Here is a 56,475-nt window from a genome sequence, read left to right as displayed (position 1 = left end):
TCGGTGCTCGAGCGTCCTGGCGCGTTCGAGACGGCGGGGGTCTGAGCGATGCTGCTTCTGGTCGGGGGCTTTCTTGTCCTGATGCTCATCGGCGTGCCGGTCGCCGTTTCGATGGCGGCCGCGTCGATCCTTTACCTCGTCATCTACGGCGTCGCGCCCGATATCATCGCGGCCCAGCGCATGATCGCCGGGGTGGAGAGCTTTCCGCTGCTCGCCGTTCCGTTCTTCATCCTGGCCGGCAACCTCATGAACATCGCCGGCGTGACCGGGCGCATCTATTCCTTCGCCCTTGCCCTGGTCGGCTGGATGAAAGGCGGCCTGGCGCAGGTCAACATCATCGGATCGGTGATCTTTTCCGGCATGTCGGGCACCGCGCTCGCCGACGCCGCCGGCATCGGCACCATCGAGATCAAGGCGATGAAGGACCACGGCTATCCGATCGACGCCGCGGTCGGGGTTACCGCCGCTTCAGCCACGCTCGGGCCGATCTTCCCGCCTTCGCTGCCCTTCGTCATCTACGGCATGATGGCCAATGTCTCTATTGGCGCGCTGTTCATGGCCGGCATCCTGCCCGGCGTGGTCATGACCGTGCTGATGATGATCACGGTCGCCATCTTCGCCTACAGGCGCGGCTGGGGCTCCGACACATCCTTCGAGCTTCGGCGGCTGGCCGAAGCGGCGGGCGAGGTGCTGGTGGTGGCTGCCTTTCCGATTGGCTGCTATGTGCTGGTGCAGCTTGGCCTGTCGATCAATATCGCGGTCGGCATAGCGCTGCTGGTGCTGATCGTGGCGGACTGGTATTTCGATTTCTCCGCGGTCATGGCCCTGATGACGCCGGTCATCCTGATCGGTGGCATGACGATGGGCTGGTTCACGCCGACCGAAGCGGCGATGGCGGCTGTGATCTGGTCGCTTTTCCTCGGGCTGGTGCGCTACCGCACGATGACGCTGCGTTTGCTTGCCAAGGCCAGCTTCGACACGATCGAAACGACCGCCTCGGTGCTCTTCATCGTTACCGCCGCATCGATCTTCGCCTGGCTGCTCACCGTCAGCCAGGCAGCACAGCTGTTTTCGAACTTCATCTTCGCGCTCACCGAAAACAAGTGGGTCTTCCTGATCCTGGTCAACATCCTGATGCTGGTGGTCGGCTGCTTCCTCGATACGATCGCCGCGATCACGATTCTGGTGCCGATCCTGCTGCCGGTCGCTGCCGTCTACGGCATCAACCCTGTGCATTTCGGGCTGATCATGACGCTCAACCTGATGATCGGGCTTTTGCACCCGCCGCTCGGCATGGTGCTGTTCGTGCTGTCGCGCGTCGCCAAGCTCTCGGTTGAGCGCACCACCATGGCGATCCTGCCGTGGCTGGTGCCGCTTATCGTGGCGCTGCTTCTGATCACCTTCATACCCGCCATCACGCTTTGGCTGCCGACCGAGATGGGCTTGATCCGGTGAGTGGCCAGGTGATTGCCGCGACGCTGTTCGGCCCGCAGGACCTGCGCGTCGTGGAGCGTCCGCTTGAACCGCTGGCACCAGGCATGGTGCGGGTGCGCTTTGGGGCAGGGGGCATCTGCGGCTCCGACCTGCATTATTTCCGCCATGCCCGGACCGGCGACTTCGTTGTGACCTCGCCGCTTGTCCTCGGCCACGAGATCTCGGGCGAAATCGTCGAGATCAACGGCGCGGCACCCGGCCTGGGTGTCGGCGACCATGTCGCGGTCAATCCGTCGCGCTGGTGCGGGCATTGCGCGCGATGCCTGGAAGGCCGCGCCAATCTCTGCGAGAACATCTATTTCATGGGCTCGGCATCGAAGACGCCGCATATGCAGGGCGGCTTCGCCAGCCTGTTCGACGCCACGCCCGCGCAATGTTTCAAGGTTCCATCTGACGTGGCCTACCAGGCGGCCGCACTTGCCGAGCCGCTGGCGGTCAGCCTGCACGCTGCCACGCGGGCGGGCGACATCAGGGGCCGCAATGTCATCCTGTTCGGTGCCGGCCCCATCGGTCTCTTGACCATGCTCGCGGCCAGGCTTGCGGGCTGCGCTGAACTGACCGTCGCCGACATCGCCGCCGCGCCGCTCGCCTTCGCCCGCAGTTTGGGCGCCGACAGGACGATCGACCTTTCCGGCGGCGACGCCGAACTCCAGGCGCTTGCTGCCGGCGGTTCGCTTGATGTGGCGTTCGAGATTTCAGGCACTGCCGCCGGCCTTGCCGCGGCGATCGCTAGTGTCCGGCGCGGCGGCACGGTGGTCCAGGTCGGCAATCTTCCCGGTGGCCAGATCCCGCTGCCTGCCAATGCAGTGATGGCCAAGGAGATCGACCTCAAAGGCACATTCCGCTTCGGCACGGAGTTCGGCCGGGCGGTCGATCTCATCGTGTCGGGGGAGGTGGACGTCCTGAAGCTGATGACAGCGGAGCGCACGCTTTCTTGCGCCCCCGATGCCTTCCGACTTGCCGCCGACCGTTCACAGAGTGTCAAGGTCGTGCTGACCGCGGACTGAATCGTGGTTTTTGCCAGATCGTTGGCGGCTATAACTCATTGCGAACGGACGAAACTCAGAACGTGCTCGACGTATATGCTCCCACCCAGGTCTCCGGTTAAACTCGGGAGCAATACCCGGCAGCTTGCTGTCAAAATTGTTGGCAGCAAATCCGCTCGCGCTTAAAGCCCTTCGTCGCGAGATTTCGTTCAGTTCGGCCATGCCTCGTCCTGCCAATCGCGCGCTGCGTGGATCACCCGCAAAATTGAAATGCTTTGTCGGGCGCCCTTGGCGGTCACGGCATAAGCGATGATGTAGGGCAGGCGACTCAAAGGCTTTTTATAGGTGCCGGATACACGGCCGGGTCGCCCGGTTGCCATTTCCCCAAGCGCGGCCCCTGCGTCCAGAATCCGGTCTGCTGCCAGGCGCGCAGCGCGCGGATTATCCTGCGAGATATAGGCGATCTGTTCCTTGATGTCGTCCAGCTTACCGCGAGACCACTGAACGGCTCGCGTCACACCTTGCGGCCCGTGCCGGCATCAATCGCGGCATAAATTTCTGCCATAGCCTTATCATGAGACACGATGCGCCCAGCTTCGACATCAGCAAGGCCGCGCTTGATACCTTCAATGATTTCAAGCTCGCGATCGACATACGCTGCGACGGCTTCACCTGCGAGGAACGACTTGCTACGCCGGGTGTCGGTTGCGATCCGGTCGAGCTTTTCCTTTACATCGGGACTGACGCGAATTGTCATAGTGGTGCTAGCGGCCATAGCGGTGTCCTGTGTTGATCGGTGTACACCTTAGCACAGAGCGCCGCGCTGGTTCATTATCCCCTGACCGCCGAGCCGACGATCGAATCCACAAAGAAGCGCTGCAGCAAGACGAAGAGCACCAGTGGCGGGAGCACGGCAAGCGTGGCGCCAGCCATCACCAGTCCCGTGTTTAGAGCGCCTCTGTTGTAGCTGAGCAGGCGACTAAGGCCGATGACGATCGGATATTCGTGTGCATTGCCCTGTAGAACGGTCAGCGGCCAGAGATAGCTATTCCAGTGATAGACGAAGGCAAACAGCGCCAGTGCCGCGATTGCCGGCGCCAGACTGAATCGAGGATGCGCAAAGTCCCTGTTTTTTGCGAGGCAATCGGCGCTTCACTGTGCAGGTACAAATAGAATGTGCGACCGTGCTGGCTTCCCAGCATCAGGATAGAGCATACGCCTGGAACCTTCATAGCCCGATGCCGCGCTTCTTTCCCAGGTTCCAATCCACGCCCCCCATATCCGAGCACACGACCCCGATGACTTGATTACCCAATCGCTTTTCGAGCGACGGCGACCAGGGCACGAGCTTGAATTCGAGTCCATTGTCGATCATCGCGAGCCGGCCTGAAGCCAGCGAGAAACGCCGCCGGTAAATCCCAGCCACATGATCGCCGTTGGCAGCCTTCGTGAACGAGAGGCCCGTCTGGGCGGCGAGGCGGGCACCGAGCGATTCCACCTCATGATCGTGTAAAGTATCGATCAGATTGCGCACAAGAATGACGCGCTGTCCCTCGCGCTTGGCCAGATCGCGGCTGACAAGGTGGTCGACCCGATCTTGCAGTGCCTGTCTTACGTCCCTACCAAAGCCGCCGTCACCGAATTCGGCAGGCTCGCGTGCAACGAGTTGGCGATCGAGCCAAGTCGCGCCGGAAGCATGGACCTGCTGTTCGATTGACAGGTCGGAGCGGACCGCGAGCGTGACCCGGCCACCGCCATTTGCACTCGCATCGCGGCACAACTCCACGACCGAGCCCGGGTCGGAGTCTCCGGCCGCATCAGGGTCATGGAAGCGAATGTGGTGCGTGCGTCCATCAATGCCATCGACGATGGCATAGGCCGCGCCGCGCCGTTCGTCATAAAGGCCGCGTTCGAGCAGTCGGCCGATCACGGGCGCATCAATCCTTTCGGCGGCTAGCACATAGTCGGCCGTCCCTTTTTCTAGCCCATGCACAGTGAGGCTGCGGTGCATGCGCTTGATGATGTCGCCGCGTTCACCGAGGGCGCGCAAAGTGGGCTCGGCCTGTTCGACCACTATCCACTGGCCGGGACGGATCTCGTTCGCGAGGCCCAGGCTTTCCAGTTGCCGCAGCCGGCCGACTTTGAGCCCCAGGAACTCGTCGGGCCGGCGATCAGGATGTGGCGCGAGATCAATGATACCATGACGGTCGGCGTCACGAACAAGCTGGCGATCGAGCTGCGTCCAGCGCTCAGTGTCGACCTGGCGCTCGATGGCCCGGCGGATGTCGAGGTCCATGCGGAGCCCAAGCGTCTGGGTGAGAATGTCGCTCGCCCGATCGCGCATGCCCTGGCGGATGTAGTCCCGCGAGATGACAAGGCTCTCGCCATCGTCGGCAACGCCGCGAACGAGGATGTGAACGTGCGGATGTTCGGTGTTCCAGTGATCGACGGCTATCCAGTCGAGCCTCGTGCCGAGGTCGCGCGCCATGTCGGCCATCAGGTCACAAGCGAAGTTCTTGAGGTCGCCGAGCTCCATTGCATCGTCTGGCGAAACGATGAAACGGAAGTGATGCCGATCATCCTTGCAGCGGTCGCAGAAGGCGTCATGATCTGCATCTTTGGTGTCGGGACCGAACATCCTCGCCTTCTCACCATCACGTGTAACACCTTCGCGGCGAAGATATTTGAGATGGGTGGCGAGTGGCCCAGACCCTCTGAACTGCCGTACCACACGGGTCTTGACGACGGCGCCGCGTGACCGGTCAGAGATGAGGCGACTGGCGCGGATGCTCGCTGACCTGCCGCGGCCAAACGTTGAAGCTCGCGGGGAGGTGATCCGACCCTCGCGTGTAAGGTGACCGCCGGCGCGCTGTGTGGCCGCAAGAGCCTGGAAGATGAAGGGTCGTGCGCGCTGGCCGGCGCGGGAGCGGATGCGACCAGGGCGGACGCGAAAGCTATCGTCACGCTTCATGCTAGACGGCCACGAGGTGCGGTTTCCATTGAAACACTGAAAAATTGGGAATAGCGCACATCGCTGATTGTGCCAGCACATTGCGAAATGAGACGAAAATTGTAAGGAAAACAATCGGCCGAACCGAGCCGCACCTCGCGGCCCTTTATCCTGCCAATCTCTCTGTTCTCATCCACAGCCAACTCTTCCGCCGCAATTTCCGCGACGGAACAGGCCGGAATGCAATTGAGGACGAACGTGGCGATCATCGCGATATGGCTAAAGAGTGCTGAGCGAATAGGCCGGAAACAGCGTGGTTCGATTGGAAATCGGTTTCACCCGGCTGTGGCTCGATCGCGGTCAGGTCCGCAGCAGGATCGCCCATTGGCGACCGCATTGCGGACGAATAAATCGCCGCAAAGATCGTCTCGGCATAACCATTGCCATCCGATGCAGCGGCGTTCCGAATGTCATGGGGATGCGGAAAGATCGTTGCACCTTGCCGCGCGCGCCGCGGAGTGAGAACTGCACCATCGAGCAGCGGCGCAAGTTTCCTGACGTAGTCGACCGTCTCGCGTGGCAGCGGACGGCCGGTTAAGAGATGTTCCGTGTACCGACCAGGACCGGCATTGTAAGCGGCAAGAAAGCCGCTGCGCCCGAAGCTGTCGAGCATTTCGCGAAGATATGCTGCACCTGCAAGAATGTTGTCACGCGGTTGATAGGGATCGTCACCAAGACGGTATTTGATGCGCAGTTCCTGCCACGTCGCCGGCATGATCTGCATCAAGCCCATTGCGCCCTTGCTTGAAAGCGCACGAACATCGCCGACGCTCTCAACATGCATAACGCCGCGCAGCAACTGCTCTGGAATGGCGAAGCGTTTTGACGCTTCCCGGATATGCCGCGACCACGGGCCAGCCGACAAGATCGTCGACTCGGAGTGCGCCGGCCGTTCACCAGCACAGGAAGCCGCTGCACCAGTTTCGGGCGCCACGAAGCCGAGCATGACACATGCGGCAAACGTCGTCATGCCTCTGTGGGCTGCGTCCCGCAGACCGCAGAACCGATGCGCTGCCAGGCTGCGACGGTGTTCGCTTCCGTTAAGGGCAGGGGCTCGCCAATCGAACCGGCTTTGCCAAAACGGTGATGAAATCGGTGTCCGCAGCCACAAGCAAGTGTCCGGCCCCCTCTTGGCTGCCTCGCGGGCGGTCGGGTCGAAGGTTTTCACCGGCGCGCAATGGATCAAAAGGGTTGGCGAGAAAGATTCGTCGAAGGGCTCCAGAAGCATCTGTTCAGCCTCGCCCGTCGCGCTTCGAAGATCGCTTCCAGTGCAGGCTCCAGACGCTGTTCTCTGCATCGGACCGGAACAGCTTGGCGCGGATCGGCTGCGTAAAGGACGGGTCGTCTATTGAGACGGAGAGGTAATCCCCAGCCTTGTCTCCGGCGCGGTCCCAAGCCGCACCGACCGCCATCCCTTCGCAATAGATCAGATGGTCGGGCGCGTTTTCGGTTTTGGATTTCTCGGCAGGCAGGATGGCAATCTTCGCCTCGATTGTTAGCGTGGAGAGATTGCCGAAGAAGCCGTCATCATTGCGCGTGAAGGTTCCGATCTGGGTCATTGCAGTGCTCCTTTCTGAGTGTTGGTGCGCGTCGAGCCGAGCCCTCACGGCTCGCTAGCGAGGGATCGTTGGTGATATCCAGTACCGGAGTGGTGCGCTCCGTGGTCCAGACGGGAACCGCGCGGCCAACTATCGATGAGAGCGGGAGCGGGCCGAAATAGCGGCTGTCAAAACTGTCGGCTGCACCCGGGTTCATAAGGAAGACGTCGGCCTCGGCAATGTCGCGGCAGCCCTGCCAGATGGGCAGGGATCGACCACGACTGTCACGCTCGCGCGCATGTCCATACGTCTTGCCGTTGACGATGATCATTGTGCCTTGGCGACAGACGGTTGCGCCCCCGAGTGCCAAAACACGCTTCAGGAGCGGCACTTTTTTCGGCAGATAGCCGCGTCTTGCCATGAAGGCCGCCAATGGCTCGGGCGGTATGATGACGGCGATATTGGCAATACCGATTTTGTCGGCCGGCTGGACGCGATAGAGCCCGACGGGGATGCTCGCCGATGCGTTCCAGATGGACAGCGGCGGATGGCTAATCCATGCCGGCGCCGCGGCGAGCACTGCGCCGCCAACCATGGTGGCGATGATCTTTGTGCGTCTGCTCATGACTCGATCCCGGGGCGCAGCAGGAAAGCTTTACGACGCTTGCCGGCGTATGGACTCGGCTGCTCGCGTGCGGCTATCCGGCTGTGGACGTGCCGCCGTTGACGCGGCGACATGAAGGTCAGGATTTGCTGCTGTTTCGCCGCTACCAAGCGGCGCGGTTGCAATCTCCTGGCTTGCGCGTGGATGGTTTGCGACGCAGCCCAGACCAGGATGGCAGCGTTCCAAATCGTTGCCATGCCGTGCACACTTGCCGCCTCAACGCAGGTCGGTTCTTCGCCCGCATGAGGGTGGATCGGTGTCAGGTGGCGGGATTTCACCAATAAGACGAGCTGCCGCGCCACGACGTCCCGCGTGCCGCGTGGAGGGAAGCCGGTTGAGGGGATATAAGACAGCGCAAATTGCTGCTGAACGGTCTCGCGATACTGCATTTTTTCGGTGCGCCACAGATCAGGTGCTGCGGTCGCGCCGGCCGACATAGGCGGGCGCGCGAGCTGCATGGGGTTTTGCCGGCGGAACATAGGTCGCATTGGCATCGCTGGTGGAGGTGCGTGCGCCCAGCTCTATCCAGGCGTGCAGGTCGTTGATGTCGTAGAGAACGCGCCCGCCGACCTTCCGGTATTTTGGGCCGGTGCCGTAGGTCCGGTGCTTTTCGAGTGTGCGGGCGCAGAGCCCGACGATGGGTGCTGCCTCCTTCGTGCGCAAATACTTTTGGGGCGCGTCCGCGGGACCCTTCGACATCGCTCGATCTCCATTCGGTTCTGCTGTCGTCCTGGCCTGCCGGGACGCGCGAAGTGGACCATGATCGAAATGAGGAAAGGCGAGGGAGGGCAAAGATTGGGGGGCGCGTTTTTGCTACCCCTTTGCTACCCCGAAGAAGGACTTCGGCGGCCGGACTTTTCGCTGCGGTTGTGGGGGTAGAAGAGAAGATCGCGATAGCCGCCGGCGACTAAAAAAGCTGCACGGCGTAAGATAGCTCGGACCTTGTGGCGGAGATGATGATCACGCCAATCTCGCGGCACAATCGGCTCTTGCGAAAACAGCACCTCCGCGAGCTGACGATACGTTGCACCCGTGCGGTGACCATCATGTGCGCGTAAATTGAGGATATGCCTGGTCTTGGTCTGTTGCGGCAGCGCGCCGTAAGATGAACTTCCTGCCCGGCCGTTCAGTGCGCGCCAGAACCGGCGCGCTGCATCGAGCCGCGTCTCGAATGCAGCGTCGAGCGGCAGAAGGATAGCGTTGAATTCACCGGCGCGGTCATCAGCGACGAGATGACTTTTCCCAATTAAGGTAGACCAAGTAATGTGAAGGCCTTCGTCCTGCGGCCAAACGCTGGCTCCGGCAAGGCTGGAAGGTCGAACTGTTTGATGGGATGCGGATACCTGCATGACCCGGAGCACGCGCGGCGAGGCCTGTTCCGTCCAGATGATATTGTCCGCTTTCGGAACTCCGGCACCGGCAGTTTTGAAATCGCGCGCCCCAACGGGCGGCGAGATCGGGCTGACCGGCAGGTTCTCCAGAACCAGCGAGTTGCGATGCAAGCTGGCTGCACTCTGCCACGAATTCGTCATTCCGGATCAGATACTCGGCAGCGAACTCCGTAGCCTGGTAGCTGCACATGTGTGCATACGCCGCCGGATCGGTCCAATCGCCTTGCACTGTTCCTGTCCTCTCCGCGTACCCGGATGTGAGGCGTCGGCGTCAACATTCCCGGCGGATAAGGAAGTTGAATAGTTGGAGAGTCGACAAACCATTATGCCGACTCAGCAAAGTGGAGCGCCGGCCGCGTCAGTGCGGAGCGCCGCCAGCGAGAAGATATCGGTAGCCGCTGGTCGTTATCCATCGCGCGCGGGCAAGATGGGTTTCCCAGGACCGGAACGCTCGTTCCGGCTCCTGCTCCGGGTCTATATGCAAGACGATCCTGGCCACCTCTCGCCAATCGGCATCTTCCGCCGCCGCGTCAAGCAGGCGAATGTAGGTGAGCAGACGCTCCTCGTCATAGCCGGTCAGGACCGAGGCATCCGGCGCAATGTCGGCGACATCAGGATCGAGCAGCGGTTTAAGCATGGTATTTGACCGTTCATATTTCGATCGCGATCTCGAAGGAGCCGTCCTTTAGATCGAGCACCAATCATAGCGAATAGGAACGATCATTCCTAGAACGATAGTTCCCTTTCTGGTCCCTAATCCGCCATGAATCTCAAGGAGATCATGGCGGCCAACATGCGTCGTCTGCGCCATGACCAGAACGTGACGCAGGAGGAACTGGCCGCCCGCTCTGGACTGAGCATGCGTTACGTCGGATCGATCGAGCGCGCTCGGGTCTCGGCCAGCATCAGTGTTCTCGGGAGGATCGCAACTGCGCTGAATGTGGACCCATGCGAGTTGATCAGAAAATCGGCACCGTGAGTTGACGCGGGAAACACCTCGAATTTTCGATGATCGGCGAGGCGACATGCAGGAATGAAGTCTCCAGTCGCGAACACGACAGGTAGTCGCCCCGAAGTCCGACGGAGCTCGTTGCGCAGCGACTGCGCTCATCTTGTCGTGAAAAGGAGGACGGCCCCGCCCTGTTCGTCCGGGCGGAGCCTTGGTCGGGGCTTTACTCCGCGTTGCGACGGCCGTTGGGGCGGGACCAGATGAGGCTGTAGTCTTCGCCTTGCTCATCGTTGAAGAGGTTGGCGTAGATCGGAGCGGTGAAGCTCGGATCGTCCAGCTTCAGGCCGAGAAAGTCGCGGCCTTCATTGGAGCGCTTGGACCAGGCGGCGCCGATCTCGACCCGCCCGACGAAGACACGGTGGCTGGGGGCGTTGTCGCCAGAGCGGTTGGCCTCGGGGATGATGCGGACGTTCTTGGCCTGGAGCGAGAGGGTGACGATTTCGCCGGTGAACTCGTTGTTGCCGGTCCTCTTGAAGCTTCCGATTATCGCCATGAGTTTTCTCCTTGAACTCTGTTTCGAGCCCGCACCATTGCGGCCTCGATGGCGATCGGCGGGCCGCAGGCGATCGACGCCGCATCGCTTGCGACCGCAGCGCCAGCGGAGGATGGCAGCCAAGCGACTTTGTTGTTTGGCGAGGAATGACGGCGCAGCCGGCAGGGGAAGAAAGTCGATTGGCGCCATTGCGGCTTAGGCGATCGAGGCGCAGCCGACCTTCGGCCAGATCAGCCCATTAAAGAGGCCGTTTGGAGCGGCCCACCAGATAGAGACATCAATGGAGAACCTGGCGATACCGTCGCTGGCGAAATCCTGGCTACGACGGTCACCGGCGTCGATGCTCCTCTGTACAGGCATCGCGAAGTCGCAAGCTGTTGTCAGCAACGCGAATAAGACACGCACGTGATGGTTCAAGTCACGGCTGACGTGCACCACCGGATATGCGCTATCTTTAGAACGGGTCGGAACGCCGTGGTGGATTCGAACTGTGCGTCGCGCGATGCCGTGTCAGCGACGACGCTAACAATGCGACGGCCAAAAAAAGCATCCTGCCCACGCCGGTTGTTCGGTGAGTTCGCCCAGATCCAGGCCCTGTTCGGTTGAACGGGCGTCGTTTATTCGCAGCTGTGATGCTAGCTGCGACGCAGCTGAAACGTTGACGGCAAGCGTGACGGCGTCGCGCGCCTTTGCTAGGGCGCGGACTTGAGCATCGCAAAAAGACGGACGGCGCTGGAGCCGGAGATCCGGCATCCCGGGCCAAGCACTCCAGCGAGCTGCAAATACAGTACGCGCTGCCCGATCGCGGCCGTATCGCACAATCGAAAAAAGGGTAGGGGCGGGCAGCGCTTACGTGCCGCCTCCCTTGGGGCGGAAGTCGAGGACTGGGATGCCGAGCTTCTTTGCCTTGTCTGCAAGATTGTCCTGAATTCCGGTCCCGGGAAAGACGATGACGCCTATCGGCAGCGCCTCCAGCATTGCGTCATTGCGCTTGAACGGGGCGGCTTTGGCATGCTTTGTCCAATCAGGGGCAAAGCCGATTTGGGGTACCTTGCGACGGTCTGCCCAACAGGAGGCGATCCTTTCGCCACCCTTCGCCGATTTCCCGTGCATCAATACCATGTCGGGATGCCTGGCGTGGACCTGGTCGAGCTTGGCCCAGATCAGCTGGTGGTCATTGAAGTCGAGCCCAGCGGTGAAGGCGATTTTCGGGCCAGGTGGCAGAAGGACTTCCTGCGAGGCGCGTTTCTTGGCGCTGAGAAAATCGCGGCTGTCGATCAGCGCAGAGGTCATGTTGCGATGGTTGACCATCGATCCGCTGCGCGGTCGCCAACTCGATCCGGTGTGGCGCTCGTAGTGCTCCGCGGCCTGATCACGCATCAGTTCGAAGGCGCTTTGGCGTTCGATCAGCGTCTGCCCTTCGGCCGTCAGGCGTTCCAGCTCGACGGATTTCACTTCGCTGCCGTCCTGCTCACGCTGGCTGCGGCGTTGCGCCTGCTCGTTGTGATCGAGTTCGCGCTCGATCCGATCTGCGGCGCGGTGAAAGATGTTGACGGTCGACCACAGAAGATCGTCGAGATCGGGCTCGAGGCGAGTGTCTTGCAGTGCCACGATGAGGGCGTCGAAGATGTCGGCGATCGCGCCGGCGACGCAGTGGCCCTCTGGAAGCGGTCGAGGATCAGGCTCATCCACGAAGGGACGGTAGCCATAGAGCTGGAGTTCGGTGAGGACGTGGTCGATGGGTGAAGACGAGTGCTGTGGTTCGTAGTCGTCATGCTCGCTCATTGGATGCTCCGCCGGTTGGACCGCGACCCTCGCGGCCTTCATGGCGACGGAAGCCGGCGAACGGGACGGACCTGCACCCGCAGCGAAGCGAAGGGCCGGAGTGTCAGCGGAGGAGGGTGAAGGCCGGCTATTTTGCTTCGCGATGGAAAGCGCTCCGTTGGGGAGCGCGCCGGAAAATAGTCGGCCGGAGACATTGCGGGTCCGGGTCGTTTGCTGGCCGATCGCCCTCTCGAAGGCCCGCAGGCGCGGTTCTCTCCGACTTCAGGAGCATCCAGTGATGCAAGCGACAGCGGACAGGCTGTTCGTTCCGAGTTATCCCGCCACTGCCATGAAACGGGCGATGTCCTGCGGGGCGAGCTGAACACGGACTGCTGCTCGAACGGCATCCACGCCTAGCGTACAGAGATCTTCGTTGAGGTCCCCAAGTGCCGGCGAGAGCACGACCGGCTCGATCCCGGCAGCATTCGCTCTTTCGATCAAGGTGTCACGCGCGCCATTACCGGCTGGATCGGCGTCGCGCACGATGTAGAGCCGTCTCAGCGTGAGGGGGAACAGCATGGCAGCAAGATGAGCGGCCGAGAGTGCCGCTGCCATAGCCATATCGGGCAGGATGCACCGAAGCGACAAGACGGTCTCGATGCCTTCGCCGCCCGCCATGACGTCGCCCGGCAGGCCAAAGCGAACCGCGTGACCAAGAAGATCGCCCATTGCGCGCCTCGGCGTACCGACCGGTGCCTTGCCCCAGCCGGAAGGATCAAGCCATGTGCGATGTGCGCCAGTCAAATGGCCGTCGAGATCGGTGACTGAAGCGATCATCGCCGGCCAGGTCTCAGTCGGCGCTTGTTCGTTGGGCCGGTAGTAGCAGCGCGGGTGAAAACGCAGGCTTCCGGTCCCGTGCAAAGCGGTAATACTGCGGTTGCGCAGATACGCCTCTACGACCGTACCCGCAATCGGCTGCGACATCGCAAACAGCCGACGCGCTGCTTCCGATGATCCGGATCGCGTGTCTACCGATTTCGGCCGGGGAGAAATCTGCTCTGGTTCGGGATGCGGCAAGCCGAGAAAAGTCATTGCTTCATTCGCAACGTCCTTGAAGTTGCTGAAGCCGCGGCTTTCGCGGATGACGTCTAGAAGGTCGCCATGCTCGCCAGTCGCCGCATCGGCCCATTTGCCGGCTGCTCCTTTTCCGTTTGCTGACCCGACGAGCCGCACGAACATTGAGCGGCCCGGCGTGTTTTGCGCATCGCCGACAAGCCAGTAGCGGCCCTCGCGATGCCCGTTCGAAAGATAGTAGCGACAAACCGCCTCAGCCTGCCGGCTGAGCCGGTGCGCCAGTTCTGACGCATCGTGGCGGGCCATCACGCATCCTCCCGCGTGTCGATGCGCTGGACTGGATAACCCTTCAGCAGCTTGCCCAGAATTGCGGGTCCAGATGCGTCGGCCGGCACGAACATGCGCAGCTTCCAGGAGATGATCTCTCGGAAGAGGCCGTAAGCCGAAAGACGGTCACGCATAGTGTCGTTGAAGCCCGTCAGCTCGATTCGGCTGACGCCCATGACGCGGCTGCGCCGAAGCTGCAGACCATCGGCGAGGTCCAGGATCGTTCGACCGCCCAGAAGCGCAACGAAAGCGTCACTGGCTGTGATGGAAGACGAGCTTGTTGCCTGTGCGCCCGCGATCCATGCTGGCGGGACCTGACGACCGATGATGCGCTCGCCATCGTCAGTCTGGAGCCGGTACACACGTGAGAATTCCCTGGGCAGACGCTTCCAGATCGGCAGCAGCATGCCGGCAACGACATGGATAGTGCTGTCCGTGAATTCGGGCACGTCAGCCGTCTCGACACCCCAGGCGTCAGCGAATGCAGCCTGCTCAGCCTCAACCCAGTGGCTCTCCGCCATCATCTTCAGTGAGGCCTGATGGTGCTCCATCGGCCGGATCAGCCGGACGCGCCATTCGATCTCGCCGTTGTCGAGCATGAGTGCGGGCGCTGGCACCTGTACGGCGGCGCGGCCGGATCGGTTGTTGACCAGGAGCTTCGCGCGGGGATCGTGAAGCTGGGCAAGGGCATCGGCAAGTGAAACGGGTCGATTGCGCTTGCGCTGGGCGATGGTCAGCAGTCGCGTTTCCGCACCGGTGGCGGCATGGACATGGATGACGCGTCGCTCGGTGACGACGACGCTCTCCGCACGCAGTGTTTCCAAGCCGATGTCGTAGGCACCGGAGGCGATGGCGCCCTCGATTTTCGCATTTAGCAATTGTTCGAAGGCCGTAAACAGGGCGGTTTGAAGCGCAATGGTAAGCGCCAGCAGCCGATTGAGGAAGGTCGTGATCGGCGGCAGTTCGTCCTTGATGCCGGTGGAATCCGTCAGTGTGAGGCCGGTCGCTTCCTCGAACATCTGGAGTGAGCAGCCGTCCACCTTGCCGCGAACCAGCAGCAGGTAAAGCTGCCGCAACGCGTCGCGGGCATAGTGCGACTCCAGATTGTCCTCAGGGCGAAATAGGCCTTGGCCGCCGGTCTGGCGCTGGCCGCGCGTAATGGCGCCCAATGTGTCGAGCCGCCGGGCTATCGTCGAGAGAAAGCGCTTCTCAGCCTTCACATCGGTCGCAACCGGCCGGAACAGCGGCGGCTGCGCCTGGTTCGTGCGGTTGGTGCGCCCTAAGCCCTGGATGGCGGCATCGGCCCTCCAGCCCGGCTCGAGCAGATAGTGAACTCGAAGGCGGCGGTTCTTCGCAGTGAGATCAGCGTGATAGCTGCGGCCAGTGCCACCGGCGTCGGAAAACACCAATATGCGCTTACAGTCATCCATGAATGCCTGTGCCTCGGCGAGATTGGCCGATCCGGCGCGATTTTCGACGACAAGGCGATCGATGCCTCGAGTGCTGGTCTTGCGCACGATTCGGCGCGACCGGCCTGTCACTTCCGCTACGAGGTCGGTGCCGAAGCGCTGTACGATCTGATCGAGTGCCCCCGGGACGGGGGCCAGCGAAGCGAGTTGCTCGATGAGGCGATCGCGGCGGGCGACCGCTTCGCGGCTCTCCACGGGCTGGCCGTCGCGATAGACCGGACGTGACGACAAATTGCCTTCGCTGTCGGTGAACGGCTCGTAGAGTTGCACCGGGAACGAATGCTGCAGATACGAGAGGACATATTCGCGCGGCGTGATATCGACGCGAACGTCGTTCCATTCCTCGGTTGGAATTTCCGCGAGACGCCGTTCCATCAGTGCCTCGCCGGTCGAGACGATCTGGATGACGGCGGCATGGCCCTGATGGAGATCGCGCTCGATCGAGCGTATCAGGGTCGGCGTCTTCATGCCGGTGAGCAAATGCCCGAAGAAGCGCTGTTTCGTGCTCTCGAATGCCGAACGTGCAGCCGACTTTGCCTGACGGTTCAGTGTCCCGGTCTCGCCTGTGACGTTGGCGGCCCGCATCGCGGCGTCGAGATTGTTATGAATGACGCTGAACGCTCCGGCATAGGCGTCGTAGATGCGGGTCTGCTCGGGGGTAAGCTGGTGCTCGACCAGCTCGTATTCGACACCATCGTACGAGAGCGATCGGGCCGTATAGAGACCGAGTGCGCGAAGGTCTCGGGCGAGCACTTCCATGGCGGCAACGCCGCCAGCCTCGATCGTCTCGACGAATTCGGCCCTGGTCGCGAAGGGCAAATCCTCACCACCCCATAGGCCCAAACGCTGCGCGTAGGCGAGGTTGTGGACGGTGGTTGCGCCCGTCGCCGAGACGTAGACGACGCGGGCGTTCGGCAGGGCGTTTTGGAGGCGGAGCCCGGCGCGTCCCTGCTGTGAGGCGGCGACGTCGCCGCGTTCTCCCTTGCCGCCTGCGGCGTTCTGCATGGCATGGCTCTCGTCGAAAATGATCACTCCGTCGAAGTCGGTGCCCAACCATTCGACGATCTGCCGCACGCGCGAGACCTTCTCACCGCGTTCGTCGGAGCGCAGCGTGGCGTAGGTGGTGAATAGGACCCCTTGATCGAGGCGGATGGCCTTGCCCTGCGGGAACCGCGACAGCGGCGTGACCAGCAGGCGCTCCATGCCGAGAGCAGACCAGTCGCGCTGGGCGTCTTCGATCAGCTTGTCGGATTTGGAGATCCACACTGCCTTGCGGCGGCCCTGCATCCAACTATCCAGGATGATGCCGGCCGACTGGCGGCCCTTGCCGGCGCCCGTCCCGTCGCCGAGCATGAAGCCCCGGCGGAATCGCACGACGTGCGCGGCATCGTCGCGCGCGGCAGAGACAAGATCGAAGGTGTCGTCCACCGTCCAGGAACCGGCGAGGAACTCCGAATGGGCCTCGCCGGCATAGATGACTGTTTCTAGCTGCGCGTCGGACAAGAGGCCGTCGCTGACAACCTTGGCAGGAAGAATCGGCCGGTAGCTCGGCTTCGGCGGAGCAACGGATGCCATGGACGCCGATTGAACCAGCTTGGTCGGATGCGGATGGGCGCCCGGAATGCGGATCGCCTGCAACCCGTACTCCTCATAGATGCCATCGGTGATGTGCCTACTTTCGGCAGGCCTCCAGTCCACAGTCTCGTAGGCAAGCTCGGCGCCTTCCGGCTCGGCGAGGCTGCGCACCGGAGAGGAAGCGGTGGATCTGGCGAGATCACCGCGCACCGTGCGCGCTGTGGGCCCCAGTGCCTTGACGGCGGGCGCAAAAGCCGAAGCGCTGACCGGCAGCCGTGCGGGAACGTGCTCGCCAATCCTGGCGATCAGTGTCGCGACATCGGGCGCCGTGCCGGCTGATGCTGGAAAGATGCCTGGATTGTCGGCCGGCAGTTTGTCGATGACGGTCAGCCGGGTCTCGACGGTGGTGCCATGCCTGGCGTAGACGGCGCCGTCGATCGCGGCGGTGAACACCACGCGACCGCGCTCCTGGAGCCTGACGAAGGACTCGCGCCAGATGCGCAGCTCTGGGGAAAAATTTGCCCCAGTGATTGCGACAAGCCGCCCCCCCTCGGCGAGCCGGGCCAACGCAGAGGCGACGTGGCGGTAGGCGGCGTCGGGCATGCGGCCGCTGACGTTAGCAAGCGCCGAGAACGGCGGGTTCATCAGCACGACGCTTGGTGCAATGCCGGGATCGAGATAATCATCGATCTGCGCTGCGTTGAAGCGAGTGACGGGGATGGCCGGAAAGAGCAACGAGAGAAGCCCGGCGCGGGCCTCGGCCAGTTCGTTGAGCAGCAGTGTGCTGCCGCTGATCTCGGCCAGAATAGCAAGTAACCCGGTGCCGGCGGAGGGCTCCAGCACGCGGTCGGCAGGGGTGATTGCCGCGGCAGTCACGGCCGCCAGACCGAGCGGAATGGGGGTGCTGAACTGCTGAAGCGCTTCGGTCTCTTCGGAGCGGCGCGTGTGCGTTGGGAACAGGCCGGCGATCTTGCCCAGCATCGGAAGTGCGGCGGCCGGAGAACCGGCTTTGCGGAAAAGCGACTTTCCGTATTTGCGCAGGAACAGCACCGTCGCGACTTCGCAAGCGTCATAGGCTGATTTCCAGTCCCATGCGCCGGACGCATCGGAGGCAGCGAAGGCAGCTTCCATGGCGGAGCGAAGGCTCGAGACGTCGACGCGCTGACCGCGTTCGAGATGGGGCAGAAGAAACTGCGCCGCGCTGTGGATGGCGGCAGCTGGTTCGACAGCCGGGGATGAGACAAGCGGAAGCGGCACTGCCGGAGCGGCAGTCTTCGAAGAAACATCAACCATGGAGAAAACCTCGAGGAGAGCGGAACGGGAATGAACCGGGCGGCCCTCTCTCTCGACCAATCCGGCTCAAATCCGCCCTGGCCGGCCTCTCCCCTCCGGACTGCGGTCTTGCCGATGACAATCCTTCTTCGATCCGGGCCTACCCTCCGTCAGCGCAACGACAGCGGCAACGCGGTTGGCAGCCCGGGGGCGATATCTTGGCACGCAGTGGGAACGGCGGGGCAGCAGCCGCCGAGCGAGAAGGACGCGGCAGAAGCGGCCAATTGGCTTTGCCCGTGTGAGAAAGTGAGCATCCGATAGGGTAGGACAGGGCGCGGGGCGGCCCCAGCCCCGCCCCCCGCGGGGGTGTATTAAGCGGCCCAGGTGGGGTAGCAGGGTTGAATATTCGCCTAGTAGTGGTAGAGGAATTCGGGCAGCTCTTCCCCACAGCCGTCGGCGCCGGCGCCGCTATCAGCGCCAGCACTGCCGTCGAGGTCGACCAGGCGCAGCGGCTCGGGCAGCCAGCCAGTATCGGTCAGCAAGCGCTCGGCCTCCTTCGCCATATCTCCCTTTTTCAGGTGCTCAATCAGCTGCGCGGCCTGTTCGCCCCTCGCCTCCCGCACCGCCTCGAGAATGCGAGACTTGGTGATGCGGCCGAGATAGTTTTCGACTGTCGGTGTCCAGCCGGCGTCGACCATATCGAGACCGACCGCGCGTGCCAGTCGATCAGCTTGCGCGATCCGCTGACGAACTCCGTGTGCCGATATAGCGCCGCCATAGCGGTCGCCTTTCTCCTGGAGCGCGTTCACGCCGTAGCTGACGCAATGGGCGAGCAACGCCGCGCGGCTGGTCTCATCAAGTGAGGCGATCCAGTCCCAAAGTGCATCGTCCTCGGTCGGCAGGTCCGATTTCCAGGCCTCATGGCGTTCGGCCACCGATTTCGCCGAGGGGCTGTCCTTCAGGTCACCTGCCTGCAGAGGGAAGAAGACGTGACGGATCGACGCCTCCAGGCACCCGTTCGTGGTGCGGTGCTGGAACGTGTCAGTGACCAGCTTGTGCAAGAGTGCTGTCAGGGCGACGTGAGGGTTGCCGGCAACCGCGTCGCGCAACGCCAGCGTCCGGTGTGCGCTCAACTCTGTCACCAGTCGGTCCGGCAGGGGCTTGACCGCGTCGTCCTCGTCTTCCTCGCACTCGACTGCCTGGCCGCCAACGGTGACAACGGCACGGTGCACCGACGAGTTGTCGGCAGCCCCGGACCCGCCATCCCTTTTCGATTCATTCGCGCCGTCAAATGACATCGGCGGCACGTCCTCAGGCCGGACAAAGCCGCGGTCGACCGAGAGCGAGCCGTCGGCGTCGATGCTGACGAACGCGCCGGCGATGGCGATGTCGGCCGGATCGAACTGCTTTGGGCGCTTGTCGAAATTGGCGAGCGCGGTCTCGATTTCACCGAGTCGCTGATCGACGTCTTCGGGCAGCTCGTCAGCACCCTCGTATTCGGTTTCAAGCTTGGCATGCTCGGCGTTGAGGGCATCGATGGTAGCCTGCTCCTCGGCAGAGAGATCGAGCGGATCACTCTGCAGCTGATACAGCCCACGCGTTGCGTCGTAGGGGAAGCTGACAGCGACCTCGACCCACTTCCAACCCTCGGCTGCAACTTCCTGGGCAACCGCCTTTAGCTTCTCGGCGACCAGGCGGTCCAGCATCGCTGCATCCTGCAGCCAGCCGCCGTCATCCGACTGGAACAGGTCGTGCATGACGATACCACCCGCGGCCTCATAGGCGTCGATCCCCACGAAGACGGCGCGCTTGTCGGAGGCGCGCACCGTCGTTTCGGTCAGCATGCGCCGGATTTGATAGGGCTCTTTCGACCAGGCATCCCTGATTGCCTCCCAGACCTGCTCCTGGCGAGCGCGGTCTTCAGAGACCGTGAAAGCCATGAGTTGCTCCAGCGTCATCCCGTCATCGGCATACACATCGAGCAGCACTGGCGAGACAGAAGCCAGCCTAAGCCGTTGCTTAACGACGTTGACTGACACGAAGAAGGCTGCGGCAATCTCCTCTTCGCTCATGCCTTTTTGGCGCATGTCCTGGAAGGCGCGAAACTGATCGAGCGGGTGCAGCGGCGCTCGCTCGATGTTCTCGGCGAGCGACACCTCCTCTGCAACGATCGCGCTGTGACGGGCGCGCACGACACAGGGCACGAGGGCGGTCTTGGCGAGGCGCTTTTGCTTCACCAGCAGCTCAAGCGCGCGGAAGCGCCGGCCTCCGGCAGGTACCTCAAACATGCCAGTCTCGTTACCGTCGCTGTCGACAACGGGCAAGACGCTGAGGCTCTGGATCAAGCCGCGGCGGGCGATCGAGGCCGCAAGATCCTCGATCGAGATGCCGACCTTGACGCGACGGACATTGGACTGGGAGAGCACCAGCTTGTTGAAGGGAATGTCGCGCGAGGACGACAGGGTGATCTTCTGAACGGCAGTAGCCATAGGATGTACTCCGCGACGGGCGGCCGAGAGCCTCTCTCTCGACCTCCAAACCCGTCATGAGAATTCCGTCACTCCTCTCCCTCCGATGTGCTCGGCACGACATTTGTCGCGGAGCAGCAGGTCGGTCCTGGCGCGCTGCAACGACTTCGCCGCAGCTGGGGTCCCGCATCGAGGCAGACTTCGGTCACGAACGCATCCGCAGCAAGACGCCGAACTGGAAGCGGGGGGCCATTATTCTGCCTCCCGCCGATCGTCGTCAGCGGCGACTTTGTCGGGCAAGAATCCCAAGAGATATTCCGCAGCCCTGCTCGCCAGAGAGGCGGCGCGAACGATCGCACGGTTATCCTCGCGCAGCACGTCCAGCCACGAGCCGATATAGTCGGCGTGACGCACGGTCGGCGTGATGCCCAGCGAGGCGCAGCAGAAAGCCGCACTTATCTCGGCAACCAGCTCTTCGAAGGCATACTTCTTGGTGCCGAAGGAACCGGACATATCCCGGTTGAGGCGTGAGGCATGACCGGTGGCGTGCCCGAGTTCATGCAGGGCGGTCCGATGCCAGTTGATCGGCTCGAAGTAGGCTTGGGGTGGCGGGACCCGCACATAATCGTGGTCCGGAGCGTAGAAGGCGCGGCTGCCACCAACCCGGAAATCGATCCCCGTCTTCTTGATCAACCTCTCGACCTTGGGCTCGATCAGTCCGAGTAAGGGCGGGGGCGTGGCCACCGCAACACCGTCGGGCAGCCCGTCGCACTGCGCGGCGTTGAACACCGTGAAGCGTTTGAGGAATGGGATCGATCGGGCTTGCTCGCCGGTTTCGCGGGCGCGTCTTTTCTCGTCGTCGGGCACGAACCGATGAGCGTAGACGACTGTCGTCCCATGCTCACCCTTGCGGACGCTACCGCCAAGCGCGAGCGCCTGGCGGAAGGTCAGCCAGCTCTGTCCGGAAAAGCCCTGCTCGATCACCGAACCCCAGAGGATCAGGATATTGATTCCAGAGTATTGCCGGTCGGTGGCGGCGTTCTTCGGCATGGCGAGCGGCGCTTTCGCAGCCGTCGTTCCCCATGGCTGAACCCAAGGCAGGCGACCGTCCTCCAGCTCGCCGATCATCTTGTTGGTGATGTCGTCATATAGGCTGGCCCGGGTGGGGGCAGCTTGGTGCTGATGCTTAGCCATTGCGAGTCTCCGCGCCGGGCGCCGGGAGCCTTTCTCCCAGCCTTCAACCCGTCAGTGCGCCAAGCGCGGGCCCTCTATCTCTATGGACTCGAACGAAGATTGCGGTTGCTGACCAACTCCGAGGTGAAAGACACCGCTCGATACCGCAGCGTGAGGCGATCAGCAGAACCCACTAAGCCGGGCGCACGGGAGTAGGCCCAAGCGACCCGGCAGTGAGTCCATGAAAACGGAAGCCGCACAGACAGGCGAAGCCAGTCAGGAGCGGTTTCACCGGCCACGGAAGTGGGGAGCCAGCCGAAAGGCTCGTGGAGTGCGCGTCAGCGCAACCGTTCCGATTAGCAGGTCAAAGGAGCATCTTTGCCGCAGGCGCTCCAGTCGGCGCTTTTCGCAGCCGTATATTCAGAGAAAAGATCGTGCGGCAGGGCATCCGGAATGGCGAGACAGAAAAGTGTGCTCAATGCGAACCGCGATCCGTCTGTTTCCGAGCGAAACTATCGGACCATAGAGATTGGCTGAGGGCTCCGTTTTGAAAATCCCCGACCAATTCGACGAGACCACGCCCCTGCGCGTCGCGATTGCAGCACGAATTGCCTTTCCCGATGGCTCGATGTGCGCAGCCGGCCTACGCAAGGAACGTGACGCCGGCCGACTTGAAACCGAGCTAATCGCAGGAAAGGAGTACGTCACCTTGCTGGCGATCACCAGAATGAGGGAACTATGCCGCGGGCGTCGAAAGGGCCACGCCTCGTCTGGCGCGGCGAAAGCTGGAAAAAAGACGGAACGCTCCGAAACAAAGCTGGATGGTTTATCCGCGATCGAACAACGTTCATCAGCGCTGGCAGCGGCGAAAAAGGCCATCCAGGACCTGAAGCTGAAAAGGCGCTCGCGGTCTACATCGCCGGCAAGTACCACCGAGCGCGCGGTGCAGAAGATGTCTTGATAGCCGATGTCGTCAGCGTCTACCTGAGAGAGGTTGCACCGAAGCATGCCGCGCCGGAAGAGACGGCGGCTCGGCTGGACAACATCCTCGATTTCTTCGGTGAAAGGACACTCGCCGCTATCAACGGCAAGCTTTGCCGCGACTACGTCGCGTTCTGTCCCACCGAAGCCGCTGCGCGCCGCCGACTCGAGGATCTTCGTGCGGCCATCAACTACTACCGCAGAGAAGGCCACACGACTGCCGCACCGACGATTGTCCTGCCTGACAAGGCCGGTGCGCGCGAGCGCTGGTTGACGCGCAGTGAGGCGGCCGCCCTCATCTGGGCCGCGTGGCGTATGAAGCAGAAATGGAAGGGCCAGGAGAGCGACCGGCGTACCGGACGACACCTCGCCCGCTTCATGCTTGTCGCGCTTTATACAGGAACGCGCTCTGCCGCAGTTTGCGGTGCCGCCATCCGTCCAACCAAAGGGCGTGGTTATGTGGACCTCGACCGCGGCATCTTTTACCGCCGCGCCGCTAGCGCAAAGAAGACCAAAAAACGCCAGCCGCCTGTGCGCTTGCCGGATAGACTGTTGGCGCACCTCCGCCGCTGGGCGTGCACAGATCTCGATATCAGGACCAAGGCGCGCGGCAAGAGCGCAAATATTGGTCGCAAGATATCGCAAGACTTTGTGGTGGAGTGGAATGGAAAGCCCGTGGAGTCGGTCAAGAAGAGCTTTAGGAGAGCTCGCGACGCTGCCGGCCTCGGTCCCGACGTCACTTCGCACACCCTTCGCCACACCGCTGCGACCTGGCTGATGCGGGCCGGCGCCGACATGTGGCAGGCGGCGGGCTTTCTCGGCATCACCGTGGATGTTCTGATCGATACTTATGGCCACCATCATCCCGACTTCCAGGCAGACGCCGCCGAGAAGATCGCGAAGAAGCACGTCGCGGCCAAGGCGACGAAAAGCTCGCTCAGGATAGGTTACGATGAAAACGTGAAGTCGGCCCGGTGACACCACAGGTTCCCCACACAAAGCCCGAAAGCAAATGCAATCATTGCGGAGCGAGCGTGACGAAGGAGCCCAGGAACCTGCGGCTTGCCTGGTAGCGCACATCGTTCGGGACGATGGGGTCGCAGGTTCAAATCCTGCCACTCCCAAAACACAGTCGAAATCCTGTCTCGGCTCGGAAGGCCCATCGGCCTCGCCGTCGATCTGCCGCGCTGAGGTCGAGCCGTGCATGAATGCGCCGAGGAACCAGAGCCGGTAAAGAACGGATGCCCATGGTCACCACGACGCGAGAGGCGCGGCCGCGAAGCAGCGTCTTGGTAAATCCGCCACCCTTGCCCGCATAGGCCACCGCGGCCACGCCGACGACAAAATCGACGGTGATTGTCAATCTAAACCCTCCGCGATCAAGACCGTGCTTTCTGGCGACCAGCTCAGCACGACGTCCTGACCTTCCGCCAGCCTGCCAGCGCCGGTGTTCTGCACAATTACCTTGAGCGTCTGGCCGGCACGCTCGACAAAGTAAGTGCTGCTATTTCCGGCGAAGATGCGTTTGGACACTTGCCCTCGCAGCACATTCGCGTTGGCGGCATCCGGAACGTCGGCATCAATGAAGATGCGGAGGCGTTCGGGCCGCACCGCGCAGCTTGCCTTGGCGCCAGCGGCAAGCTTGGCACCCGCGCCGGCGGCAATCGCTGTGCCGTCCGGCAGTCGGATGCCGTTGCCCGTGCTGTCGCCGCGAAAGATGTTAGCGTCGCCCAGGAAAGTGGCGGCAAACTCGCTCTTCGGCCGATCGTAGATCTCCTCGGGCGAGCCTTCCTGCACCAGCTTGCCATCGCGCAGAATGCCGATGCGGTCGCTCATCGTCAGCGCTTCTTCCTGGTCGTGGGTGACGAAGATGGTGGTGATGCCGATCTCGCGCTGGATGCGCTTGAGCTCGATCTGCATGTCGACGCGCAGCGCCTTGTCCAGCGCGCCGAGTGGCTCGTCAAGCAATAGCACGCGCGGCCGGATGACGATCGCGCGAGCGAGCGCAACCCGTTGGCGCTGGCCGCCGGACAGCTGATGCGGCCGGCGGCCGCCGAGCCTGCCGAGTTGCACAAGATCGAGTGCGCGCTGTACCTCGCTGGCAATCACCGCCTTGGGCTCGCCGCGCACCGACAGGCCAAAGGCGACATTGCCAGCAACGCTCATGTTGGGAAACAGGGCGTAGTTCTGGAACACCATGCCGATGCGCCGTTTTTCGACTGGCACCCGTTCGACGCTCTCACCACCTATGGTGATGCGGCCGGAATCGGGAAAGTCGAAGCCCGCGATTTGTCGCAGCAGCGTGGTCTTGCCGCTGCCTGACGGCCCGAGCAGGGCATAGAAGCCGCCATCGGCGAAATCGATAGACACATCGTCCAGCGCCTTGTGGGCACCGAAAGCGCGCGACACGTTCGCTACTTGGACGCCAGCCATTACTTCTCTCCGCCGAATTTGAAGAAGCGCGCCGTCAGCAGCATCAGTGCCATCGACACGACAATGATGATCGTCGAGACCGCATTGATCTCGGGGGTGAATCCCTTGCGGATCGCGGCGTAGATTTCGACCGGCAGCGTCGTCTGGCCGGGCGTCGACAAGAAGTAGGATACGACGAACTGGTCGAAGGACACGGCGAAGGCGAACAGCCCACCGGCAATGACGCCCGGCATGATCCAGGGCAGCGTGACGCGGTTCGTCAACTGCCATTGATTGGCGCCGAGCGAGCGCGCCGCCTCTTCCAGCTCGTGCGCGAAGGTCTGCAGTCGGGCCGACACGACGACAATGACGTAGGGAAGCGCAAGCGCGACGTGGCCAAGCAGGATGGCGAACAGGCCGCGCCCAATGCCGACGCCGAAGAAGAAGATCAACATCGCCGTGCCGGTTATCAGCCACGGAATGGCGATTGGCGGAAACAGCAGCGCCTGCAGGAATTTCTTGCCGCGAAACTCATAGCGGTAGAGCGCAAGTGACGCCGCCGAGCCAAGCACGACGCAGATGATGGTAGTGATGACTGCGATTTCGACACTGTTCCAGGTGGCTGAGATAAGCTGGTCGTTCTGCCACAGCGAGACATACCATTCCGCCGTCCATTCGAACGGCAGCTGGTAGAAGGGCGAAACGTTGAAAGACATTAGCGCCATGATGATGATGGGCACATAGAGGAAGGCGAGCAATAGCCAGATGTAAAGGCGGCCGAGCCATTCGAGAACACGTGTCGTCGCCATCACGTAGCCCTCCGCAGCACCGGCGAGGCAACCGCCAGGATGACCAGCACGACGGCCAACAGGATAAAAGAGAGCGCAGCACCCAGCGGCCAGTTGAACACGGCGACGAACTGGTCCTCGATGACAGTGCCGTAAAAGGTGCCGGTACGGCCCCCGAGGATGCGCGGTTCCATGAACGAACCAACAACCGGGACGAAGACGAGCGCTGCGCCCGCCACCAGCCCCGGCATCGACAGCGGAATGATGACTCGATTCAGCACCTGCAGCCGCGAGGCGCCGAGCGAGCGCCCGGCCTCGATCAGCGAGTCATCGATGGCCTGCAGGGTCAAGTAGCACGTCAGCACCATGTAAGGCACGTAGGAGTGCACCAGCCCGATGATGACGGCCGGATAGGAATACATTAGGTCGATGTTGATCTTGAACGGCAGCACTGCGTTCAGCGCGGTGTCGAGCATGCCTCCTTCACGCAGCACCATCGCCCAGGAGAAGATGCGCACCAGCCCGTTCGACCAGAACGGCAGGATGACGAGCAGGAAAATCGCCTCTCGGCTGCGGCCTTTCAGCACCTTGGCCAGCACATAAGCGGCGGGATAACCGATGACGATGCACCACAGCGTCACCTCGAGGCCGAGGCGCAGCGAGGCCAAAAGCAATGTCAGATAAAGGCTTTGTGAAAAGAAGGCGGCATAGTTTTCGAGTGTGAACGCCCACGGCTTTCCCGACAGCGGCAGGTCGGTCATGAAGGAGAAGAAGACCATGGCTGAGAGCGGCAGGAAGATCGCAACCGTCAGCCAGAGATAGGCAGGCGCCAGCAGTGCCAAGGCCGATCTCAATCCGCTGCGCGACGCGGCCGCAACCTGTGCTGCCATGACATCCTCCTCCCAGGATGGGGAAGCATCAGCCGACATGGATGGTCGGCTGATCCCGGCTTCTGCTGTTACTTCACGTCGACCTTGAGCTGCTGCCAGAGCGACAGATAGGTTTCGCGCTGGGCGTCTGTGATCGGCGCCTGGAACTGAATGCGCTTGGCGACTGCCGGGTCACCCATCACCTTGCGGTTGAACGCATCCCCGGGAAGTGCTTCTACAGCCTTGGTGTTGGCGGATACCGGGGCTCCGACCTTGGTGACCCATTCGACATAGAACTTCGGGTCGATCATGTAGTTGATGAAGGCCTCGGCGCCGGCGACATTCTTGGAACCGACCGGAATGGAGAAGGCGTCGAGCCAGGCGACAGCGCCCTCCTGCGGGATCACGAGCGAGACCGGCAGCTTGAAATGGGTCTTGGCGCGATCGGCCGAGCCGCTCCAATAGGTGCCGATGTCGATCTGGTTAGAGGCAGCCATCTGGTTCCAGTCGTTCTCCGAGCTCCAGAACGTCTTGATCTGCGGCATCAGCGAGGTGAGCTTCGCCTTGACCGCCTCGATATCCTTGATGTCGTTGATGTTCTGGCCGGTGGCAATGGCGCCGAACTGAACCGCCTCGACGGCATCATCACGGATGGTGACGCGGCCCTTGTGAGCGGGATCCCACATTTCGGCGATGCTCGTCGGCGGCTTATCGAAGGATTTTTCATTGATGGCGAGCGCCGTCAGCCCCCAGACCCACGGCACGCCATAGACCTTGCCGTCATGGACGAGCATCGGCGATCCGGCCTTGTCCTTGCTGATGTCGGGAAAGTTCGGCAGCTTGGACGTGTCGATCGGCTGAATCAGCTTTTCCGCCATCGCCTGGTCGTTGAAGGCGGCGTTGATCATGACGACATCGTAAAGGCCGGGATTGGTCCTGAGCTTGGTCAGCATCTCCTGTTCGGAATTGAAAAAATCGTTGACGACCTTGTTGCCGGTCGCCTTCTCGAAGGCTTCGATGGCCCACGGCTCGTCGGCGCCGTAGCCCTTCCAGTTGAGTACGTGCACCTCGTCGGCCTTGGCGGCAAATGCGAGTGCGGAGGTGAAGACGGCGGTCGCCGTCAGCAGGGCAGTCAAGTCGGGCATGCGCATGTTCGTTCCTCTCTGTGTTTGCCCGCTTCCCGGGCTTTGTCAGGCTGTCGGGCGTTTGGCCACTTGCTTCCGGCCATGGAGGCCGATCGGCGGACCGCCGGCATGGCTTAGGAATGTCTGGATCTCGTGGTCGGTCGGCGCTGATGAACCACCGTGGCGGGTGACGGAAATGGCCGCCGCCGCATTGGCGTAGCGCGCTGCTTCAAAAGGCGGCGCGCCGCGCGCCAGCGCGCTGACGAAAGCGCCGATATGGGTGTCGCCGGCGCCATTGGTGTCGATGGCGTCGACCTCGAAGCCGGCACTCGTTTGCGCCGAGCCATCGGCCAGCCGTATGTGGCAGCCTTTCGCTCCGGCGCGAATAACGACGCCGACGGCCTTCGGGGAGTGGTCGCTAAGAAGCCGTGACGCGAGTGTCTCGACGTCGCCCGGACCGGCAATCGCGGCCGCTTCCATCCTGTTGCAGCTCAACCAGGTGGTGCGGGCGAGTATCCGAGGCAGGATAGGGCGGGGAATGTCGACGACGACAGGTGTCGGGTCGAGGACAAGCGGTGTGTCGGCCGGAAGTGCCTCGATCCAGTCGACAAGCGCGTCTCGGCTTCCCGGATAGCTAAGCGTATAGCCGGAGGTGAACACCCAATCCCCCGGCGCGACCGAGACGGGCGCCATCATGTCAAGGCTGAGCAAGCTCTCCGCACCAGGCCACGAGACGAAGGTGCGCTCGGCATCGCTGCTGATCATGGCGACGCAATTGCCGCTGTCCATGACGGGCGATGGCGTCGTCAGTGTCTCGATCCCCTCACTGGCTAAGGCCGTGCGCAGGAAGTCGCCATTGGGTCCGCTGCCGAGCTGGCCGCCGAACACCACCTTCATGCCGGTGCGGCTGGCCGCGACCATCATGTTGAAGCCGCCGCCGGCGACTTGCGTGTAGCTCGACGCCGTCTTCTCCGTACCCGGCGCCGGCAAGGCGTCGATGCGGTAGACATAGTCGACCACCGCGCTGCCGACATGGACGAGACGCCCACTCATATCGCCGCATCCTTGCCGGGACCCGTCCTGTCGACACGGCGCTTGGATATACGGGCCGCAACAAGGTCGGCGGTGAGCGCGCCAACCGCCGCTATGTCGATGCCCTTGAGGTCTGCAATGCGGTTCTGAGGCAGTCGGGAAAAGCCGGTGCAGGCGCCGGCCACGCCGGTCGCGATGGCGCCGATCGTATCAGTGTCGCCACCGAGATTGGCACTGATCACCGCCGCTTGCCAGGGATTACCGCCGGCGACTTCCAGCACGGCGAATGCAGCCGGAACGGACTCCTGACTGGCGACGCCGGTGCCGACCAGATCGGTGATCAGCCGGATCGCGTCCTTCGTCGCCTTGCCGCGCACAAGCTCCTGCCCCCACCCAATGCGCGCGGCAATGTCACCGCCGGTCACCCAATGGCCGAGCGTTGCTCCGCACCTCGCCGCGGCGATGGCGCTGTCGGAAGCGGCGCGCCAGTCGCCGCCGGCGACGCCGCGGCTGACGGCCGCCGCAACGGCGGCTGCGGCCGCAATGGCAACCGAGGTGTTGTGCGTGGCCCGGCAGGTCTCGGCAACTTTGGCGACCAGCGCGTCCAGCGGCTCTGGCGGCATCATGATGCCGACCGGCGCAATGCGCATGGCCGCACCATTTGTGTCGCCGCTGCGCCCCGCTTCCTCGGCCGGCACGCCATTGTTGATGGCGTCGATGGCGCGTTTGGTCGATGGTCCCAGCAGATCGTAGCTGCCGCGCGCTTTGACGTCGCGCTCCCAGTCGAGCAGCGCGTTGACCCACCGCGCATGATCGAAGCGGTTACCGGATTCGACCAGGATACGGCCAAGCAGAAGCGCCTGTTCGGTGTCGTCGGTGATCGTTCCAGCGGGAAGGCCCTTCGACACCGGATGGTCGGCGAAAGGAGCAATGAAGCCCTCTACATGGGCGTAGAGTTCGGCAATCCGGGCCGGCGACAAAAGCTGCGTCGGCATGCCCAGCGCATCCCCCAGTGCCCCGCCGACAAGCGCCCCCATGGCCCGATCAATCATATTCCCGGTGTTGTCGTCCGGCATCACTCAGAACCTCATATGCAGCGCAAAATGCGCCGGGTTGAGCAGGCTGGTCACATATTCGATCGGCCGGTCATCGGCGGCGCGGGTCAACCGGCGACCGCGAAGGAACGGCGTGCCTTGCGGGCAACCGAGGATTGCAGAGTCCTCGGCGTTGAGCATTTCGATGCCGACCCATTCCTCGCCATGGTCGGGAATGAGGCCCGCGCCGCGCAGCGTCTGGTGCAGCGAGCCTTCGCGCAGGCCGCGCAACGGCACGTCCTCCAGTTCCGGCGACAATGGCAGGCGGCTGCGCTCGATGGAGATGGCGTGGCCGTCGCTGGCATTGGTGCGCACCCGGTCGACAGCGATGAAAAACGGGTTTTCTATACCAAGCAGTGCGGCAAGACCGGGGTCCTCGATCACCTCGAGCCGCAGCGTCCGCGTCTCGGCGTTGGCGCCGGCGTTGGCGAGCGCCCGCGACCAACCGATGGAGTCATCAACGGGCTTGCCATCGAAGGTGACGAAAGAGCCGATGCCGACTTTGGTCGTGATCAGCCCGCGGTTGGACAGTTCCTCGAGGCCTTTGCGGACGGTGTTGCGGCTGACGGAGAAACGCTGGACGAGCTTGTTCTCGCTTTGCAGCCGGTCGCCGAAGCCGAGAACACCGGAGCGGATTTCATGTTCGAGAACGGTGGCGATCTGTTCGGGCTTGCCCGTGCCGGGAGACAGTTGAACCGAGCGCCGCTTCATATGGGTACCTGTTCAGTGAACCTGTATAATCCTGTTCATATCACGGCAGGCTTGTCAACGAGTGCCGCATGGAGCAGTTCGTGATCCCGAGTCCGGTTCAACAGGACGGCATAAGGAGCGTCAGCCTAGCGCCGCCGCAGCCGAGACGCGGGATCGACCGCTCCCGTCGAGGGGCATCGTTTAGCAGGAGCTCGCGACCAAGGTGAATTCCAGGATCGCAGTCGGATGGGGGGAAAGGATGCCACACAACGCACTAGATACGGCGCACGACGGCCGCCTCGCCATCGTTGATCTCGCGGTCGCCGCCTGGCGAGGCCGTCAAACTACTCCTGTCGAGTGAGGTGAATTACGAGGGTAAATTGCCAGCCCGGACCCGCGAGAGGCAGGCGTGTCTTTCGAGAGTTGGAAAATCTTACAAATTTCGTCGGTCTGCTGCATTCTTCTTAAACATGGCCAAGACAAGCCGCTTGCCTTCGCGCACACTGTCTTCGAGCGGCTTCGCCTTCGCCAGATGCGCCGCAATCGCGCTAGCCAGCATGCAACCCGTCCCGCGCATTGATGCGACAAGACGAGGTGCGTCGAAGCGGATTGGTTCTTGATCGGAACGCAACAGAATATCGGTTGATCGAGGTCCTGATGCGTGGCCCCCTTTGATCAGCAGGCCCGGCACGCCGGCTGCCAGCAATTTCCGTCCCAGTCTCACCGCGTCGCTCTCGTCGGCTGGCGGTTCCGCACCAACAAGGAGCGCCAGCTCCAGGAGATTGGGGGTCACAAGGCAGCAAAGCGGCATCAGGTCGCGCCTCATGGCAGCGATGGCACCTGCTTCCAGAAGCCCCCGGCCGGAGCTCGAGGCCAGCACCGGATCGAGCACTGCCGGCACCTGCGGATTTTCGCGCAGCACGCCGGCAATGGCAACGACGATCTCAGCCGTTGCGAGCATGCCGATCTTAATTGCCGCCACCTTGTTGGCCTGTAGCGCGGCGCACATCTGATCGGCCACAAGATCGGGCTGCGAAGGATGGATTTCCATTACGGCTTCGTGCGTCTGCACCGTCAGCGCTGTGACAGCCAGGCAGGTGCGCACGCCAATGGAAGAGATCGTCTCGATATCACGTGCAATTCCAGCCCCACCGCTGGGGTCTGATCCGCCGACCACGAGCACATGCGGTTCTCGCCTCAGCGCCATGGCTTTGTCTTTTCGATCCATTCTCGCGTGCGCGCTTCGGGATCGGCATTCAACGTGATGTCGGTGACCACCGCCGCGCTGTCCGCACCAGCCTCGAAGACACCGTCGAGCCGGTCGGGGTTGAGGCCGCCGATGGAGACCAATGGGATCGGCGCCACTCGATGCTTCCACTCGCTGATCCGCTCGAGCCCTTGCGGCGCCCATTTCATCTGCTTCAGGATGGTGGGATAGATGGGGCCGAGCGCGATATAGTCGGGCTCGGCAGCGATGGCCGTTTCCAGTTCGAGATGATCGTGCGTGCTGAGCCCGAGCTTCAATCCGGCGTACTTAATCGCCAGCAGGTCGGCCGCAGCCAAATCCTCTTGGCCGAGATGGACGAAGTCGCAGCCTTCCTCAATGGCGAGCCGCCAATAATCGTTGACGATCAGTTGGCAACCATGGACCGCGCAGACGCCGTTCGCGCGGCGGATTTCCGTCCGCAGCGTGGCCTCGTCCCTATCCTTGATGCGCAACTGAACCAGCTTGACGCCAAGTGGCACCAGCCGTTCGATCCAGGCGGCGCTGTCGACGATCAGGTAGAAGGGATCGAACTTCATGAGAAAACCGCCCTGCCGAATGTTGGTGTCGACGGCACCGCGACGTCGCGGGGTTCGAGCATCCCCGAGCTGAAAGCTTCTCGACCGGCGTCGACCGCCTTGCCGAACGCACGCGCCATGCCGACCGGATCGGCCGCCTTGGCGACCGCTGTGTTCAGGAGCACGGCATCAAAGCCGAACTCCATGACTGTTGCCGCGTGCGATGGCCGTCCGAGACCAGCATCCACGATCAGCGGGACATCAGGGAAATGTCCGCGCATCGAGCGCAGCGCCATGATGTTGACCGGCCCGAGGGCGGAACCGATCGGTGCGCACCAGGGCATCAAGACCTTGCAGCCCGCCGCAAGCAGCCGCTCGGCGACGACAAGGTCGTCGGTAGTATACGGGAACACCGCAAAACCGTCCTCGCACAGGATGCGGGCGGCTTCGAGCAGACCGAACACGTCCGGCTGCAGCGTGTCGTGATTGCCGATCACTTCGAGCTTGATCCAGGGCGTGCCGAAGACTTCGCGCGCCATTTGTGCGGTCGTGACCGCTTCCTTGACGGAGTGGCAGCCAGCAGTGTTGGGCAGGATTCTGACCCCAAGCGACCGGATCAACGACCAGAATTTTTCGCCAGCCCTGCCGCCTGCCATTTCACGGCGCAACGAGACGGTCACCACCGAGGTGCCCGATGCCCTGACTGCATCGGCAAGGATGGCCGGCGAAGGATATTGAGCGGTGCCGAGAAGCAGGCGGGAGGGAAGCGTCGTCCCGAGAAGATCGAACATGCTAGCCTCCCTGCATGGGCGAGAGGATTTCGATCCGGTCGCCGTCGTTCAATTGGAATTCCGCCCGGCTGGCTTTGTACACGAGGTCGTTGTTGACGGCGGTCGCAAGCCAATCGCCCTCATAGTCAAGCGCGGCAAGCAGCTCGGCCAGCGTGGTGGCGGCAACCTCATGCACTTTGCCGTTGACCATCAGTTTCATGAGCAAGCTCCACGGGTTTGTCGTGATTGAAGACAATTTCGCCCGCCAGGCGCGCCATGGCGGGGGCGAGAAGAAAGCCATGGCGATAGAGCCCGTTGATCGCGACGGTGTCTCCGCTCATTTCGACGCGCGGCAGATTGTCGGGAAAGGCTGGACGGACGCCGACACCGGTTTCAACGATCTCGGCCTCGCCAAAGGCAGGATGGAGGGCATAGGCGGTACCCAGAAGCTCCATCATGGAGCGCGCCGTGACCGGTCTGGCGGACCGGCTTTCAATCATCGTCGCACCGATCATGAACTGGGCGTCGGCACGCGGTACCGCATAGAGCGGAAAGCGCGGATGCAGCAACCGGACCGGGCGCGACAGCGAGAAGTCTGGCGTGTTTAGGATCAGCATTTCGCCGCGAACGCCGCGAAGCCTGTCATCGGCGGCTGCCATTCCCGTGCAATCGATCTGACGATCGAAACCGGAAACATGCCGGGCGTCGGTGCCGAAGTGGAATTTGACACCCATGGCTGCGAGCTTGTCATGAAGTGCTGCCATCGCCTGGCGCGGATCGAGATGGCCCTCATCGGGAAAGAGCAACCCGCGGCGAAAGCGGCCGGCTAAGTCGGGCTCCAGGAGCGCAATTTCGTCTTCGTCGACACGCCGATGGCCCGACGTGCGGCTGGCGAGGCGGTCGAGCTCGCCGGCATCACGCGGGGCGGCCACGACAAGTGTTCCGCCCCGTGTCACCTGACCCGGCAGCACCGCATCCCACCAGTCGGCAGCGTCACGTCCAAGGTCCAGCACCGGCTGCTCGGCGCTTTCACGCTCGCACCATGGCGCCAGCATGCCGCCGGCGAACCACGACGCATTGCCTCCAAGGCCATGCCGGATCTCGGCGACCGTGACCGTCGCGCCGCGGGCGGCGAGTTCGAAGGCGGCGGTGAGGCCGGCGACGCCGGCCCCCTTTATCAGCACCTTCATGACGGGTTACCTGGCTGAGGCGTGAGCGGTGCGACGGTCTCGTCCGCTGGCACGTAGAGATCGCCGCCCTCGCGGTATTTCGCCGCCATCGCCGCCATGCCCTCTTTCTGTGCCTCGGCGCGGATGTCGTGAGAGATACGCATCGAGCAGAATTTCGGTCCGCACATCGAGCAGAAATGTGCCAGCTTGTGCGCCTCCTTGGGCAAGGTCTGGTCGTGGAAGGACCGTGCGGTTTCGGGGTCGAGCGACAGGTTGAACTGGTCCTCCCAGCGGAACTCGAAGCGCGCGCGGGAAAGGGCGTCATCCCTGACTTTCGCCGCCGGGTGGCCCTTCGCCAGGTCGGCCGCGTGCGCTGCGATCTTGTAGGTGATCACGCCGGTCTTGACGTCATCGCGGTCGGGAAGGCCGAGATGCTCCTTGGGCGTGACGTAGCAGAGCATGGCCGTTCCGAACCAGCCGATCATCGCCGCGCCGATGCCGGAAGTGATGTGGTCGTAGCCCGGCGCGATGTCGGTCGTCAGCGGTCCAAGCGTATAGAACGGCGCCTCGCCACAGACGGCGAGCTGCTTGTCCATGTTCGCCTTGATCTTGTGCATCGGCACGTGGCCGGGCCCCTCGATCATCACCTGGCAATCTTTCGCCCAGGCGATCTGCGTCAGCTCGCCGAGCGTTTCCAGCTCGGCGAATTGCGCCGCGTCGTTGGCATCGGCGATCGAGCCGGGACGAAGGCCGTCGCCGAGCGAGAAGGAGACGTCATAAGCGCGGCAGATGTCGCAGATCTCCGCAAAGTGCTCGTAGAGGAAGCTTTCCCGGTGATGGTGCAGGCACCATTTTGCCATGATCGAGCCACCGCGCGAGACGATACCCGTGACCCGGTCAACGGTCAGCGGGATGTAATGCAGCCGCACGCCGGCGTGGATGGTGAAATAGTCAACGCCTTGCTCGGCCTGCTCGATCAACGTGTCGCGGTAGACCTCCCAGGTCAGGTCCTCGGCGATGCCACCAACCTTTTCGAGCGCCTGGTAGAGCGGCACCGTGCCGATCGGCACCGGCGAGTTGCGCACGATCCATTCGCGGATGTTGTGGATGTTGCGGCCGGTCGACAGGTCCATCACCGTATCGGCGCCCCAGCGGATCGCCCACACCATCTTTTCGACCTCTTCAGCCATCGACGATGTGACGGCGGAGTTACCGATATTGGCGTTGATCTTGACCAGGAAATTGCGGCCGATGATCATCGGTTCGCTCTCGGGATGATTGATGTTGGCGGGAATGATCGCGCGTCCGCGCGCCACCTCGTGGCGGACGAATTCAGGCGTGACGAAGTCGGGGATCGCCGCGCCAAAGGCCTCGCCGTCGCGCTCAAGCTTGCCGTGCAGGATCTCGCGACCAAGGTTCTCGCGGATGGCGACGAACTCCATTTCGGGCGTGATGATGCCAGCGCGCGCATAGGCAAGCTGTGTCACCGCCTTGCCGGTCTGGGCCCGGAGTGGCCGGTTGCGGACTGGAAATTCCGGTGTTAGGCGCTCGCCTGCCGCAAACCCATTGTCTTCTGGCCGGACGTGGCGGCCGTCATAGGCTTCGACATCGCCGCGCGCGGTGACCCATTCATGGCGAAGCCGTGCAAGGCCGTTTTCGATGCTGGTTTCGACAGTCGGGTCGGTATAGGGGCCGGACGGATCGTAAGCGGTCACCGGCGGCTCGCCTGCCGTCGGATGGACGGAGATTTCGCGCATCGGCACCCTGAGCTGCGGGTGGATGGTACCGGATTTGTGGATTTTGCGTGAGGCAGGCAGCGGTCCCGTCGAGACGGCGGGGGTGAGGGCATTCATCTTGAGGCTCCTTTGCTCGTTGCATTGGAGACCCAGTTCTGTGCCGGAAGGATGAAAAGACGCTTCTGTCGACCTGCCGAAACAGGACCTCGGGCGTAAACTCCCGCAAAGCGCTTGCACCGTCCCTACGCCAGTATGAACTGGATCAGGTTCAACGGGTCACTGCGCCGCGAAAGCCAGCAGTATCTCAGCCCCTTGCCGGGACTCCCCTGGTGAATGCGTGAGGTTGGACGGGACCGCTCCGGTTTGTCAAGCGCGTTCTGGCCGCGGCTGATCGGCGGCCGGTCAGACCGTGCGGAAAAAATCGTGCATGTCTCGGCGACAAGTCAAGCGTCGGAGATGAAGGCAGGGACAAGGGAATCGCAAACCGTCGGACTAAAATCGATCCTGATGATCACACCTTCAATGGGCACCAAAGGTTTGCGCGTAGATCGCCTCGATTCTTCCTGCCTCGTCACTGGTCAGCGCGGCGAATTCCTTCTCGCGCGCGCGGTTCGATAGATGGCCATCATTCTGGTGAAGAAAACGGAAGAGCAGATCGGTCAACCGCTCGGGCATGTCGATAAAGGCGTCCACCTGCTGCCGGAACTGATCGTAGCGCTGCAGAAATGCGGTTTCCTCGGGAAGGTCCCGTTCGATCGTCCGCTGAACGCAAGCATAGAGGAATTCGGCGTGCGGGGTTGCATCGAAGAACCGGTAGAAATCACCGGTGTCATTCAGCACCCGGACGTTGAATTGCGGCGTCGGTTCCCATTCCACCAACGGCAGAAGGCGCTGCGAATAGCTCTCGAGCACGCCCCTGTACTCGTTGATCTGGTCCAGGATCGCGGCCGAGACGGGAAAGACCACTCCCGGCGGATTGAAGCCGCGCATGGCAAGGACGTGGTGGATTAGGTAGCGGTGAATGCGGCCGTTTCCGTCCTCGAACGGGTGAATATAGACAAAGCCGAAGGCGAGGATTGCGGCGGCTACGACTGCATCAAGCTTTTGCGCGGGGCCCTGATCGAACGCCGCCATTCCATCGATTAGCCGCGGCAGGTCCTCGGGCCGAGCGCTGATGTGATCGGGCAAGGGCGTACCGTTGTCTCGATCATGCTCACCGACGAAACCTCCTTCTTTTCGGAAGCCAAGTCTTACGAAACGAGCGTCACCAAGTACAATTCTTTGCAGACGCAGCAGCTCATCGCGATCGATCGGCCAGCGGCCGGCTTCGCCGATGGCGCGGCCCCAGCGCTGGATGCGATCTTGCGGCGGGTGCTCGCCCTCGATCGCATAGCTTGATCGCGAGTCTTTGAGCAAAAGAAAGGCGGCGGTCCGAGCAAGGAGGTCGCGCGGCACGTCCGCTACGATTGCCTCCGCGCGCCGCGGTAGTTCAAGGCCGATGAATTTTTCGAGAATCTTGGTGCGGAACACCAGAGGGCAGAACTCACGCGTGCCGGGGAGATTGTCCCTTACGCGATAGCGCGAAGCGGTCTTGTCGGGTCCGGGCCACTGCAGCTCGGGATCGACAACCGGAATGTATCGTCCGGCCTCCGCGTCCGGCAGATCGATACGCGCGTCCCTCAGCCATTCATATAAAAACCAGATGCGGCGGGCATAACTGCCGGTCGGGCTTTCACGGACCAGCGCCTCGATCGGCGCGGGACCGGTCACTTGGAACAGCCGCTTGAGGACGGCAAGGTCCAGTCCCTCGTACTTGAGCGCAAAGGTCAGGTGGCCTTCGAGGGTAGGATTTGGGGCATGGCGGGGGGTCATGATCCGCCAGCCATCCCGTTCGGTAATGCGATGATGCTCGCCAGTGGCGAACAACCTACGGGGCAAGGGCGCGGCGAGCCTGTAGGCTCCGATCAGGGCGCTGTACCCGGCCGGGGTCGCCGTTTCAGGAAGGCGGATTTCCTGAAAAACGGTAACAGGACCTGAAAATTGGTGCTGTTGCACCGCAGGCATGAAACGCGAATCCTTCCATTGAATTTTGGTTTAGTCGGCAAAACCTATGAAAAATGATCCTACCCCATGAAAATTGATGCCACAAGACAAATTTTCCGAAAACCGATTCTAAAACAGTGCTGAGGTCGATCAAGCAAGAACTCCGCCACCGGCTCAAGGAAGCGACTTCAGACCAAAAAGGTGAGTCCAGGAACCGCCATTCGCCCGTCTTAGTCACGAGGCCGGCACGGATGGCCCGCCTTACGTCGAGCCGGATTGCTCGAGCGCGCCGTTCGGGGCTCACTCATAGAGCGCTCCGGTGCGCGATCCCGATTTGATAGCCGCGATCACGCTCGCGACTGATCTTGGTGACGTGGCGGCGTCGGAGTAGAAAAGTGATGCAGGATCTCGGTGGCGTCGTGTGTGTGTGACCTGAAGTGAGTTCTCTGCGGTATGGGGGGCGGCACGCAGCGCGCGTCTTCTCGGCAAACAGATCGACGAAGCGGCACCGAAGGGAAGTTCCTGGCATTCATTCTCGCCATCGCTGCCCCAATTTGCCGATCGGACTGCCGATCGATCTCGCCCAATACTTTGCGCGCGCAAGGGCCGAAGCTGAACTGGGCGGCACCTGCTCATTCGGGAGCTGACTCATGCTTGGTGCCCGAGAGAGCTGTGCCTGATCGAATGCGTGAAATCGTAGCTCGGAGTGGAGAGGCTGACGCGGTCATCTGTCACCCGCCTTCGGGCTGTAACGGAAAGCGCGACATCGTCTCCAATGCTCGTTCCCCACGTCGAGGGGCCCAGCGGCTTGGCTACGGGGGGGACTGTCAGCTAGTGGCCGCTGGGCCTTGACGACCAGCGACCGTAAGAGGAGGCCCTGTGCTGGCTGACGAAAACTTGCGAGCAAAGCCACGGAAAAGCATCATTCGAACGAACTCTTTCGTCGAGACGAGGAGGGCAGTGAGGCGGTAGCCGCCGCTTTGAAGTTCTCCGGCAGCTGCTACGCTGGTCATTCCGAGGGTCGCAGTTGCGGTTGCGCCGTCATATCAGATAAATCTAATAAAATACGCGCCTGGCCATCGAACGCGCCGCGGCGCCCTTGGGTCGGCGCTATTCATCGGGTGGGCATGTCGGGCACGCAAGGGAGGACGAAATGAGACTGGTTCAGTCATTTGCATTTGCTGCTGTGCTGCTTCTTTCGTCTGCATTGTCTGCGGCCGCCCACTCGGCTCGTGAGGACATCGAAGCGGCGTTGGTAAAATTCATGGACGCCTTCAACAGCGGAAACGCAGCAGCGGTAGGTCAAATGTATACCGACGATGCCGCCCTGCTGCCACCCGACGGCAAACGCGTCGATGACCGCAAGGGCGTGGAAGAATTCTGGCAGGGCGCAATCAAGGCCGGGATGAAGAATCTCACCCTGAAGGCGCTGGAAGTGGAAGGGAGCGGGAATCTCGACGCCTACGCGCCGAAGGTCTTCCTGGAGGGCGCGGCGATTGCGGCAAGCGGCAGCCTGTCGTAATTCGTACCGACATGGCTCCCCGGGCTGAACGAAACTGCGAACTATGTGCTGCCGATCTCCCTCAAAACTACGCCAGAGCTCTCTGACAGGATGCGGAAGCGTGATCGTGACCGCGCCGAGCGGATCCGGCTTGCCGGCGGTCCGAAGCCGACATTGAGGGAACGTGCCGTCTCGCTCGCTCTTGAGAGGGGCGAAGTCCGGACAAAAGACCTGACCGAGATCGGCGTTCCTCGCTGCTACCTAGCCCGCATGTGCGAGGAAGGCTTGCTCGCGAAGGTGGGCTACGGCCGCTACCGTGCGGCATCCCCCAACGCGGCTTGATGACATGATACGAATGGGCGCGCCTTGAAGCGGGCGAGACGAGCCATGAGGTGGCGGCGGCACCCCGCCGGTTGTGAGATGCCAAAGCGATCTTGTGTGCGTTCGACCATGGCGCGGGCTGCACCAAACCTCGGCCTGACTTGACGAGATTACACCTCCTGGTGCTAATCGTTTGTGCCGGCGGCATTTCGGGCATCGCTCTTGGGGCCTTCGACCTCTGGTCATTTCCTACCTGACAGAAATCCTGCCGCCCAGACGCCGTGGCATGCGGATCCTTCTCGTCAACACCACCGCCGCCCTTGGCGCCACTGCTACAATCTTCATCGTCCGCTGGCCTGCGCTGCTTCAGCCATTTGGGGTCGACGCGTGGCGCTGGGCGTTTTGTCTCGGCAATTACGGCGCAGGGGTCTTAGGCTCCTGTTTCTGATCCGGAATCACCGCGGTGGCTGTTCTCGCAGAGCCGGCTGGCGTAGGCTGAAACAGTAGTCCAGGCATTCGAGTGTTCCCCGAGAATAACTTCGGAGAAAGTCCTGATTGCACTGCGCGGAAATGTAGGCCTCAATGGGGCGTCAAGGGAGGGCGGACGCCATCATAGTGTCGGTACGGACTGACCCGCAACCTTTAGCTGTTGAGACAGTGATCGATCCGTCCCGCAAGCGGCGGCTGATCGACCTTTCCGAACTTTGGCGATATCGGGAAGTTGTGTTCTTCCTGGCCTGGCGCGATTTCAAGGTCAAATACCGCCAGACTTATCTGGGTGTGCTCTGGGCAATGTTGCAGCCGCTCGTTGCCATGTCGGTCTTCAGCGTCTTGTTTGGCCGACTCGTGGGCATCTCATCAAACGGAGCGCCATACCCGCTGTTTGTCCTGTGTGGGCTCGTGCCGTGGAATTTTTTTTCGCGAGCGGTTGGCAGCATGACGGGCAGCCTTGTCAGCAACCAGGAACTTGTGAAGCGCGTCTATTTTCCGCGTCTGATCATTCCCATGTCCGCTATGGCCACATGCCTGACCGATATGATCGTCGGCCTCACTCTTTTGTTCGCGGCGCTGCTGGCGTTCGGAATCTGGCCGGCGCCGCAGGTGTTCTTCCTGCCACTGTTCGTGCTCATCATGGCTGCATCGGCGATGGGGCTGGGAGTGGCACTATCTGCGATCAATGTCCGCTTTCGCGATGTGGGATATCTCGTGCCGTTCAGCCTTCAGATAGTTCTATTCATGACTCCGGTTGTCTATCCGGGCAATCTCGTGCCGCACTTTTGGCGGCCGCTCTACAGCCTGAACCCTATGGTGGGGATAGTCGAAGCCGTGCGCTGGAGCGTACTGGGCACGCCCGCCGATTGGGTCATGATCTCGATATCGACTCTCTCCTCGCTGGGCCTCCTCGTTGCCGGACTAGCTATTTTCTCAAAGTCCGAACGCGCGTTTCCGGACCTGATCTGAGCAATGACCGACACAGTGATTGAAGCCAGCAATCTCTGCAAGGCCTACAGACTGGGGGTGGCGAACAATAGCTTCCCTACCTTGCGGGACGCGCTGGCCAGCGGCGCAAGGCGAATCCTTCGCAGGAAGCCCGATTTGGGTCGGCGCAACGGTGGAGACGATCAATTCTGGGCCCTGAGGAACGTCTCCTTCCAGGTGCGCGCAGGCGAAGTCCTTGCCGTGATCGGACCTAACGGCGCGGGAAAGAGCACCATTCTCAAGATATTGGCGCAGATTGTGGAGCCGACTTCCGGTCGCGCGACGATACGCGGACGGCTGGGAGCTTTGCTGGAGGTCGGCACGGGGTTCCATGCGGAGCTGACCGGCCGCGAGAACATCTATCTCAACGGAGCGATACTCGGCATGCGGCGCGCCGAGATCAGATCCAAGCTCGATGAAATCGTCGATTTCTCCGGCGTCGAGCCGTTTCTCGACACGCCCGTCAAGCGTTACTCAAGCGGCATGTACTTACGCTTGGCCTTCGCGATTGCCGCGCATGTCGATCCCGATATTCTGGTGATCGATGAGATATTGGCCGTTGGCGACGCCGCATTCCAAAAGAAATGCATTGCCAAGGCCGAAAGCGTTGCCGAAACGGGCCGCACAGTGCTGATCGTTAGCCACCAGATGTCGGTTCTGCAGCGGCTTTGCAACCGCGCAATTCTTATCGACGGCGGGACGATCCTGGCCGACGGCCCGACGGGCGACCTGGTCCGGAATTATCTGCAGACACTGGAAGCGCGAGCGAGCACGGATCTGAGTACACGAACGACGCGCACCGGGCGAGGCCGCCTGCGCGTCGTCGGCATCGAGGTTTTCAACAAAACGGGTCCCGTCGCGTCGGGGCAGCCGGCGGATTTTCGGCTTCAGGTCGATGGGCCGCGCGAACTTGCACAATGCCTCATTACCATTATTGACGACCTCGGCGATCCTGTGACGTCATTCGACACGAAGGAGCACTCCGAGCATGATCGTCAGGGCGAAGTCTATACGGTGCATGTAGAGAGCCTTATGCTGAGACCAGGGCGTTACAGGATTGATGTGGCGCTAGTGGCGGACGACAGTGTGGTCGAAGACCACGTCGAGACCGCCGCCGTGTTCGATGTCATGCCCGGCTTGCTCGACAACCGACCGGTTACCGCCCAACCCGGCTTCGGCAGTGTCAGCTTCCCGCATCGATGGGTGACCAGGCGTTGACGCCTGTTTTCAAACTGAAGCACGCACGAGTTTCCGCCGAATCCGGCGCCGTTGCTTTGCTGTCCACATCATGATCTTCAGGATAAGCCGGTCGGCCCTGCTTCCGATCGTCGGCGGCGCGACGTAGGGCGCACGCGCCAGCCGCAGCGTCCATCGGACGTGGAAGCCTCGCAGTCCACTTTCCTGCAAATGTTGCGCGACCCAGTCGAGGAATGCAGCGCGGGCAGGGTATTTCCCCATGCGGTCGTAGACCCCTCGCTCAGCCGCCGCCGACGTCGAACCGGAATGCTGCCGATAGCGTGCCAGAGTTACAGGCGTGACAAAGACGGGAAAACGCAGGAATAGCTTCGCCCATAGAGCCTGGTCTTCATAGAGATCGAAGCGCTCAAAGCCGCCGACCGTGCTGATCGCGCTCTTCCGCAAGAGCACCGAACAGGTACACGGAACGTGCCCGTTCTGTATCAGCAGAAGTCGCCTCAGAAGCCGCGGGGGCTGGTGCAAACGGCCGGCAAGCCCGTCCGTCGGCTCGACCCAATCGGGGCGCTCACCGTCTGGATACCACCATGTTGTCGGCCCGAAGATCATTGCGGCTTCCGGGTTGGCATCGGCTGCCGCCAGAACCGTCCGGAGCATATGCGGTTCGTACAGATCATCTGCGTCCAGGAAGGCAAGCAAATCGCCGCTGCCGGCCTCTATTCCGGCGTTTCTCGCTGCCGCCGCGCCACGCTTGGATCCGGGAGGCCTGTTCAGCACCTTGATCCGAGGATCGGCCGCTGCAACATCATTGGCGATCCTGACACTGTCATCCGTCGAGCCATCGTCGACCAGCAAAAGCTCCCAGTCCGCAACTGTCTGGGCTTGGACGCTGGCGATCGCTTCGCCCAGAGTTGCCTCCGCATTGAGGAAGGGGGTTATGATCGTCACTCGCGGCAGGGAAGTCATCGCCGAAGCCATCCTTTGATACTTCGCTTGAGCACCTTACGGCGCTCGCGCGCAAGCGCTTTCCAGATTGCTGAACGAATGCGGAAAGAGGCGCCCTTATCCGCCATTGTGCGATTAAGCCATTTGAGAAACGTGATACGCGCGGCCTCGTCAGTGCCTGCATCAGAGCAGGCAACAGAGCAACTTTCCGAATGCTGGCGGTATTTTGCCCAGGTCCGGCCGGACACGTAGGCGGGCGCGAATGCGAGCGCCTTGGCAAAGAACGTCTGGTCCTCGAACATCAGGGGAAAGCTGTTCTCGAACCCCCCAAGCGTTGCGAATAAGCTTGAACGCATCAGGGCGTTGCAAGTTGTCGGCGTCTGGGCCTCGTTCTGAAGCAGCAGCTCAAACAGCACAGGCGGCTCGTATCGGGTGTCTGGTTCGACGCCGAGCGGGTAGTAGAAGTCCGCGCGGTCAGCAGCCTCTTGCCAGCTATGCCAGATCAGAGTCCGCCCATAGATCATGCCAAGCGCCGGATCGCTTTCCATAATAGAGACCTGGTCGGAAAGCTTTTCGGGCAGCCATGCATCGTCTGCGTCGAGAAATGCGACATAGGCGCCGTGCGCTTCCGTCAGTCCACGGTTGCGCGAGGCGCTGATACCGTGATTGCCATTGTCATGGTGAGACAATAGTCGCACCTTGCCCGGCAGCCGCTGCTCATAACCGCGTATGATGGCGGACGACTGGTCAGTCGAGCCATCGTCGACAATGAAGAGTTCCCAGTCGGTGAAGCTTTGACCTACAATGCTGTCAACAGCTTCCCGGAGATAACTCTCACCATTGAACACGACTATAATTGCCGTGACACGCGGCTGTCCGCCTGAATTGTCAGCCATGGCATAGCACCATGCGCCGAAAGTCAGCTTCACCCCAATCGGCGACCGTAACGCGGGGCAATCGGAAAGGGTCGACGCGAGGCCCAGCTTCACGCGGCAGCGTAGTTACTGCATAGTCCATGCCGGCAGACCTTACGGCGTTGGCGGTGTTGCCATCGAAATCTCCAAACGGGTATGCGAATCCCACCACCCGCCGTGCTGTAATCTCCTCGCATTTTTGGCGGCTGCCTGAAATCTCGCGTTCAAGATCGTCCCGTTTCAGTAGCGGCAAGGATGGGTGCGTACAGGTGTGGGCGCCGATCGAAATGCCATCGGTGTCGGCAAGCTGCCGCAGCTCCGAATGCGTCATGGCGCGATCGCGCCCTCGGGGACTGGCGTCGGTTCCTGCCCATCTTGCCAGCCGCTCCAGGGCCTTCTGGCGTTCGTGTGCACTCAACGGCTTCAGCAGTGCGTGCAAGTCGAAATGGAGCGTCGTGCGGTTGATCGCGTTATTGGAGTCCGCCGGCATTGCGTCCTCCCAAACGCGCCAGTCATAGTTTCGGCCAGCGATCTCGATCTCCAGAGTGTTGGGGAGAGCAGGCATCTCCAAAATGATGCGGGATAGAATGTCCCACCAGAACACTGAGGGATCGGTGATCGCATGGGTGGTGACGAAGACAGTCGCAGGACAGTTCATACGCCGCATGATCGGCACGGCGTTTTGGAGGACATCCGCGTAGCCGTCGTCAAAGGTGATTGCCACCGCATTTCTCGGTGACCGTCTCTCGCCAAGCCGTTGCGCCAGCCATTGCAGGGGAACAATGTCCCGCGCTTTCGTAAGAAGTTCGATCTGGCGTGCGAAATTTTGCGGCGAAACCGCGAGTTCCCAAGGATCGACGAACGGTTCTGCGACGCGGTGATACATCAGCACGATAGGTCGACCGAAACCGGCAAGCAGACGCCCCCGTCGCAGCAATTTGCTGACAGTTTGACGCGCTGTCACGGCGCCGCTCATCGCCTGAAAGCCCGCGCCGCGACTATTACCGGACAATAGGGGTCGTGCACATCAAGTAATGCCGAATTCAGCTCATGTTCCGCCAGGCCGTAGAGGAAGGCCGTAGCAGAATACGCGTTTCCATAGTGACTGACTTCGACGTTCTTCGCCCCGAACCTGTACGCCAGAAGTCGCGTTAGGGCAGCCGGAGTTATCGACCAGAACCAGCTCTCGCCCCATTCTCCCCTGTCAATCGGGCTGACCCAAGGCACTGTAATCAGGAGTACGCCTCCCGGCTTCAGGATCCGCCACAGGGTTGCGACTGCAGCAGGTAGATCGAAAAGAAGGTGCAGGGTCTGGGTGAGTACGATACAATCGAAGGTCTCGGACGGCAGATCGTCGCTATTCGCCAGATCACCCACGAAGGTTGTCAACGGGTGGCCGTTATAACGGTTCAGAACATCGCTTGCGGTAACCCGACTGCCTCCGAACCGCAACGTATAGGCGTTGTCGCCGATCTCCAGGACCCTGCCGGATATGTTCAACGAACAGGACGCGAGGAAAGTCTCGACATAGCGGCGGTCCAATGGCTTGCCGCGATCAAAACCGAACTCCGTGCTGAAGGGTACAGTACGCTCGAGGTCACCGAACCGGGCGCTCGAGCGGTGCCGACTTGACCGGCGCCTGAGACGATGCCGGAGCATCACAGCGGTCTGCAACGGCGCCGCAAGCGAAACGGCGATCGTGCTGCTGAGTTGACCGACGAGTGAAGAGCGGAACCGAAGCGCTGTACCAAGCTGTCCCAGTTGCTTGTCCGTATAATAGCACTTCCATTTTTCGACACCCTGACGGTAGGCGGCCGCCCAATCCGGATTGGTCTGCGCGACGTCCCGCTGCCGGCGAAGGACCTTCAGCGCCGCGCGCAACATCATCGGATTGCTGTTCGACATATTCGTTGCGTGCCGACGGTAATCTGCCAGGTATTCCGGAATGCAGGCCACCTTGTTCGCCCGAGATAGGCGAAGGTAGACGTCGTAGTCCTCGCACGCCCGCAGTGACCGGTCAAATCCGCCGGCCGCTTCCAACGTCCCGCGGCGATAGAGCACCGTCGCATGCATTCCAATCAAGTTGTCGGTCAGGAAGCATGCATACGGGTCCTCGCCCACCGACCTCAGTGGTACAGTATTCCTGACTGCACCGGCCTCGTCGATGTCGCGGAAGGCACCGTAGACCAACGCGCAATCGGGATTGTCGTGAAACAAGGCAAGATTGGTGGCCAGCGCCACCGGGCGCAGCCTGTCGTCAGCATCCAGGAAGGCAATGAATTCGCCGCGCGCTGCCGTCATCCCGGTGTTACGGGCAGCGGCCAAACCCTGGTTTTTTTGGCGGATGTAGTGGACGTCGTCATATCGACGAACAACAGTTTCGGGATTGTCCGACGACCCATCGTCCACAATGATGATCTCATCCGGCTTACGGGTCTGGTTGCGGACGCTGTCGATCGCTTCGGCAAGGAACCGCGCATGATTGTAGGTCGTGATGACAACTGAAACGCTGGATGCAGCGGGGCGGGTGGTCATCTCTCACCCGCTCCGTTTCGGCAGGTCGGGTAGCCGGCAAAGGTCAACCAGCCGACAGATCGCCGACATGCTTCCTCGAAGCTGACAGCCGGCTGGTACCCGAGCTCACGCTCGGCCTTGCGCCATGGAAGTTTCGTATGGCACTGGTGCAAAAGTGCACGCTCCTCCGATACCATGACCGTTGGGGCCGTAGTCGCACCGGTCGCATTGCGTCCTGCCCTCCGCCACTCGGCATAGCCTGCCTTCAGTCCGCTGCGAACAGGCTGTGGCAGGCTTCGGACAAGCCGCCGATATCCCTGGCTTTCCTTCAGTCCTTGTTTCCATCTCGGAGCAAATGACAATGGCGCTGAAGCCGAAATCGCGGCCAGGTCGAACCCCAGTGCCTCGGCGATCGGTCGGCAAAGATCTGCCCAACTGATCTCTTCCCGGTCTCCGATCAGATACGTTCGCCCAGAGGCCTCGGGCACTTCGATGGCGAGCTTGATCGCGTGAATGACATTGTCGACATAGGCGCTGTTGCAGATACCACGACCGCCATCCACCAGGTAGGCGGAACCGTCAATGAGCTCGTCAGCGAAACCACCGGTCCAACTGGAGCGTGGGCCAAAGACAATTCCGGGCCGCAGCACCACTACCTGCACCGCGCCGTCGCGTGACAGTTGTCCGAGACGGCGTTCGGCATGAATCTTCGCATTGTTGTACTCGATCGTCTGATCGTCATGCAGCGCGCTCGTTTCGTCCGTCCCGGGCGGGGGCGATTGGCCATGAACGGAAGCGCTGCTGAGATAGATCAGACGAAGCACGCCGGCAGCGGCGGCTGCACGATAGACGGGCTCGATAGCATCGACGATCGTGCGGGCGTCACCGGCAACTGCATGTACGACGTACTGACAGCCCGTAAAGGCAGCGGTAAGAGCCTGAATATCACGCGCATCCGCCACCATTGCGTCAATCGCAAAGCGACCCAGACTGGCGAAAGCATCCGGCCTGCGAACGATCGGCCTCACATTCGCCCAGCCGGAAAGTTGCAGCAACTCCACGGTGCGGCAACCTATGAAACCGTTGGCGCCAAGCACTGCAACAGGGCCGGTCATTGTCTGGTCCCGGCGGAAGCAGCGACATGGAGCAATTCTTCCGGACCGAGCCACGGCATCTCCATCAGTTTCCGTCTGGCATAGCATCCTTCGACCAGATCGACCACATTGCGCCCAACACTGGCCGGCACGGAAAGGGGGGCCCCATTTCGGACCGCATCCACCAAGCCCGAAATCTGATCGCAAAATGCATCGACAAAATCGCGCGACCGGCCGTCGGCATTGGTGAAGGAAACGCAGCCTGTCGTGCGACTTCCATTCAAGGCGACCTCCACGGTCTCGGTCTCATTGACTGTCCAGGAAATCGAGCCACGTTCGCCCTCAAGGCGGTACAGATTCGGGCGAGCCCAATCCCGGCTCAACCTGACCGTCGCGTCGAAGCCGCCAAAACGCAGCCGGACAAGGCAGTTCGCCTCGACGCCGCCCATTGCGTCATCGGCGTAGTGGATTTCGTCGGGTTCTCCAAACCACCAGGTCAGGAGGTCAAGGCAATGCGTGCCGATATCCTGAAGCACACCACCACCGGACTCCGCGAAGCTGAAATAGCTCATCGAAGCCACCGGCCACTGGAAGGAGCCGCCCTCGAAACAACTGACGCTTCGTAACCGTCCGATCATTCCGCCCTCCAGCATGGCCTTTATCGACCGCGTCGCAGGGAACTGCCTTCTGACGAGCCCTGTTGCCACATGAAGATTGTTGGCTGCCGCTGCCGCAAGGATACGAGCCGCCTCGGAGCTGCTCGTGGCCATCGGCTTTTCGCACAGAACATGCATCCCGGCTTCCAACGCCTGTGTCGACTGATCAGCGTGATATCCAGGTGGCGAAGCAATGATCGCAATATCAGCGTCCATAGCCAAAAGGCCGTCGAAACTGGCCGCAACCTTGGCTGAGGGCAGTCGCGCCTGAACGAGTGCGGCCTGCTTCGCATCTGGATCGAATATCCCCGCGACTGTAACTTGGCCTCTGCTTTGAAGGCGTGAAAGCGCTTCCGCATAGTAGAGCCTTGTGACGGCTCCACATCCGGCCAAAACGAGCCGGACCGGTTCATCTTCCCGGAGTCCTGCAGGCCGCTGCTCGGTTTCAACTAGAATGGACAATCCTGCCTCCCTGTCTTGCAACGAGCCGCAGCATACGACCAAATGTCTTGAGTGAGGGATCGAAGCGGAACGCTTCGCTCATCTGCGCCAGGCATCCAGCCCAATCGCCGGCGCCGAACAGTCGCCGCGCAGTTTCGAGAGCGCTTAGCGCATAGGTCCGCCGGGCCGACGCGGCGACATCGTCCGCAAGCTCGGTTGGAAGATAGCTCTTGAAAATATCGATCGCCATTCGCGTGTAGGCCATGTCCTCGGCACTTCTGATATGGCGCCCTGTGTTCGATTGGGGGTGCATCCGATAAAGTGCAAGGGCCCGCGGTTCGTACCAGACAGGAAATTGAGAAGCTATGCGGACCCACATCTCCCAGTCTTCACTGCATTTGAGCCGCCGGTCGAAGGCGCCGAGTTCTTCGTAGACCTCGCGGCGCACCACGATTGATGGCGTCATGATGTGCTGTTCCAGCGCCAGTCGAACCGCCGCATTCTCGAGCCGTCCGGGGCTTGACTGCATTACAGGCGGGATCGACAGCTCCTGTCCCTGGGCATCCATGAAGATCGCCCGGCAGAATGCCGCGCCTGTACTCGGGTCCGCATCGAAGCCTCGTCCGAGCAATTCGTAGAAGCCGGGCCGAACGGCGTCGTCGCCGTGCAGGAGATGTACGAGTTCGCCCTGGGCACGATCCAGGCAGGTATGAAAGTTGCCGATATGTCCCAGATTTTGCGGCTGGTGGAAAAAGCCAACGCGGTTCCCACCGATTTCATTCAAGACCCTTTGCGGATCATCGGAGGAACAGTCGTCAACCACCTCGATTTGCATTTGAGCCGGGCCGGGGTCCTGCGCCAGCACACTTTCCAGCGTTGCGGCAAGAAAGCAGGCGCAGTTATAGGCGGGAATCATCACTGACCATTTCGGGCGAGCAGCCTCCCGTGGCAACGGCGAGATCGGATCGCGATACTCGAAGTCACGGACCGCCGTCATCTCTGGTGCACCGAGGACTTCAGCAGGTGCAGCCCCAACCTGACAATGTCGCGTTTGGCCACGTCGGTACCACCGCTGCGAAGGCTCCGCAGGAAGCACGATCTGGCCGATGGCAAATCGCCTTCTACCAGATACCGCATTGACCATTCATAGAAGTAGCGGGAGCAGCCGCCGCGGGCAGAATTTGCCCCCTGCGTGTCCATGACCTGCGCCATGCGCCGGTAGAATCCTTCGATCGCATCCAGCTTGGGTCGGTTTGGCAATGCCGATATAAGTCCGCCCGGATGCAGACGGTAGACACCTGCTACCTCATCGACAAAAGCGAGATCTGCTGTCCTTGCGCAAAGCACATACAGCGGCCAGTCAGTAATCGGAAAGAAATCAGCATACCACCACGGCACATTTCGAACGCACGCGGTTCGCATCATGCCAGCGCAAGTTGCGAAAGGATTGCCTTCCCAGATATCCCTTTGCGTCACGATGGGTTTCTGGTCCGCCCGCGTCCACCGCGTCGATGTGAACTCATCGCCATCCGCCACGACTGCATTATAGAATATTGCGGAGAGTTCCGGGTGCGCGTCGAGATGGGCCGCCTGATCTTTCAGCTTAGTCGTGGATGTCCACAGGTCGTCGCCATCGAGGATTGAGACGTAGCGCCCACGCGCCATCCGGAGTCCTCTCGCGACGACTTCGTTCGATCTCACATTACTGCCGGAATATATCGCCGACAGCCTTTCAGGATGGTTGGAAACATATCCCTCGACAATCTTCCGGGTTCCGTCGGTCGAAAAGTCTTCACTGATCAATATCTCGACACCGAAATCGGCCTCTTGCATGAGAGCGCTGTCGATTGCAGCCGCCACGTAGCGTGCGTGATTGTAAGTGACAATAAGGACGGTCACGCGAACCGTTGACTCATTCACCTTCCGCTCCACAGTGCATGCCGCCCGCCTATCTCAGATCATGCCGATCATTGCTGGCTCTAGATCGCGTGAGCTGCCCTCATTTCCGCAATTCCACCATTGGCCTCAAACCAGCGCAATGTGCGTACGAGACCCTCTTCATAGGGCACTTTGCACGACCACCCCGGCAGGATTCTTCGGCATAGGGTCAGGTCAGGACGCCGGTTGGTCGGATCCTGGGGCACCGGCTCACCATGAACGATGGTCGTTCCGGGAATGAGGCCCGCAACATACTGCGCGATCTCAAGCACCGAAATTTCCCGGTCGTTTCCTACGTTGACTGCTCCCACATGATTGACGTTCTCCAGCCAGAACAGCCGTTCGAGCCCATCGACAATATCGTCGACATAACCCCAGCTGCGGGTTTGGAGACCATCACCATGGACGACGATCGGCTTGCCGGCCAACGCATTGGCGATAAAGTTGGAAACAGCACGCCCATCATCGGCTCGGGTGCGCGGGCCGTAGACGTTAAAGAGCCTGGCAACCCGCACATCGACGCCGCGGACACGGTTGCTTTCGAAGAGGAGCGCCTCGGTGCAGCGCTTGCCTTCGTCGTAGGAAGAGCGCGGGCCCGTACAGTCCACTGACCCCCGATACGTCTCGGGCAGCGGGTTGACCAACGGATTTCCATAAACCTCCGAGGACGACGCAAAGCAGATTCGCCCATCCTTTTTGAGCAGCTTCAAGAGCCGCATAGCGCCAATTAGATTTGCTGAGACGGTGCGCTCGGGCTCCCGCATATAGACCGGCGGCGACGCGGGCGAGGCAAGATGAAAGATCTCGTCGAATTGGAAATCGGATTTGAAATGCTCCACCTCGGAGCGGACCAGCACTAGGCGTTGATCTCGGATATGACCAATGTTTTCTGCTCTGCCGGTCCATAGGCTGTCGACCACAACCAGCATGTCCAAATCGTTTCTTTTGAGAAGCCGGTCGACCAGGTGCGACCCGATGAATCCTGCTCCTCCAGCCAGCAACAGCTTTTTCATCTCATGTCTCGAAGGGGACATAGGCTGTCCGAATTCGTGTCCTCGCTGGGCATTGCAAGCGTCCCTTCTTCGGGAAGCCGCGTCAAATAGGCTCCGCTTGGTCCAAGCTTCTCGTCCATTATAGCAAGATTGCTGAGCACCACGCGGTAGTCGGCTTTCTCGGCGGAATCCGCAAACTCATGAATAGAGTAGTTCCAAAAATTTCCTCCGATCTCAGAGCCGTTTTCCCCTGAGCTGCGGTCCTCGCTTTCCGGTTGGGGGAGTGCTCGCTTCACCTTGCGCAGGAAAATGGCCGCAAATGCGGCAACGAGTTTCGCGAACTGCACAGGTGATCGCCAGAGCATTTTGGTGCAGTTCCTGGCGACAGCAGCAAATCGGCGCGTCATCAGCCCAAGCTTGGCAATCTCGACATCGGTGCGGAAGATCGCATCCAGCAGGACCGGCTTCACCGCCTCTGTGCAGCGGGCAAGTACGCTCTCGAGCACCATCCGACGCGAGATGAGCATTCGCACGAAATCTGCCGACATATTCCCTGGCGTTCGGCGGTATCCGACAAGATGCTCCTCAACGACGCCGAAACGGTATTTGGAGGCAATGCTCTGTTGGATGAAGAAGTCCTCGCAACCCTCTGCACCGCTCTCGCGCAGTCGCGAGGAGTAGCCACCCATTTCGAAGAGAACATCGCGCCGAAACATCACCGAACTGCCGTTGCCGATGAAATTTTTTCCGAGATGCTGCATGAACACCCATCCATTTGGGTGCGTCTGCTTCGGCGTGATGATCACCATATCATCGGCATCAATCGTCCGGTAAAGTGTGTAGACAAGCCCTAGATCATTGCCAGCCGCAGCGAAAACACGCAGCTGCTTTTCGAGCTTGGTCGGGTGCCAGAGATCATCGGCGTCTACAGGCGCTATAAAGATGCCTTTGCTTGCCCGCACCCCCGCATTCCGCGCCGACGCGACGCCACCATTCTTCTGTTGGAGCAAATTGATGCGCCGGTCGCCATCAGCCAGTCGTCGAACGATCGATGCTGTTGCGTCGGTCGAACCATCGTCAACGACTATTATTTCCATATTTTTATGCGTTTGGGCGAGCACGGACGCCAAGGTACGCTCGATGAATGGCTCTGCGTTGCAGGCAGGGATAATAACCGCCACGAGCGTGTGGGCAGAGTGCTGTGAATTGCCCGGCAAATCCGCCATCCCTAGTCGCGCCGGAAGGAAGAGAATTGCGATCGCGCCCATATTGGCCAGAAATGATTTTTGGACGAGATATCAACAAGACAATCAGGCAGCCTGAAGTTCGCAAAGACCTGACGAGAGATTGACGGACAGAGTGTCATCTAAACCCTTCTCCGTTGGTGTGTGCAGGCGTCCGCAAAAACCCACTGAATCTCTTTGCTTTTCAGCATTCTTCGTCTGCTGCTATCCGCCGCAACCTAGGCACAGAGTTGCTGGGATCAGTCGTTCACGCATATATTAGCCGAAACTACTATTCGCGCCAAGGAGCTGAAACCGATATAGCGACGGCGGTGGCTCTATCTCCGCGTAAAAAGGCGGAACCAAGTCCCGGGCCGTCGTCCACTTCAAGTGCTCCGGCGCCGGCAGCAGCTTGCGGGCTTCGTCCTCAGTTTGGATGAACGCCATTTAATCAGTTAGTTCGCGATCGCCGCTCCCGGTGGGGCCTGTAGCGTAATTGTGATGGTGTCACCCGGAGCGAGCAGAGTATCTTCAGTCGCCTCGATCGTCGTTGCCTTTCCGTCATTGGAACGGGTTATACCCATCATAACCCGGCGGCCCCCTTCGGCCAAAAGGTCGCTGCGCAGCTGCCTCACGTAGGCGATTTGTTTGGCCAATGAATCCATCTCAGCCCGCATTTCCATCATCGCCGCGCTTTCAGTCTGCAAGTCAGCCAACAGGTTAATTCGACCCTGGTCGGTAAGCTTCTCAAGGCTGCGCTGCAATTCCCCTTGGTCGCGTTCAAGTCGAGAGATCTCAGCGTTGGTTTGCAAAGCGCGGGTCGCTGACAAGAGCACTGCGCGTTGAGCATCGTTGATCATTGTGATCTGGATCAGACCTTTTTCGAAGAGCTTCTTGAGGCGATCAAGTTCAGCCGCATCCGCTGCCGCGCCAGCTTGATCCGCCTTCTGCTGCTCCTTCAGGTAGCCCATCCGTTCCGCCGCCTTGGTCGTGGCCAACTTGATTGAAGCGCGCTCCTTCTCCTGATCCACATAGAGAGCTTCAAGATGCTTCTGTTCCTGCCGCAAAGCTTCGTCGCGACGGGGTTCGAGGCTCGGGTCACGTTCTGCGTCCGGAACCTCGATCGCCCTGGCGCCGCTCAGCTGCGCCTCTATTCGAGCAGCCTTGATTTGGCTTTCCTGATACTTGATGCGCAAAACGTAGAGGCGGCCGCCAAGGTCGGCTACTGTCAGCTCAGGGTTTTCAACCTCGCCGCGACCGAGCTTATAACCGCCGCCAGCGGCCACAGCTTGTCGGACAGCCATTCCTGGTCGGAAGGCCTGAGTCCCAGGAGAGGCAATGTCCCCGTCGATATAGACCGGTCGGTATTCCTCAATATCAACTATAATCTGATCTGGATAGAACCCCGTCCAATTCTCAGTGCCGTCAGCGGATCGTTGCGGAAGGGACTTCGGTTTTAGGACCTCGATTACCTCCTTGCGAACATCCTCTATTGTCTTCTGGCGAACCTTTAAGGGGCCCAAGACCGGCAACACAATTATACCGCTCCGGTCGATCACAGCTCGCTTTTGCATCTCGGGATAGCCTATGACCGCGAAGCCGATCACGTCGCCAGTCTGCAGGCGGTACTCGTCAACGTTGTACTCCTGTGCTAGGGCAGGGCCATTCGACAGATTCGCGTAGACGAACAAGAGTAACAAGCATGCGAGCGCGGCGCAGCTGCCTGCTCGCCAGCACACCGATCTATTCAACATTCGCGCTCTCGTGTGTTCGAACGGCTGACAGTCATACACATAACCAACCAATTCAGCCCCTTGTCGCAACGCATTTAATGGATCGAGCAGTTGCGGATCGAGCAGCATCTCAGCTGCTCCAACCTGCCATGAAAATATCGAGTTCACTGTGTCCGCGGTCACAGCGAGTGACGCTGATATGCCTCATTTATCCCAGATAAAGCTCGGTACAAAAGTCGCACAGGCGGAAGAGTTGGACGGGATCGACATAATGGACTGTATGCTTAGCGCCGTTCCCTCAGGGCCATCGCTGAAGCTCTGGCGTGTAGCGGCAGGCGAGACGGACACCTATCTCCGGCCAGGCAGAACCATGGAGTGGGACACGGCGGCTGGCGACGCAGTCCTTCGAGTTGCTGGTGGCATCGTCCTTAATCTCGAGAGACCTACAACAAGGGGGCGCCAACGATCAGATGTCGATTTTGCAAATCTTGTCGCTCACGGCGACGCAGAATTCTAGTCGGAAAAATTGGGCTCAGAGGCTCGGTGTAGTCCCCGATTGCTCCACGAGCACACCGCGGATGAAAAGCACGCCTCGTTCTGTCGACGGAGGATTGTGAAGAGGGAAAGCGTGAGATGCTGCACGATATGGTGGCCACGAATGGATGAAGAGCCAGAGTCGCCGGAAATTGTGGTGGCGGCAGGGGTGAGCGCGTCGGAGGAGCTGGCCGAACAGGTTATCAACTATCTCGGGCATCACGGCTACATCGACCGATGAACCGCGCTTTTCAGCCAAGTGCCACACGTCCGGCGCTATCAAATGGGTGAGGAAGGCATCTTCGACCAGATCTGCGAGCTGACCCAATGGGCAACAGGGTATCATGACGATCGCTCGCGCCGTCGCCGCGCGGTGGCGATTCAGGCAGCCGAGCGTCATTCCGGGTTTCGGATTGACGCTCGGCTTCTCGCTTGCCTACCTTACCCTCATCATCCTCATTCCCCTGTCCGGGCTGATCTGGCGCTCGGCGGCGCTCGGCTGGACCGACTTCTGGGCGATCGTCACCAACCGCCGCACCATCAACGCGCTTGAAATCAGCTTCGGCACCGCCTTCATTGCCGCCGCCGTCAACGTCGTCTTCGGCACGATCGTCGCGTGGGTGCTGGTGCGCTACAGCTTTCCAGGCCGCCGTATCGTCGATGCCATGGTCGACCTGCCCTTCGCGCTGCCGACGGCGGTTGCCGGCATCGCGCTGACCACGCTTTACGCACCGAATGGCTGGATCGGAAGCCTGCTGACGCCGCTCGGCATCAAGGTCGCGTATACGCCGCTCGGCAT

56 protein-coding genes and 1 riboswitch (1 of these 57 only partly in view) are annotated in these 56,475 nt (G+C 61.4%); of the genes, 12 read left to right on the top strand and 44 right to left on the bottom strand.

The window, feature by feature from the left end:
* The 3 genes in view from NKH90_RS13935 to NKH90_RS13925 are tightly spaced (at most 3 nt apart) and all read left to right on the top strand, a layout consistent with a single transcriptional unit that may run on beyond the window.
* Positions 1-45, top strand: the end of a protein-coding gene (locus tag NKH90_RS13935; RefSeq protein ID WP_352455843.1) for a TRAP transporter small permease. It extends 528 nt beyond the left edge of the window; 45 of the gene's 573 nt are visible here — the last part of the coding sequence; its start codon lies beyond the left edge, outside the window; it ends in the stop codon at positions 43-45.
* Between the two features lie 3 nt (positions 46-48).
* Entirely contained in the window at positions 49-1,455 is a 1,407-nt protein-coding gene (locus NKH90_RS13930) for a TRAP transporter large permease (protein WP_352455844.1), read from the top strand.
* Positions 1,452-2,501 (top strand): L-idonate 5-dehydrogenase, encoded by a 1,050-nt coding sequence (locus NKH90_RS13925; RefSeq protein WP_352819824.1) that lies wholly within the window; start codon positions 1,452-1,454, stop codon positions 2,499-2,501. The genes NKH90_RS13930 and NKH90_RS13925 overlap by 4 nt, the downstream gene beginning before the upstream one ends.
* A gap of 188 nt (positions 2,502-2,689) precedes the next feature.
* Here the strand turns inward: NKH90_RS13925 and NKH90_RS13920 are convergent, their stop codons facing one another.
* From NKH90_RS13920 to NKH90_RS13865, 12 genes are all read right to left on the bottom strand, one after another.
* Positions 2,690-2,998 (bottom strand): type II toxin-antitoxin system RelE/ParE family toxin, encoded by a 309-nt coding sequence (locus tag NKH90_RS13920; RefSeq protein ID WP_352819822.1) that lies wholly within the window; start codon positions 2,996-2,998, stop codon positions 2,690-2,692.
* Positions 2,995-3,255, bottom strand: a complete 261-nt coding sequence (locus NKH90_RS13915) for a CopG family ribbon-helix-helix protein (RefSeq protein ID WP_352452153.1) — start codon at positions 3,253-3,255, stop codon at positions 2,995-2,997. The genes NKH90_RS13920 and NKH90_RS13915 overlap by 4 nt, the downstream gene beginning before the upstream one ends.
* 453 nt (positions 3,256-3,708) lie before the next feature.
* Positions 3,709-5,451 (bottom strand): relaxase/mobilization nuclease domain-containing protein, encoded by a 1,743-nt coding sequence (locus NKH90_RS13910; protein ID WP_352819820.1) that lies wholly within the window; start codon positions 5,449-5,451, stop codon positions 3,709-3,711.
* Positions 5,448-5,699 (bottom strand): hypothetical protein, encoded by a 252-nt coding sequence (locus NKH90_RS13905; RefSeq protein WP_352819818.1) that lies wholly within the window; start codon positions 5,697-5,699, stop codon positions 5,448-5,450. The genes NKH90_RS13910 and NKH90_RS13905 overlap by 4 nt, the downstream gene beginning before the upstream one ends.
* Positions 5,696-6,718: a lytic transglycosylase domain-containing protein gene (locus NKH90_RS13900; RefSeq protein WP_352819816.1), complete on the bottom strand. Its 1,023-nt coding sequence runs from the start codon at positions 6,716-6,718 to the stop codon at positions 5,696-5,698. The genes NKH90_RS13905 and NKH90_RS13900 overlap by 4 nt, the downstream gene beginning before the upstream one ends.
* Positions 6,719-6,722: 4 nt before the next feature.
* The gene (locus NKH90_RS13895; protein ID WP_352768557.1) at positions 6,723-7,049 is read right to left on the bottom strand and encodes a DUF736 domain-containing protein; all 327 of its coding nucleotides are present in this window, start codon (positions 7,047-7,049) and stop codon (positions 6,723-6,725) included.
* Positions 7,018-7,653, bottom strand: coding sequence for a S26 family signal peptidase (locus tag NKH90_RS13890; protein WP_352819814.1), 636 nt, complete (start codon positions 7,651-7,653; stop codon positions 7,018-7,020). Before NKH90_RS13890 ends, NKH90_RS13895 begins: the two co-directional genes overlap by 32 nt.
* A complete protein-coding gene (locus NKH90_RS13885) occupies positions 7,650-8,150 on the bottom strand; it encodes a replication initiator protein A (RefSeq protein ID WP_352819812.1) in 501 nt (166 codons plus the stop codon). Before NKH90_RS13885 ends, NKH90_RS13890 begins: the two co-directional genes overlap by 4 nt.
* Positions 8,101-8,391 (bottom strand): helix-turn-helix transcriptional regulator, encoded by a 291-nt coding sequence (locus NKH90_RS13880; RefSeq protein WP_352771559.1) that lies wholly within the window; start codon positions 8,389-8,391, stop codon positions 8,101-8,103. The genes NKH90_RS13885 and NKH90_RS13880 overlap by 50 nt, the downstream gene beginning before the upstream one ends.
* 125 nt (positions 8,392-8,516) lie before the next feature.
* Entirely contained in the window at positions 8,517-8,882 is a 366-nt protein-coding gene (locus NKH90_RS13875) for a DUF2285 domain-containing protein (protein ID WP_352768916.1), read from the bottom strand.
* A 31-nt stretch (positions 8,883-8,913) separates the two neighbouring features.
* Positions 8,914-9,273, bottom strand: coding sequence for a transcriptional regulator domain-containing protein (locus NKH90_RS13870; protein ID WP_352768913.1), 360 nt, complete (start codon positions 9,271-9,273; stop codon positions 8,914-8,916).
* 168 nt (positions 9,274-9,441) lie between these two features.
* The gene (locus NKH90_RS13865) at positions 9,442-9,720 is read right to left on the bottom strand and encodes a DNA -binding domain-containing protein (RefSeq protein WP_352470545.1); all 279 of its coding nucleotides are present in this window, start codon (positions 9,718-9,720) and stop codon (positions 9,442-9,444) included.
* 126 nt (positions 9,721-9,846) lie between these two features.
* Between NKH90_RS13865 and NKH90_RS13860 the strand changes: the two genes are divergently transcribed.
* Positions 9,847-10,062 (top strand): helix-turn-helix domain-containing protein, encoded by a 216-nt coding sequence (locus NKH90_RS13860; protein WP_023674290.1) that lies wholly within the window; start codon positions 9,847-9,849, stop codon positions 10,060-10,062.
* A gap of 193 nt (positions 10,063-10,255) precedes the next feature.
* On the opposite strand, the gene NKH90_RS13855 is transcribed toward NKH90_RS13860, so the two are convergent.
* The 6 genes from NKH90_RS13855 to NKH90_RS13830 all read right to left on the bottom strand — a co-directional run bounded on the left by NKH90_RS13855 (position 10,256) and on the right by NKH90_RS13830 (position 21,728).
* On the bottom strand, positions 10,256-10,585 hold the full coding sequence (locus NKH90_RS13855; protein WP_352768910.1) for a DUF736 domain-containing protein: 330 nt from the start codon (positions 10,583-10,585) through the stop codon (positions 10,256-10,258).
* Positions 10,586-11,434: 849 nt separating this feature from the next.
* Complete coding sequence (locus tag NKH90_RS13850; protein ID WP_352819811.1) at positions 11,435-12,370, bottom strand: SLOG family protein; 936 nt, start codon at positions 12,368-12,370, stop codon at positions 11,435-11,437.
* A gap of 312 nt (positions 12,371-12,682) precedes the next feature.
* Positions 12,683-13,729, bottom strand: a complete 1,047-nt coding sequence (locus NKH90_RS13845) for a DUF7146 domain-containing protein (protein ID WP_352819809.1) — start codon at positions 13,727-13,729, stop codon at positions 12,683-12,685.
* A complete protein-coding gene (locus tag NKH90_RS13840; protein ID WP_352819807.1) occupies positions 13,729-18,087 on the bottom strand; it encodes a strawberry notch-like NTP hydrolase domain-containing protein in 4,359 nt (1,452 codons plus the stop codon). Before NKH90_RS13840 ends, NKH90_RS13845 begins: the two co-directional genes overlap by 1 nt.
* A 389-nt stretch (positions 18,088-18,476) precedes the next feature.
* Positions 18,477-20,555, bottom strand: coding sequence for a ParB/RepB/Spo0J family partition protein (locus NKH90_RS13835; RefSeq protein WP_352819806.1), 2,079 nt, complete (start codon positions 20,553-20,555; stop codon positions 18,477-18,479).
* A gap of 231 nt (positions 20,556-20,786) precedes the next feature.
* A complete protein-coding gene (locus NKH90_RS13830; protein ID WP_352819805.1) occupies positions 20,787-21,728 on the bottom strand; it encodes an ArdC family protein in 942 nt (313 codons plus the stop codon).
* Positions 21,729-22,236: 508 nt separating this feature from the next.
* On the opposite strand from NKH90_RS13830, the gene NKH90_RS13825 reads away from it, so the two are divergent.
* On the top strand, positions 22,237-22,668 hold the full coding sequence (locus NKH90_RS13825) for an excisionase (RefSeq protein ID WP_352819803.1): 432 nt from the start codon (positions 22,237-22,239) through the stop codon (positions 22,666-22,668).
* Complete coding sequence (locus NKH90_RS13820) at positions 22,665-23,666, top strand: tyrosine-type recombinase/integrase (RefSeq protein ID WP_352819801.1); 1,002 nt, start codon at positions 22,665-22,667, stop codon at positions 23,664-23,666. Before NKH90_RS13825 ends, NKH90_RS13820 begins: the two co-directional genes overlap by 4 nt.
* Before the next feature lie 127 nt (positions 23,667-23,793).
* On the opposite strand, the gene NKH90_RS13815 is transcribed toward NKH90_RS13820, so the two are convergent.
* From NKH90_RS13815 to NKH90_RS13745, 15 genes are all read right to left on the bottom strand, one after another.
* Complete coding sequence (locus NKH90_RS13815) at positions 23,794-24,051, bottom strand: hypothetical protein (protein ID WP_352819800.1); 258 nt, start codon at positions 24,049-24,051, stop codon at positions 23,794-23,796.
* On the bottom strand, positions 24,048-25,121 hold the full coding sequence (locus tag NKH90_RS13810) for an ABC transporter ATP-binding protein (RefSeq protein ID WP_352768537.1): 1,074 nt from the start codon (positions 25,119-25,121) through the stop codon (positions 24,048-24,050). Before NKH90_RS13810 ends, NKH90_RS13815 begins: the two co-directional genes overlap by 4 nt.
* A complete protein-coding gene (locus NKH90_RS13805; protein WP_352470538.1) occupies positions 25,121-25,909 on the bottom strand; it encodes an ABC transporter permease in 789 nt (262 codons plus the stop codon). The genes NKH90_RS13810 and NKH90_RS13805 overlap by 1 nt, the downstream gene beginning before the upstream one ends.
* Positions 25,909-26,778 (bottom strand): ABC transporter permease, encoded by an 870-nt coding sequence (locus NKH90_RS13800; RefSeq protein ID WP_352819798.1) that lies wholly within the window; start codon positions 26,776-26,778, stop codon positions 25,909-25,911. Before NKH90_RS13800 ends, NKH90_RS13805 begins: the two co-directional genes overlap by 1 nt.
* Before the next feature lie 68 nt (positions 26,779-26,846).
* Positions 26,847-27,908: an ABC transporter substrate-binding protein gene (locus NKH90_RS13795; RefSeq protein ID WP_352635147.1), complete on the bottom strand. Its 1,062-nt coding sequence runs from the start codon at positions 27,906-27,908 to the stop codon at positions 26,847-26,849.
* 39 nt (positions 27,909-27,947) lie between these two features.
* Positions 27,948-28,934 carry a PfkB family carbohydrate kinase gene (locus NKH90_RS13790; RefSeq protein ID WP_352768533.1) on the bottom strand — a complete coding sequence of 329 codons (987 nt, stop codon included), beginning with the start codon at positions 28,932-28,934 and terminating at the stop codon, positions 27,948-27,950.
* Complete coding sequence (locus NKH90_RS13785; protein ID WP_352819796.1) at positions 28,931-29,989, bottom strand: ADP-ribosylglycohydrolase family protein; 1,059 nt, start codon at positions 29,987-29,989, stop codon at positions 28,931-28,933. The genes NKH90_RS13790 and NKH90_RS13785 overlap by 4 nt, the downstream gene beginning before the upstream one ends.
* 3 nt (positions 29,990-29,992) lie before the next feature.
* Positions 29,993-30,718 (bottom strand): GntR family transcriptional regulator, encoded by a 726-nt coding sequence (locus tag NKH90_RS13780; RefSeq protein ID WP_023679209.1) that lies wholly within the window; start codon positions 30,716-30,718, stop codon positions 29,993-29,995.
* Between the two features lie 412 nt (positions 30,719-31,130).
* Complete coding sequence (locus NKH90_RS13775; RefSeq protein ID WP_352768908.1) at positions 31,131-31,904, bottom strand: hydroxymethylpyrimidine/phosphomethylpyrimidine kinase; 774 nt, start codon at positions 31,902-31,904, stop codon at positions 31,131-31,133.
* On the bottom strand, positions 31,895-32,500 hold the full coding sequence (locus NKH90_RS13770) for a thiamine phosphate synthase (protein WP_352819794.1): 606 nt from the start codon (positions 32,498-32,500) through the stop codon (positions 31,895-31,897). Before NKH90_RS13770 ends, NKH90_RS13775 begins: the two co-directional genes overlap by 10 nt.
* Entirely contained in the window at positions 32,497-33,270 is a 774-nt protein-coding gene (locus tag NKH90_RS13765) for a thiazole synthase (protein WP_352540067.1), read from the bottom strand. Before NKH90_RS13765 ends, NKH90_RS13770 begins: the two co-directional genes overlap by 4 nt.
* Before the next feature lies 1 nt (position 33,271).
* Complete coding sequence (gene thiS, locus NKH90_RS13760; protein ID WP_352819792.1) at positions 33,272-33,469, bottom strand: sulfur carrier protein ThiS; 198 nt, start codon at positions 33,467-33,469, stop codon at positions 33,272-33,274.
* Positions 33,438-34,439: a glycine oxidase ThiO gene (gene thiO / locus NKH90_RS13755; RefSeq protein ID WP_352470529.1), complete on the bottom strand. Its 1,002-nt coding sequence runs from the start codon at positions 34,437-34,439 to the stop codon at positions 33,438-33,440. The genes thiS and thiO overlap by 32 nt, the downstream gene beginning before the upstream one ends.
* Positions 34,436-36,271 (bottom strand): phosphomethylpyrimidine synthase ThiC, encoded by a 1,836-nt coding sequence (gene thiC / locus NKH90_RS13750; protein ID WP_352819789.1) that lies wholly within the window; start codon positions 36,269-36,271, stop codon positions 34,436-34,438. The genes thiO and thiC overlap by 4 nt, the downstream gene beginning before the upstream one ends.
* A gap of 104 nt (positions 36,272-36,375) precedes the next feature.
* Positions 36,376-36,492: riboswitch (TPP riboswitch) on the bottom strand.
* A gap of 181 nt (positions 36,493-36,673) precedes the next feature.
* Positions 36,674-38,218, bottom strand: coding sequence for a Fic family protein (locus NKH90_RS13745; RefSeq protein ID WP_352470527.1), 1,545 nt, complete (start codon positions 38,216-38,218; stop codon positions 36,674-36,676).
* A gap of 1,132 nt (positions 38,219-39,350) precedes the next feature.
* Here NKH90_RS13745 and NKH90_RS13740 point away from each other — a divergent pair.
* The 4 genes from NKH90_RS13740 (at position 39,351) to NKH90_RS13725 (ending at position 42,716) form a co-directional block, all read left to right on the top strand.
* Positions 39,351-39,719, top strand: coding sequence for a YybH family protein (locus NKH90_RS13740; RefSeq protein ID WP_502898837.1), 369 nt, complete (start codon positions 39,351-39,353; stop codon positions 39,717-39,719).
* A 90-nt stretch (positions 39,720-39,809) separates the two neighbouring features.
* Entirely contained in the window at positions 39,810-40,040 is a 231-nt protein-coding gene (locus NKH90_RS13735) for a type IV toxin-antitoxin system AbiEi family antitoxin domain-containing protein (protein WP_352771530.1), read from the top strand.
* A 636-nt stretch (positions 40,041-40,676) separates the two neighbouring features.
* Positions 40,677-41,480, top strand: coding sequence for an ABC transporter permease (locus NKH90_RS13730; RefSeq protein ID WP_352771528.1), 804 nt, complete (start codon positions 40,677-40,679; stop codon positions 41,478-41,480).
* Between the two features lie 135 nt (positions 41,481-41,615).
* Positions 41,616-42,716 (top strand): ABC transporter ATP-binding protein, encoded by a 1,101-nt coding sequence (locus NKH90_RS13725; protein ID WP_352819783.1) that lies wholly within the window; start codon positions 41,616-41,618, stop codon positions 42,714-42,716.
* Between the two features lie 9 nt (positions 42,717-42,725).
* Here NKH90_RS13725 and NKH90_RS13720 read toward each other — a convergent pair whose 3' ends face one another.
* From NKH90_RS13720 to NKH90_RS13670, 11 genes are all read right to left on the bottom strand, one after another.
* A complete protein-coding gene (locus NKH90_RS13720) occupies positions 42,726-43,658 on the bottom strand; it encodes a glycosyltransferase (protein ID WP_352819781.1) in 933 nt (310 codons plus the stop codon).
* Positions 43,655-44,533 (bottom strand): glycosyltransferase family 2 protein, encoded by an 879-nt coding sequence (locus tag NKH90_RS13715; RefSeq protein WP_352771522.1) that lies wholly within the window; start codon positions 44,531-44,533, stop codon positions 43,655-43,657. The genes NKH90_RS13720 and NKH90_RS13715 overlap by 4 nt, the downstream gene beginning before the upstream one ends.
* Positions 44,526-45,515, bottom strand: a complete 990-nt coding sequence (locus NKH90_RS13710; protein ID WP_352819779.1) for a polysaccharide deacetylase family protein — start codon at positions 45,513-45,515, stop codon at positions 44,526-44,528. The genes NKH90_RS13715 and NKH90_RS13710 overlap by 8 nt, the downstream gene beginning before the upstream one ends.
* 8 nt (positions 45,516-45,523) lie before the next feature.
* On the bottom strand, positions 45,524-47,086 hold the full coding sequence (locus tag NKH90_RS13705; RefSeq protein WP_352771518.1) for a glycosyltransferase: 1,563 nt from the start codon (positions 47,084-47,086) through the stop codon (positions 45,524-45,526).
* Positions 47,083-48,180 carry an NAD-dependent epimerase/dehydratase family protein gene (locus NKH90_RS13700; RefSeq protein WP_352819777.1) on the bottom strand — a complete coding sequence of 366 codons (1,098 nt, stop codon included), beginning with the start codon at positions 48,178-48,180 and terminating at the stop codon, positions 47,083-47,085. The genes NKH90_RS13705 and NKH90_RS13700 overlap by 4 nt, the downstream gene beginning before the upstream one ends.
* Complete coding sequence (locus NKH90_RS13695; RefSeq protein WP_352771514.1) at positions 48,177-49,277, bottom strand: Gfo/Idh/MocA family protein; 1,101 nt, start codon at positions 49,275-49,277, stop codon at positions 48,177-48,179. Before NKH90_RS13695 ends, NKH90_RS13700 begins: the two co-directional genes overlap by 4 nt.
* Entirely contained in the window at positions 49,261-50,253 is a 993-nt protein-coding gene (locus NKH90_RS13690) for a glycosyltransferase family 2 protein (protein ID WP_352819775.1), read from the bottom strand. The genes NKH90_RS13695 and NKH90_RS13690 overlap by 17 nt, the downstream gene beginning before the upstream one ends.
* The gene (locus tag NKH90_RS13685; protein WP_352819773.1) at positions 50,250-51,176 is read right to left on the bottom strand and encodes a glycosyltransferase family 2 protein; all 927 of its coding nucleotides are present in this window, start codon (positions 51,174-51,176) and stop codon (positions 50,250-50,252) included. The genes NKH90_RS13690 and NKH90_RS13685 overlap by 4 nt, the downstream gene beginning before the upstream one ends.
* 59 nt (positions 51,177-51,235) lie before the next feature.
* The gene (locus tag NKH90_RS13680; protein WP_352771508.1) at positions 51,236-52,207 is read right to left on the bottom strand and encodes an NAD-dependent epimerase/dehydratase family protein; all 972 of its coding nucleotides are present in this window, start codon (positions 52,205-52,207) and stop codon (positions 51,236-51,238) included.
* A complete protein-coding gene (locus NKH90_RS13675) occupies positions 52,204-53,412 on the bottom strand; it encodes a glycosyltransferase family 2 protein (protein WP_352771506.1) in 1,209 nt (402 codons plus the stop codon). The genes NKH90_RS13680 and NKH90_RS13675 overlap by 4 nt, the downstream gene beginning before the upstream one ends.
* A 452-nt stretch (positions 53,413-53,864) precedes the next feature.
* The gene (locus NKH90_RS13670) at positions 53,865-55,271 is read right to left on the bottom strand and encodes a polysaccharide biosynthesis/export family protein (protein ID WP_352771504.1); all 1,407 of its coding nucleotides are present in this window, start codon (positions 55,269-55,271) and stop codon (positions 53,865-53,867) included.
* Between the two features lie 70 nt (positions 55,272-55,341).
* Here NKH90_RS13670 and NKH90_RS13665 point away from each other — a divergent pair, with 70 nt between their 5' ends.
* On the top strand, positions 55,342-55,659 hold the full coding sequence (locus tag NKH90_RS13665; protein ID WP_502898838.1) for an inositol monophosphatase family protein: 318 nt from the start codon (positions 55,342-55,344) through the stop codon (positions 55,657-55,659).
* Positions 55,660-56,020: 361 nt separating this feature from the next.
* The coding region (locus NKH90_RS13660; protein ID WP_502898836.1) for an ABC transporter permease at positions 56,021-56,475 on the top strand (455 nt) is incomplete at its 3' end.

The sequence above is a fragment of the Mesorhizobium sp. M0898 genome, from assembly GCF_040319695.1.
Lineage (GTDB): Bacteria > Pseudomonadota > Alphaproteobacteria > Rhizobiales > Rhizobiaceae > Mesorhizobium.
This window is presented reverse-complemented; position numbering and strand designations above follow the sequence as displayed.

What these genes read in the sequence shown, in the direction of transcription:
- NKH90_RS13930 (WP_352455844.1), top strand. Translation starts at nt 49, where the DNA reads ATGCTGCTTCTGGTCGGGGGCTTTCTTGTCCTGATGCTCATCGGCGTG.
- NKH90_RS13915 (WP_352452153.1), bottom strand. Translation starts at nt 3,255, where the DNA reads ATGGCCGCTAGCACCACTATGACAATTCGCGTCAGTCCCGATGTAAAG.
- NKH90_RS13910 (WP_352819820.1), bottom strand. Translation starts at nt 5,451, where the DNA reads ATGAAGCGTGACGATAGCTTTCGCGTCCGCCCTGGTCGCATCCGCTCC.
- NKH90_RS13905 (WP_352819818.1), bottom strand. Translation starts at nt 5,699, where the DNA reads ATGATCGCCACGTTCGTCCTCAATTGCATTCCGGCCTGTTCCGTCGCG.
- NKH90_RS13900 (WP_352819816.1), bottom strand. Translation starts at nt 6,718, where the DNA reads ATGCTTCTGGAGCCCTTCGACGAATCTTTCTCGCCAACCCTTTTGATC.
- NKH90_RS13895 (WP_352768557.1), bottom strand. Translation starts at nt 7,049, where the DNA reads ATGACCCAGATCGGAACCTTCACGCGCAATGATGACGGCTTCTTCGGC.
- NKH90_RS13890 (WP_352819814.1), bottom strand. Translation starts at nt 7,653, where the DNA reads ATGAGCAGACGCACAAAGATCATCGCCACCATGGTTGGCGGCGCAGTG.
- NKH90_RS13885 (WP_352819812.1), bottom strand. Translation starts at nt 8,150, where the DNA reads ATGCAGCTCGCGCGCCCGCCTATGTCGGCCGGCGCGACCGCAGCACCT.
- NKH90_RS13880 (WP_352771559.1), bottom strand. Translation starts at nt 8,391, where the DNA reads ATGTCGAAGGGTCCCGCGGACGCGCCCCAAAAGTATTTGCGCACGAAG.
- NKH90_RS13870 (WP_352768913.1), bottom strand. Translation starts at nt 9,273, where the DNA reads ATGTGCAGCTACCAGGCTACGGAGTTCGCTGCCGAGTATCTGATCCGG.
- NKH90_RS13865 (WP_352470545.1), bottom strand. Translation starts at nt 9,720, where the DNA reads ATGCTTAAACCGCTGCTCGATCCTGATGTCGCCGACATTGCGCCGGAT.
- NKH90_RS13860 (WP_023674290.1), top strand. Translation starts at nt 9,847, where the DNA reads ATGAATCTCAAGGAGATCATGGCGGCCAACATGCGTCGTCTGCGCCAT.
- NKH90_RS13855 (WP_352768910.1), bottom strand. Translation starts at nt 10,585, where the DNA reads ATGGCGATAATCGGAAGCTTCAAGAGGACCGGCAACAACGAGTTCACC.
- NKH90_RS13850 (WP_352819811.1), bottom strand. Translation starts at nt 12,370, where the DNA reads ATGAGCGAGCATGACGACTACGAACCACAGCACTCGTCTTCACCCATC.
- NKH90_RS13845 (WP_352819809.1), bottom strand. Translation starts at nt 13,729, where the DNA reads ATGGCCCGCCACGATGCGTCAGAACTGGCGCACCGGCTCAGCCGGCAG.
- NKH90_RS13840 (WP_352819807.1), bottom strand. Translation starts at nt 18,087, where the DNA reads ATGGTTGATGTTTCTTCGAAGACTGCCGCTCCGGCAGTGCCGCTTCCG.
- NKH90_RS13835 (WP_352819806.1), bottom strand. Translation starts at nt 20,555, where the DNA reads ATGGCTACTGCCGTTCAGAAGATCACCCTGTCGTCCTCGCGCGACATT.
- NKH90_RS13830 (WP_352819805.1), bottom strand. Translation starts at nt 21,728, where the DNA reads ATGGCTAAGCATCAGCACCAAGCTGCCCCCACCCGGGCCAGCCTATAT.
- NKH90_RS13810 (WP_352768537.1), bottom strand. Translation starts at nt 25,121, where the DNA reads ATGGCTGGCGTCCAAGTAGCGAACGTGTCGCGCGCTTTCGGTGCCCAC.
- NKH90_RS13805 (WP_352470538.1), bottom strand. Translation starts at nt 25,909, where the DNA reads ATGGCGACGACACGTGTTCTCGAATGGCTCGGCCGCCTTTACATCTGG.
- NKH90_RS13800 (WP_352819798.1), bottom strand. Translation starts at nt 26,778, where the DNA reads ATGGCAGCACAGGTTGCGGCCGCGTCGCGCAGCGGATTGAGATCGGCC.
- NKH90_RS13795 (WP_352635147.1), bottom strand. Translation starts at nt 27,908, where the DNA reads ATGCGCATGCCCGACTTGACTGCCCTGCTGACGGCGACCGCCGTCTTC.
- NKH90_RS13790 (WP_352768533.1), bottom strand. Translation starts at nt 28,934, where the DNA reads ATGAGTGGGCGTCTCGTCCATGTCGGCAGCGCGGTGGTCGACTATGTC.
- NKH90_RS13785 (WP_352819796.1), bottom strand. Translation starts at nt 29,989, where the DNA reads ATGCCGGACGACAACACCGGGAATATGATTGATCGGGCCATGGGGGCG.
- NKH90_RS13780 (WP_023679209.1), bottom strand. Translation starts at nt 30,718, where the DNA reads ATGAAGCGGCGCTCGGTTCAACTGTCTCCCGGCACGGGCAAGCCCGAA.
- NKH90_RS13775 (WP_352768908.1), bottom strand. Translation starts at nt 31,904, where the DNA reads ATGGCGCTGAGGCGAGAACCGCATGTGCTCGTGGTCGGCGGATCAGAC.
- NKH90_RS13770 (WP_352819794.1), bottom strand. Translation starts at nt 32,500, where the DNA reads ATGAAGTTCGATCCCTTCTACCTGATCGTCGACAGCGCCGCCTGGATC.
- NKH90_RS13765 (WP_352540067.1), bottom strand. Translation starts at nt 33,270, where the DNA reads ATGTTCGATCTTCTCGGGACGACGCTTCCCTCCCGCCTGCTTCTCGGC.
- thiS (WP_352819792.1), bottom strand. Translation starts at nt 33,469, where the DNA reads ATGAAACTGATGGTCAACGGCAAAGTGCATGAGGTTGCCGCCACCACG.
- thiO (WP_352470529.1), bottom strand. Translation starts at nt 34,439, where the DNA reads ATGAAGGTGCTGATAAAGGGGGCCGGCGTCGCCGGCCTCACCGCCGCC.
- thiC (WP_352819789.1), bottom strand. Translation starts at nt 36,271, where the DNA reads ATGAATGCCCTCACCCCCGCCGTCTCGACGGGACCGCTGCCTGCCTCA.
- NKH90_RS13745 (WP_352470527.1), bottom strand. Translation starts at nt 38,218, where the DNA reads ATGCCTGCGGTGCAACAGCACCAATTTTCAGGTCCTGTTACCGTTTTT.
- NKH90_RS13740 (WP_502898837.1), top strand. Translation starts at nt 39,351, where the DNA reads ATGAGACTGGTTCAGTCATTTGCATTTGCTGCTGTGCTGCTTCTTTCG.
- NKH90_RS13735 (WP_352771530.1), top strand. Translation starts at nt 39,810, where the DNA reads ATGCGGAAGCGTGATCGTGACCGCGCCGAGCGGATCCGGCTTGCCGGC.
- NKH90_RS13720 (WP_352819781.1), bottom strand. Translation starts at nt 43,658, where the DNA reads ATGACTTCCCTGCCGCGAGTGACGATCATAACCCCCTTCCTCAATGCG.
- NKH90_RS13715 (WP_352771522.1), bottom strand. Translation starts at nt 44,533, where the DNA reads ATGGCTGACAATTCAGGCGGACAGCCGCGTGTCACGGCAATTATAGTC.
- NKH90_RS13705 (WP_352771518.1), bottom strand. Translation starts at nt 47,086, where the DNA reads ATGACCACCCGCCCCGCTGCATCCAGCGTTTCAGTTGTCATCACGACC.
- NKH90_RS13700 (WP_352819777.1), bottom strand. Translation starts at nt 48,180, where the DNA reads ATGACCGGCCCTGTTGCAGTGCTTGGCGCCAACGGTTTCATAGGTTGC.
- NKH90_RS13690 (WP_352819775.1), bottom strand. Translation starts at nt 50,253, where the DNA reads ATGACGGCGGTCCGTGACTTCGAGTATCGCGATCCGATCTCGCCGTTG.
- NKH90_RS13680 (WP_352771508.1), bottom strand. Translation starts at nt 52,207, where the DNA reads ATGAAAAAGCTGTTGCTGGCTGGAGGAGCAGGATTCATCGGGTCGCAC.
- NKH90_RS13675 (WP_352771506.1), bottom strand. Translation starts at nt 53,412, where the DNA reads ATGGCGGATTTGCCGGGCAATTCACAGCACTCTGCCCACACGCTCGTG.
- NKH90_RS13670 (WP_352771504.1), bottom strand. Translation starts at nt 55,271, where the DNA reads ATGCTGCTCGATCCGCAACTGCTCGATCCATTAAATGCGTTGCGACAA.
- NKH90_RS13665 (WP_502898838.1), top strand. Translation starts at nt 55,342, where the DNA reads ATGCCTCATTTATCCCAGATAAAGCTCGGTACAAAAGTCGCACAGGCG.